This window comes from Domibacillus aminovorans (assembly GCF_001643235.1).
Classification (GTDB): domain Bacteria; phylum Bacillota; class Bacilli; order Bacillales; family Domibacillaceae; genus Domibacillus; species Domibacillus aminovorans.
Genome location: NZ_LQWY01000005.1, coordinates 115,344 through 173,014 on the forward strand (window position 1 = coordinate 115,344; position 57,671 = coordinate 173,014).

The 57,671-nt window shown below is 42.8% G+C and carries 56 protein-coding genes, 1 tRNA gene and 1 other annotated feature (2 of these 58 cut by a window edge); of the genes, 49 read left to right on the forward strand and 8 right to left on the reverse strand.

The genetic code is table 11. The features are described from left to right. Positions 1–1,283, reverse strand: partial view of an asparagine synthase (glutamine-hydrolyzing) gene (asnB, locus tag AWH49_RS02655; protein WP_063964675.1) — the 5' portion only. The gene continues 598 nt to the left of window position 1, outside the view; only the first 1,283 of its 1,881 coding nucleotides appear in the window; its start codon is at positions 1,281–1,283; its stop codon lies beyond the left edge, outside the window. Positions 1,284–1,388: 105 nt separating this feature from the next. Further along, positions 1,389–1,592: a small acid-soluble spore protein SspI gene (sspI, locus tag AWH49_RS02660; protein WP_018394121.1), complete on the reverse strand. Its 204-nt coding sequence runs from the start codon at positions 1,590–1,592 to the stop codon at positions 1,389–1,391. Positions 1,593–1,684: 92 nt separating this feature from the next. On the opposite strand from sspI, the gene AWH49_RS02665 reads away from it, so the two are divergent. From AWH49_RS02665 to pheT, 3 genes are all read left to right on the forward strand, one after another. Then, complete coding sequence (locus AWH49_RS02665; protein WP_063964548.1) at positions 1,685–2,440, forward strand: TrmH family RNA methyltransferase; 756 nt, start codon at positions 1,685–1,687, stop codon at positions 2,438–2,440. 45 nt (positions 2,441–2,485) lie between these two features. Then, positions 2,486–2,717: a binding site (T-box leader), on the forward strand. A 45-nt stretch (positions 2,718–2,762) separates the two neighbouring features. After that, on the forward strand, positions 2,763–3,797 hold the full coding sequence (gene pheS, locus AWH49_RS02670) for a phenylalanine--tRNA ligase subunit alpha (RefSeq protein WP_063964549.1): 1,035 nt from the start codon (positions 2,763–2,765) through the stop codon (positions 3,795–3,797). Positions 3,798–3,815: 18 nt separating this feature from the next. Continuing rightward, positions 3,816–6,230 (forward strand): phenylalanine--tRNA ligase subunit beta, encoded by a 2,415-nt coding sequence (pheT, locus tag AWH49_RS02675; protein ID WP_063964550.1) that lies wholly within the window; start codon positions 3,816–3,818, stop codon positions 6,228–6,230. A 53-nt stretch (positions 6,231–6,283) separates the two neighbouring features. On the opposite strand, the gene rnhC is transcribed toward pheT, so the two are convergent. After that, entirely contained in the window at positions 6,284–7,201 is a 918-nt protein-coding gene (gene rnhC, locus AWH49_RS02680) for a ribonuclease HIII (RefSeq protein ID WP_063964551.1), read from the reverse strand. Between the two features lie 91 nt (positions 7,202–7,292). Between rnhC and zapA the strand changes: the two genes are divergently transcribed. The 11 genes from zapA (at position 7,293) to uvrC (ending at position 19,564) form a co-directional block, all read left to right on the forward strand. Beyond that, positions 7,293–7,571: a cell division protein ZapA gene (gene zapA / locus AWH49_RS02685; RefSeq protein WP_018394116.1), complete on the forward strand. Its 279-nt coding sequence runs from the start codon at positions 7,293–7,295 to the stop codon at positions 7,569–7,571. A gap of 69 nt (positions 7,572–7,640) precedes the next feature. Beyond that, positions 7,641–9,347 carry a DNA polymerase/3'-5' exonuclease PolX gene (gene polX / locus AWH49_RS02690; protein ID WP_063964552.1) on the forward strand — a complete coding sequence of 569 codons (1,707 nt, stop codon included), beginning with the start codon at positions 7,641–7,643 and terminating at the stop codon, positions 9,345–9,347. A gap of 24 nt (positions 9,348–9,371) precedes the next feature. After that, positions 9,372–11,726, forward strand: a complete 2,355-nt coding sequence (locus tag AWH49_RS02695; RefSeq protein ID WP_063964553.1) for an endonuclease MutS2 — start codon at positions 9,372–9,374, stop codon at positions 11,724–11,726. An 18-nt stretch (positions 11,727–11,744) separates the two neighbouring features. Then, a complete protein-coding gene (locus AWH49_RS02700) occupies positions 11,745–12,152 on the forward strand; it encodes a DUF350 domain-containing protein (RefSeq protein WP_018394113.1) in 408 nt (135 codons plus the stop codon). A gap of 201 nt (positions 12,153–12,353) precedes the next feature. Continuing rightward, positions 12,354–14,051: a long-chain-fatty-acid--CoA ligase gene (locus AWH49_RS02705; protein ID WP_063964554.1), complete on the forward strand. Its 1,698-nt coding sequence runs from the start codon at positions 12,354–12,356 to the stop codon at positions 14,049–14,051. Positions 14,052–14,146: 95 nt separating this feature from the next. Next, entirely contained in the window at positions 14,147–14,740 is a 594-nt protein-coding gene (locus AWH49_RS02710; RefSeq protein ID WP_026221712.1) for a fatty acid metabolism transcriptional regulator FadR, read from the forward strand. Between the two features lies 1 nt (position 14,741). Further along, complete coding sequence (locus AWH49_RS02715; protein ID WP_063964555.1) at positions 14,742–15,515, forward strand: enoyl-CoA hydratase; 774 nt, start codon at positions 14,742–14,744, stop codon at positions 15,513–15,515. Between the two features lie 18 nt (positions 15,516–15,533). Further along, entirely contained in the window at positions 15,534–16,307 is a 774-nt protein-coding gene (locus AWH49_RS02720) for an electron transfer flavoprotein subunit beta/FixA family protein (RefSeq protein ID WP_063964556.1), read from the forward strand. Between the two features lie 28 nt (positions 16,308–16,335). Further along, on the forward strand, positions 16,336–17,316 hold the full coding sequence (locus AWH49_RS02725) for an electron transfer flavoprotein subunit alpha/FixB family protein (RefSeq protein ID WP_063964557.1): 981 nt from the start codon (positions 16,336–16,338) through the stop codon (positions 17,314–17,316). A 97-nt stretch (positions 17,317–17,413) separates the two neighbouring features. After that, complete coding sequence (trxA, locus tag AWH49_RS02730) at positions 17,414–17,728, forward strand: thioredoxin (RefSeq protein WP_018394107.1); 315 nt, start codon at positions 17,414–17,416, stop codon at positions 17,726–17,728. 60 nt (positions 17,729–17,788) lie between these two features. Further along, positions 17,789–19,564 (forward strand): excinuclease ABC subunit UvrC, encoded by a 1,776-nt coding sequence (uvrC, locus tag AWH49_RS02735; protein WP_063964558.1) that lies wholly within the window; start codon positions 17,789–17,791, stop codon positions 19,562–19,564. A 73-nt stretch (positions 19,565–19,637) separates the two neighbouring features. Here the strand turns inward: uvrC and AWH49_RS02740 are convergent, their stop codons facing one another. Continuing rightward, complete coding sequence (locus AWH49_RS02740) at positions 19,638–20,072, reverse strand: YslB family protein (protein ID WP_034286271.1); 435 nt, start codon at positions 20,070–20,072, stop codon at positions 19,638–19,640. A gap of 220 nt (positions 20,073–20,292) precedes the next feature. On the opposite strand from AWH49_RS02740, the gene AWH49_RS02745 reads away from it, so the two are divergent. The 19 genes from AWH49_RS02745 to yihA all read left to right on the forward strand — a co-directional run bounded on the left by AWH49_RS02745 (position 20,293) and on the right by yihA (position 37,994). Then, on the forward strand, positions 20,293–20,901 hold the full coding sequence (locus AWH49_RS02745) for a succinate dehydrogenase cytochrome b558 subunit (RefSeq protein WP_063964559.1): 609 nt from the start codon (positions 20,293–20,295) through the stop codon (positions 20,899–20,901). A 76-nt stretch (positions 20,902–20,977) separates the two neighbouring features. Beyond that, on the forward strand, positions 20,978–22,744 hold the full coding sequence (gene sdhA / locus AWH49_RS02750; protein ID WP_018394103.1) for a succinate dehydrogenase flavoprotein subunit: 1,767 nt from the start codon (positions 20,978–20,980) through the stop codon (positions 22,742–22,744). After that, positions 22,744–23,511, forward strand: coding sequence for a succinate dehydrogenase iron-sulfur subunit (gene sdhB, locus AWH49_RS02755; RefSeq protein ID WP_018394102.1), 768 nt, complete (start codon positions 22,744–22,746; stop codon positions 23,509–23,511). The genes sdhA and sdhB overlap by 1 nt, the downstream gene beginning before the upstream one ends. Before the next feature lie 212 nt (positions 23,512–23,723). Next, positions 23,724–23,930 carry a helix-turn-helix domain-containing protein gene (locus AWH49_RS02760; RefSeq protein ID WP_094777131.1) on the forward strand — a complete coding sequence of 69 codons (207 nt, stop codon included), beginning with the start codon at positions 23,724–23,726 and terminating at the stop codon, positions 23,928–23,930. A 173-nt stretch (positions 23,931–24,103) separates the two neighbouring features. After that, positions 24,104–24,898, forward strand: a complete 795-nt coding sequence (gene racE / locus AWH49_RS02765) for a glutamate racemase (RefSeq protein WP_018394099.1) — start codon at positions 24,104–24,106, stop codon at positions 24,896–24,898. A gap of 76 nt (positions 24,899–24,974) precedes the next feature. Then, positions 24,975–25,994: a GerMN domain-containing protein gene (locus AWH49_RS02770; protein ID WP_169815964.1), complete on the forward strand. Its 1,020-nt coding sequence runs from the start codon at positions 24,975–24,977 to the stop codon at positions 25,992–25,994. 69 nt (positions 25,995–26,063) lie between these two features. Continuing rightward, complete coding sequence (gene rph / locus AWH49_RS02775) at positions 26,064–26,819, forward strand: ribonuclease PH (protein WP_063964676.1); 756 nt, start codon at positions 26,064–26,066, stop codon at positions 26,817–26,819. Continuing rightward, positions 26,816–27,424, forward strand: a complete 609-nt coding sequence (locus AWH49_RS02780; protein WP_063964561.1) for an XTP/dITP diphosphatase — start codon at positions 26,816–26,818, stop codon at positions 27,422–27,424. Before rph ends, AWH49_RS02780 begins: the two co-directional genes overlap by 4 nt. Next, complete coding sequence (locus tag AWH49_RS02785) at positions 27,421–27,930, forward strand: metallophosphoesterase (protein ID WP_063964562.1); 510 nt, start codon at positions 27,421–27,423, stop codon at positions 27,928–27,930. The genes AWH49_RS02780 and AWH49_RS02785 overlap by 4 nt, the downstream gene beginning before the upstream one ends. Before the next feature lie 152 nt (positions 27,931–28,082). Next, a tRNA-Arg gene (locus AWH49_RS02790) sits at positions 28,083–28,159 on the forward strand. Positions 28,160–28,314: 155 nt separating this feature from the next. After that, on the forward strand, positions 28,315–28,437 hold the full coding sequence (locus tag AWH49_RS20930; protein ID WP_280512810.1) for a hypothetical protein: 123 nt from the start codon (positions 28,315–28,317) through the stop codon (positions 28,435–28,437). Positions 28,438–28,634: 197 nt separating this feature from the next. Continuing rightward, a complete protein-coding gene (locus AWH49_RS02795) occupies positions 28,635–28,859 on the forward strand; it encodes a hypothetical protein (protein WP_034286265.1) in 225 nt (74 codons plus the stop codon). 237 nt (positions 28,860–29,096) lie between these two features. After that, a complete protein-coding gene (locus AWH49_RS02800) occupies positions 29,097–29,459 on the forward strand; it encodes a P-II family nitrogen regulator (protein WP_063964677.1) in 363 nt (120 codons plus the stop codon). 1 nt (position 29,460) lies between these two features. Next, positions 29,461–30,765 (forward strand): ammonium transporter, encoded by a 1,305-nt coding sequence (locus AWH49_RS02805; RefSeq protein ID WP_063964563.1) that lies wholly within the window; start codon positions 29,461–29,463, stop codon positions 30,763–30,765. A 295-nt stretch (positions 30,766–31,060) separates the two neighbouring features. Beyond that, positions 31,061–32,020 (forward strand): hypothetical protein, encoded by a 960-nt coding sequence (locus AWH49_RS02810; RefSeq protein ID WP_152333402.1) that lies wholly within the window; start codon positions 31,061–31,063, stop codon positions 32,018–32,020. A gap of 120 nt (positions 32,021–32,140) precedes the next feature. Next, positions 32,141–33,427: a trigger factor gene (gene tig, locus AWH49_RS02815; RefSeq protein ID WP_063964564.1), complete on the forward strand. Its 1,287-nt coding sequence runs from the start codon at positions 32,141–32,143 to the stop codon at positions 33,425–33,427. A gap of 194 nt (positions 33,428–33,621) precedes the next feature. Further along, entirely contained in the window at positions 33,622–34,887 is a 1,266-nt protein-coding gene (gene clpX / locus AWH49_RS02820; protein WP_018394081.1) for an ATP-dependent protease ATP-binding subunit ClpX, read from the forward strand. 159 nt (positions 34,888–35,046) lie between these two features. Next, entirely contained in the window at positions 35,047–37,371 is a 2,325-nt protein-coding gene (gene lon / locus AWH49_RS02825; RefSeq protein ID WP_034286261.1) for an endopeptidase La, read from the forward strand. Further along, the gene (yihA, locus tag AWH49_RS02830) at positions 37,368–37,994 is read left to right on the forward strand and encodes a ribosome biogenesis GTP-binding protein YihA/YsxC (protein ID WP_063964565.1); all 627 of its coding nucleotides are present in this window, start codon (positions 37,368–37,370) and stop codon (positions 37,992–37,994) included. The genes lon and yihA overlap by 4 nt, the downstream gene beginning before the upstream one ends. Before the next feature lie 196 nt (positions 37,995–38,190). Here the strand turns inward: yihA and AWH49_RS02835 are convergent, their stop codons facing one another. Beyond that, a complete protein-coding gene (locus AWH49_RS02835; protein WP_018394078.1) occupies positions 38,191–38,697 on the reverse strand; it encodes a hypothetical protein in 507 nt (168 codons plus the stop codon). A gap of 190 nt (positions 38,698–38,887) precedes the next feature. Between AWH49_RS02835 and hemA the strand changes: the two genes are divergently transcribed. The 6 genes from hemA to hemL are packed head-to-tail and all read left to right on the forward strand — an operon-like array spanning position 38,888 to position 45,100. Then, a complete protein-coding gene (hemA, locus tag AWH49_RS02840) occupies positions 38,888–40,234 on the forward strand; it encodes a glutamyl-tRNA reductase (protein WP_063964566.1) in 1,347 nt (448 codons plus the stop codon). Positions 40,235–40,247: 13 nt separating this feature from the next. Continuing rightward, positions 40,248–41,081: a cytochrome C assembly family protein gene (locus AWH49_RS02845; RefSeq protein WP_018394076.1), complete on the forward strand. Its 834-nt coding sequence runs from the start codon at positions 40,248–40,250 to the stop codon at positions 41,079–41,081. 31 nt (positions 41,082–41,112) lie between these two features. Then, positions 41,113–42,039, forward strand: coding sequence for a hydroxymethylbilane synthase (gene hemC / locus AWH49_RS02850; protein ID WP_034286258.1), 927 nt, complete (start codon positions 41,113–41,115; stop codon positions 42,037–42,039). A 2-nt stretch (positions 42,040–42,041) separates the two neighbouring features. Then, positions 42,042–42,809, forward strand: a complete 768-nt coding sequence (locus AWH49_RS02855; protein ID WP_063964567.1) for a uroporphyrinogen-III synthase — start codon at positions 42,042–42,044, stop codon at positions 42,807–42,809. Positions 42,810–42,814: 5 nt separating this feature from the next. Continuing rightward, positions 42,815–43,789, forward strand: coding sequence for a porphobilinogen synthase (gene hemB / locus AWH49_RS02860; RefSeq protein ID WP_018394073.1), 975 nt, complete (start codon positions 42,815–42,817; stop codon positions 43,787–43,789). Positions 43,790–43,810: 21 nt separating this feature from the next. Beyond that, the gene (gene hemL, locus AWH49_RS02865) at positions 43,811–45,100 is read left to right on the forward strand and encodes a glutamate-1-semialdehyde 2,1-aminomutase (protein WP_063964568.1); all 1,290 of its coding nucleotides are present in this window, start codon (positions 43,811–43,813) and stop codon (positions 45,098–45,100) included. Positions 45,101–45,242: 142 nt separating this feature from the next. Here hemL and AWH49_RS02870 read toward each other — a convergent pair whose 3' ends face one another. Continuing rightward, positions 45,243–46,145, reverse strand: a complete 903-nt coding sequence (locus tag AWH49_RS02870) for a MerR family transcriptional regulator (RefSeq protein WP_063964678.1) — start codon at positions 46,143–46,145, stop codon at positions 45,243–45,245. Between the two features lie 190 nt (positions 46,146–46,335). Here AWH49_RS02870 and AWH49_RS02875 point away from each other — a divergent pair, with 190 nt between their 5' ends. Next, complete coding sequence (locus tag AWH49_RS02875) at positions 46,336–46,797, forward strand: hypothetical protein (RefSeq protein WP_082862646.1); 462 nt, start codon at positions 46,336–46,338, stop codon at positions 46,795–46,797. 28 nt (positions 46,798–46,825) lie between these two features. Here AWH49_RS02875 and AWH49_RS02880 read toward each other — a convergent pair whose 3' ends face one another. Further along, on the reverse strand, positions 46,826–47,809 hold the full coding sequence (locus AWH49_RS02880) for an EAL domain-containing protein (RefSeq protein ID WP_063964569.1): 984 nt from the start codon (positions 47,807–47,809) through the stop codon (positions 46,826–46,828). A 178-nt stretch (positions 47,810–47,987) separates the two neighbouring features. Here AWH49_RS02880 and AWH49_RS20610 point away from each other — a divergent pair, with 178 nt between their 5' ends. The 4 genes from AWH49_RS20610 to AWH49_RS02900 all read left to right on the forward strand — a co-directional run bounded on the left by AWH49_RS20610 (position 47,988) and on the right by AWH49_RS02900 (position 51,926). After that, positions 47,988–49,304 carry a globin-coupled sensor protein gene (locus tag AWH49_RS20610; protein WP_063964570.1) on the forward strand — a complete coding sequence of 439 codons (1,317 nt, stop codon included), beginning with the start codon at positions 47,988–47,990 and terminating at the stop codon, positions 49,302–49,304. Positions 49,305–49,366: 62 nt separating this feature from the next. Next, entirely contained in the window at positions 49,367–50,434 is a 1,068-nt protein-coding gene (locus AWH49_RS02890; protein WP_063964571.1) for an ABC transporter permease, read from the forward strand. 3 nt (positions 50,435–50,437) lie between these two features. Continuing rightward, entirely contained in the window at positions 50,438–51,127 is a 690-nt protein-coding gene (locus AWH49_RS02895) for an ABC transporter ATP-binding protein (RefSeq protein WP_063964572.1), read from the forward strand. 145 nt (positions 51,128–51,272) lie between these two features. After that, positions 51,273–51,926 (forward strand): hypothetical protein, encoded by a 654-nt coding sequence (locus AWH49_RS02900; protein ID WP_063964573.1) that lies wholly within the window; start codon positions 51,273–51,275, stop codon positions 51,924–51,926. On the opposite strand, the gene AWH49_RS20615 is transcribed toward AWH49_RS02900, so the two are convergent. Next, positions 51,886–52,071: a hypothetical protein gene (locus AWH49_RS20615; RefSeq protein ID WP_094777132.1), complete on the reverse strand. Its 186-nt coding sequence runs from the start codon at positions 52,069–52,071 to the stop codon at positions 51,886–51,888. The genes AWH49_RS02900 and AWH49_RS20615 overlap by 41 nt on opposite strands. A 199-nt stretch (positions 52,072–52,270) precedes the next feature. Here AWH49_RS20615 and AWH49_RS02905 point away from each other — a divergent pair, with 199 nt between their 5' ends. The 5 genes from AWH49_RS02905 to AWH49_RS02925 all read left to right on the forward strand — a co-directional run. Then, positions 52,271–54,916, forward strand: coding sequence for a valine--tRNA ligase (locus AWH49_RS02905; RefSeq protein WP_063964574.1), 2,646 nt, complete (start codon positions 52,271–52,273; stop codon positions 54,914–54,916). 70 nt (positions 54,917–54,986) lie between these two features. Then, a complete protein-coding gene (locus AWH49_RS02910) occupies positions 54,987–56,282 on the forward strand; it encodes a bifunctional folylpolyglutamate synthase/dihydrofolate synthase (protein WP_063964575.1) in 1,296 nt (431 codons plus the stop codon). A gap of 225 nt (positions 56,283–56,507) precedes the next feature. Then, a complete protein-coding gene (locus AWH49_RS02915; RefSeq protein ID WP_051927815.1) occupies positions 56,508–56,921 on the forward strand; it encodes a type IV pilus modification PilV family protein in 414 nt (137 codons plus the stop codon). Positions 56,922–56,935: 14 nt separating this feature from the next. Then, positions 56,936–57,385, forward strand: a complete 450-nt coding sequence (locus AWH49_RS02920) for a PilW family protein (RefSeq protein ID WP_063964576.1) — start codon at positions 56,936–56,938, stop codon at positions 57,383–57,385. A 9-nt stretch (positions 57,386–57,394) separates the two neighbouring features. Beyond that, positions 57,395–57,671, forward strand: partial view of a DUF7305 domain-containing protein gene (locus tag AWH49_RS02925; RefSeq protein WP_063964577.1) — the beginning only. 974 nt of this gene lie beyond the right edge of the window; 277 of the gene's 1,251 nt are visible here — the first part of the coding sequence; the start codon lies at positions 57,395–57,397; its stop codon lies beyond the right edge, outside the window.

Genomic DNA, 57,671 nt, shown 5'->3' on the forward strand with positions numbered 1-57,671 from the left:
AACATTTTCGCATTGCCGACATATCGTTCTTCAATCGATGTACAACCGCGCAATAAATAGTTGCGGCCTTTAAAACCGGCCGGCAGCTTTCGAAATGCTTCTTTCAAACCAGGTTTTAACCCATCCGGCAAGTAGCGGAAAACCGAGAGTGCCTGTGGTTCGCGGTAAATATTGTAGCCGCCAAACAGCTCGTCAGCTCCTTCTCCTGAGAGAACAACCGTTACGTGTTTTTTCGCTTCTCTTGCGACAAAATAAAGAGGAATGGCTGCAGCATCTGCAAGCGGATCATCCATATGCCAGACAATCTTTGGCAGTTCTTGTAAGAATTCTTCAGGTGTAATGTTGTACGTATGGTGGTGAACACCAATTTTATCCGCCGTCTCAGCTGCAACATCTATTTCACTGTAGCCATCAATCTTAAACCCAACAGAAAACGCATGAAGGTCTGGATTCATTTCTTTTGCAATGGCTGTCGTAATTGACGAATCAATCCCACCTGATAAAAAGCAACCGACCGGAACATCACTGCGCATATGATATTTTACGGAATCATATAAAACATCTTGAATCGCTTTGATCTTTTCCGACTCTGCTTGCATAACCGGCTGGAAAGATGGCTTCCAGTAGCGTTCAATATGCATCGGCTCATTTTTTCGCATTGTAAAACACGTGCCTGGCTCCAGTTTTTGAATCCCTGTGACCATTGTTGCAGGCTCTGGTACATATTGAAACGTTAAATAATGCTGAAATGAATGATCATCGACTTCTTTTTGAGGTAAAAATGCTTGGAAGCTTTTGCTTTCCGATCCGAACAGACAATAACCATCCTGCTCACTATAGTAAAATGGTTTTATGCCAAACCGATCACGTGCGCCAAATAATACCTCTTCGTGCTTGTCCCAAATTAAGAAAGAAAACATGCCACGGAGTTTTTCCACAGCGGCACTGCCCCAATGACAGTAAGCAACAAGAAGTACTTCTGTATCCGAGTGTGTATGAAACGTATAACCGAAATCTATCAACTCGTTGCGAAGTTCAATATAGTTATAAATTTCACCGTTAAAAATAATCCAGTAGCGCTCATTTTCATGTGAAAGCGGCTGATGGCCGTTTTCCGTATCAATAATGCTAAGGCGTCTGAACGCAAATTTTACTGTAGCATCACTAAAATATCCTTCATCATCCGGACCTCGATGGAAAATGGAATGATTTGCTTTTTGAATTGTTTCATCATTGAAGATTGTATTTTGATTATGGTGAAATACACCAACAAAACCACACATTATTTTCACCCCGTAATATATTCGTTTGTAAAGAACGAGTATACGCTTTTTTGGATGATTTTGCAAAAAAGTCCTCTTTTCTTAAATAGAAAAGAGGACAAAGTACTACGATTGAAGGGCAGAGGCCATTTTTTGAAGAACCGCTTGTTTTTCATCATTCTGGCTATTTTTCCAGAACAATTCAAACATCACACCGAGACCAGGCAGCGTCTTTTCTTCACCCTGCGCCACTGCATCTTGAATCGTGGCGGACAGCTGATTTTCATTTTGACCGTGTAAATTTTGAATAATCGCATTTCGTAAATTCATTTTATCCCCTCCTTGTTACTCTTATTTTGACCGGAGTGGCTTATGTTATACAGAAAAAATGCTATAATAAATCGACGAAAGGGGATTTGAACGTGAATTATATCCAATCGGCGAACAATCCACACATAAAACAGCTCAAAAAGTTACTGACAAAAAAAGAGCGCGACAAAACGGGGCAATACCTTTTAGAAGGTTTTCATCTTGTCGAAGAAGCGCTTTGTCATAAAGAAATGATCGATGAATTGATTTTTTCAGAAGCAGCAGTCATTCCATCCGCATGGAATACAGATGATCTCGAACTGACGATTGTGTCGCCGGAAGTGGCAGCAAAATTGTCTGACACAGAAAACGGACAGGGTGTCTTTGCAGTGTGCCGGAAATCGGATCAAACCGTACTGCCTGATGGAAGCATGTTTTTATTAATCGACGCTGTACAAGATCCAGGTAATATTGGCACAATGATCCGTACTGCCGATGCGGCAGGCGTTGATGCGGTTGTTCTCGGCGCTGGTACTGTCGATGTGTACAATCCAAAAGTACTCCGTTCTGCGCAGGGAAGCCATTTTCATGTGCCGGTCGTCAGCATAGATTTAGGTCAAGCAGTGCAGCAGCTGAGAGAGCGAGACATCCCCGTTTACGGAACAGCGCTTGATGGTGCATCTGATTACCGTAGTGAATCACCCGGCCCATTTGCACTGTTAGTCGGCAATGAAGGAAGCGGTGTTCGATCTGAATTGCTGCAAGAAACGACGAAAAACGTGTACATTCCGATTTTTGGCCGAAGTGAATCGCTCAATGTAGCTGTTGCTGCCGGTATTCTTCTATATCATTTTCGGGAAAACAATTGAATTTCAAAAACGGGTTGTCTATAATAATGAGTGTGAATTTGATAATGAAAGGCGATGACGGAGAAAAGTACGCCGCGCCTCTTTTTTTTAGGAAGAAAATGCCTTGACTGAAAGCATTTTTAAAAAGAGACGGCAGAAGTTCACCTCCTGAGCCGGTGCCAGGACCGTTAGACGTAAAGGCACACCGGTTTTAAAAAGCCGTTATCCGAATGAAGTGAATGCGTATATTTATGCGTATTAAAAAGGGTGGTACCGCGATCAAAGCCTCGTCCCTTTCCGGGAACGGGGCTTTTTTTATTTGTCAAAAAAAGGAGGAGTAAACGTGGAACAAAAGCTAAAAGAATTGCAAAGTCAGGCGCTTGAAAAAATTGCGGCTGCAGCAAACTTAAAAGAATTAAACGATGTACGTGTCGCCTATCTCGGCAAAAAAGGGCCGGTGACAGAAGTATTAAAAGGAATGGGTAAGCTTTCGGCAGAAGAACGCCCGAAAATGGGGGCGCTTGTAAATGTAGTACGTGAAACCATTTCGAAAAGTATTGAAGAAAAACAAGAACTGCTTGAAGCAGCAGCGATTGAGCAGCAACTTGCGCAGGAATCAATCGACGTGACACTGCCAGGTCGTCCGGTGAAACAAGGCAGTCATCATCCATTGACACGTGTTGCAGAAGAGATTGAAGACTTATTTATCGGCATGGGGTACACGGTAGCAGAAGGACCAGAAGTCGAACAGGATTTTTACAATTTTGAAGCGCTCAATTTGCCAAAAGACCATCCGGCACGCGATATGCAAGATACGTTTTACATTACACCGGAACTGTTAATGCGTACGCATACGTCACCGGTGCAAGTAAGAACGATGCAGAAGCACGAAGGCCGCGGCCCAGTCAAGATCATTTGCCCTGGTAAGGTGTATCGCCGTGACAGCGATGACGCGACACATTCACATCAATTCGCACAAATTGAAGGGCTTGTCGTTGGCGAAAACATCCGCATGAGCGACTTGAAGGGTACACTTGATGTGTTTGCGAAAAAAATGTTCGGCGAAGACCGTGAAATTCGTCTCCGTCCAAGCTTCTTCCCGTTCACGGAGCCATCTGTTGAAGTCGATGTGAGCTGCATGTGTGGCGGCAAAGGCTGCTCGATTTGTAAAGGAACAGGCTGGATTGAAGTACTTGGCGCAGGTATGGTGCACCCGAACGTGCTGGAAATGGCCGGTTTTGATTCAAATAAATATACAGGATTTGCATTCGGTATGGGACAGGAGCGCATTGCGATGCTGAAATACGGCATTGATGATATCCGCCATTTTTACACGAATGATCTTCGGTTCTTAAAGCAATTTTCAGTACATGAATAAATAAGGAGGAGTATACACATGTTTGTTTCATATAAATGGCTCGCGCAATATGTCGATCTGTCAGGCCAAACTCCACAGGAACTGGCGGAAAAAATTACCCATGCCGGTATTGAAGTCGAAGGAGTCGAAATCCCTGCTACTGAAATGAAAAATATTGTAGTTGGCTACGTAAAGACACGCGAACAGCATCCGAATGCTGACAAATTAAGCAAATGTCTTGTTGATGTTGGAGAGGAAGAACCTGTACAAATTATCTGCGGCGCGAAAAATGTCGGTGCAGGGCAATATGTTGCTGTGGCAAAAACAGGAGCAGTCCTTCCTGGAAACTTTAAAATTAAACGAGCGAAACTGCGCGGTGAAGAATCAAATGGCATGATCTGCTCGCTATCTGAACTTGGCATTGAAAGCCGTCTCACGCCGAAAGAATACGCAGAAGGTATTTTCAACTTCCCGAATGATGTTACACCAGGAGAAGATGCACTCGCAGCATTAAACCGTGACGATGCCATTCTCGAATTGTCATTGACACCAAACCGCTCTGACGCATTAAGTATGATTGGTGTTGCCTATGAAGTGGCGGCAATTTTAGACCGTGATGTGAATCTTCCTGCACCAAATCCGACTGAATCCGAGGAAAAAGCCTCTGACGCGATTCAAATTCGCATCGATACACCGAAGGATAATCCGATTTACATCGCACGCGTTGTGAAAAATATTAAAATTGGCCCATCGCCGATCTGGATGCAAACGTATTTAATGAATGCAGGCGTCCGCCCGCATAATAATGTCGTTGATATTACGAACTATGTCTTGATGGAATACGGTCAGCCGCTTCACGCATTTGACCTGGACCGTCTCGGCTCAAATGAAATCGTTGTTCGTCGCGCGTCTGAAGGCGAAAAATTTGTCACACTCGATGATACAGAACGCACATTGTCTGCCGATCAGCTTGTAATCACAAATGGCAAGGAGCCAGTTGCACTCGCAGGTGTGATGGGCGGAGCCAACTCGGAAGTACATGACGGCACTGTCAATGTGTTAATCGAATCGGCTTATTTTGAAGGCCAGATTGTTCGCGCAGCATCGAAAGCACATAGCCTTCGCTCCGAAGCAAGCGCCCGCTTTGAAAAAGGTGTTGATCCGGCACGTATTCAAGCCGCATGTGACCGCGCTGCTGAGTTAATGGTGGAACTAGCAAGCGGTACCGTCCTTTCGGGAAGCGTTATAGCTGGTGAATTAGCTATTGAATCAAAACGAGTGTCTATTACGCTTGAAAAATTAAATATGAGACTCGGCACGGATCTTCAAATGGGAGATGTGGAAGATATTTTCCGCCGTCTGCAATTTGAAACAGAAACGAATGGCAATGAGATTACGGTAACAGTGCCAACACGCCGTGGGGATATTACGATTGCCGAAGATTTGACGGAAGAAGTAGCGCGCCTCTACGGGTATGATCACATTCCGCTTACATTGCCGGAAGGCACTGTGAAGCCAGGTTCGCTTACATCGTATCAATTAGGCCGCCGCGTCGTGCGCCGTTATTTAGAAGGAACGGGATTCAACCAGGCAATTACGTATTCTCTTACATCGGCAAAACGCGCATCTGAATTTGCGCTTGAACACCGCGCTCCAGTGGCGCTATCCATGCCGATGAGTGAAGAACGTGCGTATTTGCGTCAAAGCTTGATTCCACATTTAATTGAAGCTGCGGCATACAATAACGCCCGCCAAATACCATCTGTTGCTTTGTATGAAACAGGCTCTATTTATTTAAATGAAGGCGAAAACGTTCAGCCGAAAGAAGAAGAGAGACTTGCGGGTATCGTAACGGGCGTGTGGCATGAACATTTGTGGCAAGGTGAAAAGAAAGCCGTTGATTTCTTTACGGTAAAAGGGATTGTTGAAGGACTTACGGCGCGGATTGGTCTTGCGGAGCGAATCACGTTCCAAAAAGCGGCACCTGCTGGATTCCATCCGGGTCGTACAGCGGAAGTATTGCTCGACTCTGAATCAATTGGATTTGTCGGGCAGCTTCACCCAACAATCTCTAAAGAAATGGATGTGAAAGAAGCGTATTTGTTTGAATTGAAGCTTGATGTTTTATTGAATGCATCGCGTGAAGATCTGGCATACACGGCCATTCCACGTCATCCATTTATTAGCCGCGACATCGCGCTTGTTGTCGACAGCACGGTTGAAGCTGCTGCTCTTGATGCAGTCATTAAACAGGCAGGCGGTACACTTTTAACAAGTGTTCGGGTGTTTGATGTATACGAAGGCGAACGGATGGAAGAAGGCAAAAAATCGGTCGCATTTGCACTAACGTATGCTGACCCAGAGAAAACATTAACAGATGAAGAAGTGACCGCTGTACATGAAAAAGTACTTGCTGCACTAAAAGAACAAGCAGGCGCTGACCTGCGCGCATAATGAGAAAAAGGACTCGATCATGACGATAGGGTCCTTTTTTTGACGCGTTTTTATTACAATCCACGCAGTATATTTTTTGCTTTACCTGTATTGGCAAAATGAAGCTTTGTGAAATGACGCAGCACGCTTTCATCATACGTTTTCATCAATTGGGCAGCTGCTTTATCAACAATGGGCCCGGCGCCTTTCGGAATAGTAAAGCCAGCTTCTTCAGACAGCTTATCCATTTCTTTTAAAAAGGCATAGCGGGCTAGAATCGATGCCGCTGCAACGGCCAGGTGGACGCTTTCGCCTCTCGTACTGAAAAAAACATTTTCACGCACAATATTTTTTTGTTCGTTTAAATAACGATAATACACTGTTTTTTCAGCGAATTGATCGATAAGTACTGCATCTGGTTGCACCGGCGCTATTTTTTCATGCAGTTTGCCGAGTGCCTGATTGTGTAAAATGGCTTTTATTTTTCCTTGTGACATCCCGCTTTCCTGCAAATCGTTGTATTTTTCATTGCGTAAAATAAGCAAGCTGTACGGAATATCTTTCAGTAATTTTTTCGCCACTGACACAATTTCAGGATCTTTCATATCTTTTGAATCACGTACGCCAAGTTCTTTTAATTCCGCAATTCGGCTTTTTTCAACATAAGCAGCAACGACTGTGATCGGACCGAAATAATCACCTGTTCCGACTTCATCGCTGCCTATGATGGACATCGATGCAAATCCATCCGGCAGCACAGTGCTTGACACTGATTTTTTCTTTGGCTCAGCGGTTTTACCGTCCCATTTTGATGATTCTTGAGCGGCATTTTTCCCTTGAAATAGTACTTTTCCGGAACGGTAACCGGTCACAGAACAGCCGTCAACTTTTGCTGAAAAGATGGCACCAGCCGGTAAATTTGCCAAGACTCCATAATGATTTTTCATTTTTTTCAATATTTCATTTGTAACAATTAATACAGTATGACTCAATTCAATAACCTCCAGACTTTCTTCCTTTTCACACTAAAACAGTCGTGGTATGATTAGTAACAGGATTTCATGAGAAATGGGGGCCGTACAATTGTCGGACGGACAAAAAACTCGCCTAACAGTTGACATCTACGGATATCAGTACACCATTGTGGGAACTGAATCAGAATACCATATTCGTCGTGTAACGGAAATGGTTGATGATAAAATGCGTGAAATCGGCAACCGTAACGCTACACTGGATACGCAAAAAATTGCGGTCCTGACCGCTGTCAATATGGTGAATGACTACTTGAAGATGGAAGAAGAACTGCACGAAATGAAAATGGAATTAAGCCGTTTGAAAAACAGAACAGCCGTCAATGGCTGAAAAACTTCTCTCGATTTGGTAGAGAAGTTTTTTTCTGCTACTATTAATAAGGAAAAGCAGGTGACATAGATGGTCAATAAAAAAGATATTATTCGGTTACTTGAAAAAATTGCAGTCTATATGGAATTAAAGGGAGATAATCCGTTTAAAATATCCGCGTTTCGCAAAGCGGCAGCAGCATTAGAAACGGATGACCGCAGTTTGTCTGAAATTGATGATGTGACAAAATTATCAGGCATCGGTAAAGGCACAGCCGCGGTGATTACAGAATACATCGAAACCGGGGAATCAACAGTATTGACAGAACTTGCAGGCGAAGTACCAGAAGGACTTGTTGCGCTGCTAGGGCTGCCGGGACTCGGCGGAAAAAAGATTGCCAAACTATATAAAGAGCTCGGCATTACCAATATGGAAGAATTAAAAGAAGCATGCGAGCAGCATCGTGTACAGGAGCTTGCCGGATTCGGCGCGAAAACGGAAGAGAAAATTCTGGCAGCTGTTGAAAAAGCAGGTACACAGCCGGATCGTCTGCCAATTATGTATATGCTGCCGATTGCCGAAAAAGTGGAAGCTTATTTAGCTGATCTGCCGCAAGTGACTAAATTCTCGCGTGCAGGCAGCTTGCGCCGCTTGCGTGAAACAGTGAAAGATCTTGATTTTATTATTGCGACAAAAGAACCGGAAAAAGTAAAAGAGAAGCTACTCTCGATTCCGAATAGGAAAGAAATCATTGCGGCCGGACCGACGAAAGTGTCGATCATCATTGACGGCGAGTTTGACGTGTCAATCGATTTTCGCATTGTTGCACCGCCACAGTATGCGAGTGCATTACATCATTTTACCGGTTCAAAAGATCATAACGTGAAAATTCGTCAGATCGCCAAAGAGCGCAATGAAAAGGTGAGCGAATATGGCGTTGAGCAGCGGGACGGTTCGGTAAAAACGTTTGATTCAGAAGAAGCGCTTTACAATCACTTCGACTTGCCATGGTTTCCGCCTGAAATTCGTGAAGACGGAACGGAAACGGATAAGTATAAAAAAGGTACACTGATCGAGTTGTCTGATATTAAAGGTGATTTGCATATGCATACGGCTTGGTCAGATGGTGCATTTTCGATTGAAGAAATGATTGAAGCATGCCGTGCACGAGGATATGAGTACATGGCCATAACAGACCACTCGCAGTATTTAAAAGTAGCGAATGGGTTGACTGTTGATCGCCTCCTACGTCAAAATGCAGAAATAAAAGAGTGGAATGAAAAATACAGTGATATCGAAGTGTTATCAGGCATTGAAATGGACATTTTACCAGACGGAATGCTTGATTATGAGGACGATGTGCTGAAAGAGCTCGACTTTGTGATCGCATCGATTCATTCAAGTTTTTCACAGCCGCAAAAAAAGATTATGGACCGGTTAAAAACGGCCTTGAATAATCCATATGTAAAATTGATTGCTCACCCGACTGGCCGGATTATTGGCCGCCGTGATGGCTATTCAGTTGATATGGAAGAACTTGTGAAGATTGCTGCAGAAACGAATACAGCACTTGAATTGAATGCAAATCCACACCGTCTCGATTTATCCGCGGATCATTTGAGATGGGCACAGGATGCAGGTGTAAAGATATTCATTAATACAGATGCTCATGCGATTGAGCACCTTAATTTTATGGAAACTGGCGCAAGTGCAGGGCGAAAAGGATGGCTTCGGTCGGAAACGGTTGTGAATACGTGGCCGAAAGAGCGGTTTCTTTCTTTTATACGCGGCCAATGATGTCAATAGAGGAGTGAAACAGATTTGAATAAAAAAGTGCTTGCAACACTTGAATTTGATAAAATTATCCAACAGTTAGCACGTCATGCATCGTCGGATGTCGGGCGAAGCTTTGCGGAAGATTTAAAGCCCTCTCTTCATGCAGAAGAAGTACAAGTTTGGCTTGATGAAACGGAAGAAGCGGCAGCGGTCCTCCGCATAAAAGGCAATGTACCGCTTGACGGTATTTATGACATCCGTCCGCATGCAAAGCGGGCTCAAATTGGCGGTGTATTAAGCGGCATCGAGCTTGTTCGAATTGCAAGTACAATTTTTGCGAGCCGGGTGATTCGTCAATTTATAGAGGATGTTCGTTTGGGAGGACAGGTGACGTTGCGCATCTTACCTGAGAAAACAGCGGTCATTCCAGTTTTGACAGATCTTGAACATAAAATTAAACGGACGGTTGATGAAAACGGACGAGTTCTTGATTCAGCGAGCGATGAACTACGGCATATTCGTCATGGCATCCGGTCAGCAGAATCGCGAATACGATCTAAACTCGAAAGCTTGACACGCGGGCAAAGCGCACAGAAAATGCTGTCGGACGCGATTGTGACGATCCGGAACGACCGTTACGTCATTCCGGTCAAGCAAGAATACCGCTCTCACTATGGCGGCATCGTTCATGATCAGTCTTCATCCGGACAGACGTTATTCGTCGAACCGGCTTCAGTTGTGAATTTAAACAATGAGCTGCGTGAATTGATGGTTAAAGAACAATATGAAGTGGAGAAAATTTTGGGTGAATTAACGATGGAAACAGCAGAACACGCGCCATCATTATTCACAATGACAAAAATGCTGTCGGAAATCGATTTTATTTTTACAAAAGGGAAATTTGCTCATTCGATGAAAGCGACAAAGCCACTCATTAATGAGAATGGTTACATACGTTACATCCAGGCGCGTCATCCACTTTTGCCGATTGATGAAGCGGTACCAAGCGATATTGAAATTGGTCAAGATTATACAGCGATCGTCATTACCGGACCGAATACAGGTGGTAAAACGGTGACGCTAAAAACGACGGGCTTATCCGTTTTAATGGCGCAGTCCGGCTTATTTATTCCGGCTGAATACGGCTCAGAGACGGCTATTTTCCAATCCGTTTTTGCTGATATTGGCGATGAGCAGTCGATTGAGCAAAATTTAAGTACGTTCTCGTCTCATATGGTGAACATTTCGGGTATTTTAAAAGAAGTCGACGATAAAAGCCTTGTGCTATTCGATGAACTCGGTTCTGGAACGGACCCGCAGGAAGGTTCAGCACTGGCCATCTCCATTTTGGATGAGGTGATTGCCAGAGGAGCACGGATTATTGCGACAACGCATTATCCGGAATTGAAAGCATACGGATACAACCGTGAACAGGTTATTAATGCAAGTGTAGAGTTCGATGTTGAAACGCTTAGTCCGACATACCGGTTATTAATCGGGATTCCAGGACGAAGCAACGCATTTGAAATTTCAAAACGAATCGGTCTTGACCCCGAAATTATTAAACGGGCACGTAGTTTAATCGGAGCGGATTCACATGAAGTCGACAATATGATTGCTGCACTTGATACAAGCCGCCGTCAGGCAGAAAAAGATGCACAAGATGCACGCGATTATTTACGCGAAACGGAGAAGCTGCATCGTGATCTGCAAAAAGAAGTGATTGCTTATCATGAACAGAAAGAGAAAATGGAAGAAAAAGCGCGTGCTGAAGCGGCTACTATTATTGAAAAGGCAAAAGCAGAAGCGGAAGAAGTGATGCGTGACCTGCGCGCTATACGCTTAGCAGGCGGAGCGAACGTAAAAGAGCATGAACTGATTGAAGCGAGGAAGCGGCTCGAAGGAGCGATACCAGAACAAAAGCAGAAAAAACCGGTAATTGAACCGGCAAAGCGTTCATGGAAACCGGGCGATGAAGTGAAAGTAATCAGTTTCGGCCAAAAAGGCAATATTATTGAAAAAGCAACGGGTGACGAATGGGTTGTTCAAATGGGGATCATTAAAATGAAAGTCGCGGAAAGCGATATGCAATTTATTAAATCAGAAAAAAAGAAAGAGCCAAAACCAATTGCGACCATTCGTGGCAAAGGCCATCACGTATCATCGGAACTTGATTTACGAGGTGAACGATATGAAGAGGCACTCAACCGTGTGGAGAAATATTTGGATGACGCACTGCTGGCGGGCTACCACCAAGTATCGATCATTCACGGAAAAGGAACGGGTGCGCTTATGAAAGGGGTGCGCGGTTATTTAACGAAGCACCGGATGGTCTCAAGCATTCGATTTGGAGGGTCTGGAGAAGGTGGACTTGGCGTCACGATCGCTGAATTGAAATAATGAGGAGGCCCCTACTACATGACTGGTTTTTGGGAAAATCAATTTGTACAGCTCGCCGGCTATTACAGCATCGCAACCATTTGTATCATTTTATGTCTGGCTGTTTTTGAACTTGTCACATCCTATCGCAACTGGGAAGAAATAAAGAGTGGCAATATGGCCGTCGCACTGGCAACCGGTGGGAAAATCTTTGGAATCGCGAACGTGTTTAGGCATTCGATCTTAAACAATGATTCGGTGCTGACGATGGCGGGGTGGGGTATTTTTGGATTTATTTTACTTCTCATCGGCTACTTTATGTTTGAATTTTTAACGCCAGGGTTTAATGTTGATAAAGAAATTGAGCGTGATAACCGGGCAGTCGGTTTTCTTTCGTTTATTATTTCAGCAGGGTTGTCGTATATGATTGGCGCGGCGCTTCTGTAAAGAGAAAAGAGGAATTTTCAAATGGAAACATTGGCAAAAGTACTGCTCGGTTTTTGCGCTGCTTTTTTGCTGGTTGGGATTCTATATATGTATTTAAATTAAAGCTGTCGCCACGACAGCTTTAATTTTCTTGTATAATGAATCATTATTCATTATACTGTAATGAGAGCACTAATTCTTCTGACAAAGGGGTGGATGAAGATGACTGAAAAACCGTGGCTTGCGCATTATCCGCCGGAAATCCCAGCAACGATTCATTATCCAGAACAGCCACTTCCGCTTTTTTTAACGAAAGCTGCCGCTGAATATAGGGACAAAATAGCGATTGAATTCCTCGGGAAAAAACTGACCTATAAAGAATTGTATGATTCCGCATTAAAAATGGCTGCCTATTTAAAAAAAATTGGTGTCAAAAAAGGAGATCGTGTAGCGATTATGCTGCCGAATAGTCCACAGGCTGTCATTAGTTTTTACGGTGTTATGTATGCCGGTGCTGTTGTCGTACAATTTAATCCACTATACAAAGAACGGGAAATCGAATACCAGTTGAAAGACTGTGGCGCGAAAGTTATGATTGCGCTCGACCTGTTATATCCACGCATCCAACACATCATCAGCAATACTCAACTTGAACACACTATTGTAACCGCTATCAAAGATTACTTACCATTTCCGAAAAACATTCTGTATCCATTTATTCAAAAGAAACAAACCGGTATGGTTGTCCACATTGAAAACCGGAACAACAATCATCATTTCACCAAAATTATGGCGGGGCCAACCGTAAAAGAAGAGCTACTAAATATAAATATTGAAAATGATCCTGCCGTTTTGCAGTATACAGGAGGGACGACGGGCTTTCCAAAAGGGGTTATACTGACGCATAAAAACCTTGTGGCGAATGCATCGATGTGTGTCGCGTGGATGTACAAATATCGTCCGGGTGCCGAAATTCTTCTTGGGATCATTCCATTTTTCCACGTGTACGGAATGACGACGGTGATGATTTTATCTGTTATGCAAGGCTATAAAATGGTTTTGCTTCCGAAGTTTGATTCAAAAACGACACTGAAAACGATTCAAAAACAAAAGCCGACGATTTTTCCGGGCGCGCCGACGATTTATGTTGCACTTTTGAATGATCCAAACATGACAAAATACGATTTGTCTTCTATTGATGCCTGTATTAGCGGCTCTGCACCGCTTCCGGTAGATATACAGAAAAAGTTTGAGAACGTGACAGGCGGTAAGCTCGTTGAAGGATATGGATTAACGGAAACATCGCCGGTCACTCATGCAAATTTCATCTGGGGCGACCGGATAAAAGGAAGCGTCGGCGTTCCATGGCCGGATACAGATGCTGCTATTTATTCTATGCAAACGAATGAACTGGTGGAAAAACCCGGTGAATTAGGTGAAATTGTCGTGAAGGGTCCGCAAGTAATGAAAGGTTACTGGAACCGTCCTGAAGAAACAGAGCAGTCATTTAAAGACGGCTGGTTGTTAACCGGGGATATTGGCTATATGGATGAAAATGGATTTTTCTATGTCGTCGACCGGAAGAAAGACATAATTATAGCCGGCGGATTCAATATTTATCCGCGTGATGTAGAAGAAGTGCTGTATGAGCATGAATCGATTCAAGAAGCAGTTGTTGCGGGTATACCAGATCCATATCGCGGAGAAACGGTGAAAGCGTACATTGTATTAAAAGAGGACCGCCATGTTACAGAAAAAGAACTCGATGATTATTGCCGCAAAAATCTTGCTGTATACAAAGTGCCACATGTTTATGATTTCCGAGATGAACTGCCTAAAACGGCTGTCGGGAAAATTTTACGGCGCGTGCTTGTAGACGAAGAAAAGAAAAAACAGGAAGAGAAGGATAACCCTAACTGATGGTCTGCTTGACGAAGTGAAATATTGGTTGTAAGATAAGAACGTGAATGAATAGTCATTCATTTCATTTCGGTCAGGAAGGCGACTTGTTTATTATGAAAAAAAACAAACCAAAATATCATCAAATCATCGATGCCGCTGTTATTGCTATTGCTGAAAATGGATACCATCAGACGCAAGTATCCAAAATTGCTAGGCAAGCTGGTGTAGCGGATGGAACGATTTATTTATATTTTAAAAATAAAGAAGACATCCTTATCTCTCTTTTTCAAGAAAAAGTGGGGACGTTCGCTGTAAAAATGAAAGAAAGTATTCAAATAAAAGCGAAAGCAGCTGAGCAATTAAGGATGCTTGTTGAAAATCATTTTACAATGCTGACAGAAGATCCGTATTTAGCCGTTGTGACACAGCTTGAACTGCGTCAGTCTAATAAAGAGCTTCGATTGAAAATTAATGAAGTGCTGAAAGAATATTTGCTGTTAATCGATCAGATTTTACAGGGGGGGATCGACGACGGTGAATTCCGAAGCAATTTAAATATTCGTCTTGCCCGGCAAATGATTTTTGGAACACTTGATGAAATGATTACAACATGGGTTATGAATGATCAAAAGTATGATTTGACTGCATCCGCATCGGACGTTGTAGAAATGCTTTTGAATGGATTTTCAGCTGAAAAGAGGAGATGACATGCCGTATATATCTGTAAGGAAGGAAAAGCGGGTAGCAGAAGTCGTCATGAACCATGCGCCGGCTAATGCACTTGCAAGTGTAGTCATCGCTGAAATGGAACAGGCACTGGATATAATTGAACATGATAATGACGTGCGGGCCGTTATTTTATACGGAGAAGGCCGTTTTTTCTCAGCCGGGGCCGATATAAAAGAATTTACCGCCATTTCTTCCAAGGAAGAATTTGTAAAAACATCCACAAGAGGACAGCGTTTGATGGAGCGGATCGAAACCTTCCCGAAGCCGATAATTGCCGCGATTCACGGTGCTGCACTCGGCGGAGGATTGGAACTTGCAATGAGCTGTCATATTCGTTATGTCACAGAAAACACGAAACTCGGTTTGCCCGAACTACAGCTCGGTCTTGTGCCGGGCTTCGGCGGATCACAGCGGCTTACCCGGTATGTTGGGATGGCGAAAGCGGCGGAAATGATGTTGACAAGTGAACCAATATTAGGTCGTGATGCTGTTCAGTGGGGCCTTGCGAATGCCGCATTTCTAGAAGAGGAATTACTTCAGGAAGCGAGAAGATTAGCACAGAAAATCGCAGCGAAAAGCCCAGTTAGTGTAAAAGCGGCCATGAGCTTACTTCATTATGCAAAACACGCCGAATATTATAAGGGGATTGAAAAAGAAGCAGATGTTTTTGGAACCGTTTTTTTATCGGATGATGCGAAAGAAGGCATTAACGCATTTATTGAAAAACGTTCACCTGACTTTAAAGGCCATTAATAAATAGGAGGGCTGACGATGAACATTTACGTTTTGATGAAAAGAACATTTGACACAGAAGAAAAAATTTCGATTAATGGCGGTCAAATTGAAGAGGATGGCGCTGAATTTATTATTAACCCGTATGATGAATATGCCGTGGAAGAAGCAATTCAAATTCGTGATGCGCATGAAGGTGAAGTAACGGTCGTCTCAGTCGGCAGTGAGGAAGCGGGAAAACAGCTGCGTATGGCTCTTGCGATGGGGGCTGATAAAGCCGTTTTAATCAATACAGAAGATGATCTTAAAGAAGGCGATCAATTTACGACGGCTAAAATTTTAGTGGAATACTTTAAGGATAAAGAAGTGGACCTCATTTTAGCCGGAAACGTCGCGATTGACGGCGGAAGCGGGCAAGTCGGGCCGCGTATAGCAGATATGCTAGGCATTCCGTATGTGACGACAATTACGAACATCGATATCGATGGATCAAACGTCTTCGTCACGCGTGATGTTGAAGGTGATTCGGAAATGATTAAGACGTCACTGCCCTTGCTTGTCACATGTCAGCAAGGTTTAAATGATCCACGTTATCCATCTCTCCCGGGCATTATGAAAGCGAAGAAAAAGCCACTCGAAGAATTGGAACTAGATGACTTGGATCTTGAAGAAGAAGACGTTGAATCGAAAACGAAGATATTGGATATTTTCCTACCTCCAGATAAAACAGCCGGGCACGTTCTCAAAGGCGACTTGACCCATCAAGTACAGGAACTCGTCAGCTTACTTCGGTCAGAAGCAAAAGTCATTTAATGTTCACTTACAAGAGGGAGGGTTTTTCATGGGAAAGAAAGTACTCGTATTAGGTGAAACCCGTGATGGACAGTTGCGCAACGTGTCGTTTGAAGCTGTTGCTGCCGGCAAAAAAGTGGCGCAAGGTGGTGAAGTGATCGGTGTGTTAATTGGTGAATCTGTCAGTATGCTTGCAAACGAACTCATTCAATACGGTGCAGATCGTGTGCTAGCAGTCGAAGATGCAAAACTGTCTCAATATACACCTGATGGCTATTCGCAGGCGTTTATGGCAGTGGTGGAGCAGGAACAGCCTGAAGGGATTGTGTTCGGCCATACGGCACTCGGAAAAGATCTATCACCCAAAATAGCAGCAAAACTTAATGCCGGTTTAATTTCCGATGCCACGTCTGTGGAGGAAGAAGACGGTGCAATTGTGTTTACGCGCCCAATTTATTCCGGAAAAGCATTTGAGAAAATCATTGTAAAAGACAGACTCATATTTGCGACTGTGCGTCCGAATAATATTCAATCGCTTGAAAAAGATGAATCACGTTCAGGTGACGCTACGAGCGTTTCTGTATCCATTACCGATTTGCGTACTGTCATTCAAGATGTCGTCCGTAAAGCAGCAGGCGGTGTGGATTTGTCGGAAGCAAAAGTAATTGTTGCCGGCGGACGTGGTGTGAAAAGCGATGAAGGATTTAAACCTCTCAAAGAACTGGCAGGCGTTCTAGGAGGAGCTGTCGGCGCCTCGCGGGGTGCGTGCGATGCGGGATACTGCGATTATTCCATGCAAATTGGTCAGACAGGTAAGGTTGTGACACCCGATTTATACATTGCATGCGGCATCTCTGGTGCGATTCAGCACCTTGCAGGTATGTCCAACTCCAAAGTGATCGTAGCAATCAACAAAGATCCGGATGCAAATATTTTTAATGTGGCGGATTACGGCATCGTCGGTGATTTGTTTGAAGTTGTGCCGATGTTGTCAGAAGAAATTAAAAAATTGAAAGCGGCTCAACTTTAAATAAAGGTTATTTTCTTCTGTAAGCAAATTAATAGCATCCACTAAAAAACGATGATATACTTTCCTTATTATTTAGAAATATAGGAGGTATGTATACATGACAATCGTAAAAGCAACTGATCAAAACTTTGCAACTGAAACAGGCAGCGGCCTCGTGCTCGCTGATTTTTGGGCACCTTGGTGCGGGCCTTGTAAAATGATCGCTCCGGTTCTTGAAGAATTGCATTCGGAACTTAGTGAAAAAGTGAAAATCGTTAAGCTTGATGTTGACGAAAATCAACAAACAGCAGGCGAATATGGCGTCATGAGTATCCCAACATTGATTCTTTTTAAAGATGGACAGCCAGTTGACAAAGTCATCGGTTACCAGCCAAAAGAAGCACTTGAAGAGCTTATAAATCGCAACGCATAATTAACATGAGGCGTCCCGCTTTAACGGGGGCGCTTTTTTTGTATGAAGGAGGTGATCGTAGTGAATGAACGAATCCGGCATAAACTATCTCTTTTGCCAGATGAACCAGGCTGTTATTTAATGAAAGATCGGCATGGTACGATTATTTATGTGGGCAAGGCAAAAGTATTGAAAAATCGTGTACGATCCTATTTTACTGGCTCAAATGACGTGAAAACGACTCGTCTCGTCAGTGAAATTGTTGATTTTGAATATATTATAACGTCATCGGATTTAGAAGCGCTTATTTTAGAGCTAAATTTAATTAAAAAACATGATCCGAAATACAACATTATGTTGAAAGATGACAAAAGCTATCCGTTTATTAAGCTGACAGCTGAACGTCATCCGCGCTTAATGATTACACGAAAAGTTAAAAAAGATAAAGCGAAGTATTTTGGTCCTTATCCGAATGCGTATGCCGCAAATGAAACGAAAAAGCTGCTCGATCGCCTTTATCCGCTTAGAAAATGTTCGACGCTGCCAGATCGCGTCTGTCTTTATTACCATATGGGACAGTGTCTCGCACCATGTATAAAAGATGTACCAATCACGACGTACAAAGAAATGGCGGCAGAAATTACTCGGTTTTTAAATGGTGGCCATCATGATGTGAAAAAAACACTTACCGATAAGATGAATGAAGCAGCTGAAAAGCTGGAATTTGAGCGGGCAAAAGAATATCGTGACCAAATATCACACATCGATACGCTTATGGAAAAGCAGAAAATTAACATGGCTGATTTTACGGACCGTGACGTCTTTGGCTACACCGTTGATAAAGGTTGGATGTGTGTACAAGTGTTTTTTGTCAGGCAGGGAAGATTGATCGAGCGCGACGTGTCCACATTCCCTATTTACAGTGAACCGGAAGAAGAATTTTTAACATATCTTGGGCGTTTTTATGAAGCCCCGGAACATTTTAAACCGAAAGAAATTTTACTGCCAAATGCAGTAGACGAACACTTAGCGGAACAACTTATTGGAGTGCCGATGATCAAACCGCAAAGAGGGAAGAAAAAAGAGCTTGTGAAGCTTGCTGAAAATAATGCGAAAGCATCGCTGAGTGAAAAATTCGCATTGATCGACCGGGACGAAGAACGCACCATTAAAGCAGCTGAACAGCTCGGCGAAGTGATGAATATTCATGTACCTTTGCGCATCGAAGCATTTGATAATTCAAACATTCAAGGAACGGCCCCTGTTTCCGCAATGGTTGTATTCATCGACGGGAAGGCGGAGAAAAAAGAGTACCGAAAATATAAAGTTAAAACGGTGATAGGACCGGATGATTACGGGTCAATGCGTGAAGTCATCCGCCGCCGTTACGCACGTGTTCTGCAGGAACATTTGCCGCTGCCTGATTTAATTATTATCGATGGTGGAAAAGGGCAGATTGAAGCAGCACGTGATATTTTGATGAATGAATTTGGACTCGATATTCCGATTGCCGGCCTTGCGAAAGATGACCGTCACCGTACATCGCAGCTTTTATACGGAAACCCACTACAAATTGTACCGCTTAAACATAATAGCCAGGCGTTTTATTTGCTTCAGCGTATTCAAGACGAAGTGCATCGATTCGCGATTACCTTTCACAGACAAATCCGTGGGAAAAGTGCATTTCAGTCTATACTCGATGATATTGAAGGTGTTGGCCCACAGCGGAAAAAGCAGCTATTAAAAACATTCGGGTCATTAAAAAAGTTAAAAGAAGCAACGAAAGAAGAAATTGTTGCAGCGGGCATTCCGGACAAAACAGCGGATGCTGTGTTGAATGCATTGAGAGAAGAATAATGGCTTTCGTTTGGACAATCACGCTGTCGTATCATAGCAAAGCAGGCTGTCTATTGTGGACAGCCCGCTGTATTTATTCCCATTTCACAGTAATATCAACATGCTTACCGCGTTTATTTAAGTGGCAGATCGCTTCCGCTGGAGCATCAAATCGTGCCGCAATCTGCTCAGCTAAGAATCCACTTTCAAGCGTAAAAGCAGGATCAGTTTGAACATCAAATCGTCGTTTCGTCAACCCACCGGATAAGCGATAAATCATTTCTTTTTTATTTTCTTTCACAAGTGCAATCTGTCCCCAACCGGCTTCTATAAAAAAAGCGGATAACTCGTCCACGTCCGCACAAGGAAAACGACGGGCTAGTGATTTGCCGCCCCAGTATAAAATATCAGCGGCATCGCTTCCTAAAATATCGCCGAGAAGCACATCGCGAATTAGTTCATAACCAAAAACGGAGACGGACGAATCCGGCTGTACAATCTGTTCCTGCTCTTCATTTTCTTTCGTCAAAATAAACTCCCCACTTTCTCTCTGATATTATATACAATTGCAAGACTTGAAAAAAGCAAATTCTGTTCCGGGGTCTGGACAAAAATGTGCCCACCTTTCCTTGACGCTTATACTTTATGAGAGTAAAATGAAGCTTGTCACATCGTAATTTAAACATGTGAAGCAGTATACGAATAATGAAAATATTTGTGTTGTGCTTCAAGAATAAGGAGGGAAAATGATGGCTGACAATCGAGAGTTTTTTTACCGCAGGCTGCACTCATTGCTCGGTGTCATTCCGATTGGGTTGTTTATGACGCAGCACTTAGTCGTCAATCATTTTGCGACGAAAGGAGAAGATGAGTTTAATCAAGCAGCTGACTTTATGGCAAATTTGCCATTTGTTCTAATACTTGAGTCACTCGTCATCTTCTTGCCGCTGTTGTTCCACGCTATTTACGGTTTATACATTGCGTTTACAGCGAAAAATAATATTGGAACACATGGCTATTTCCGAAACTGGATGTTCATGCTTCAACGTGTGTCAGGCGTTGTTACACTCGTATTCATTGCATGGCACGTTTGGGAAACAAGAGTCCAGGCAGCACTCGGGGCAGATGTAGATTTTCAAATGATGGAGAATATTTTAAATAATCCATTCATGCTCGTATTTTACATAGTCGGTGTACTATCAGCTATTTTTCATTTTTCCAATGGTCTATGGTCGTTTTGTGTTGGCTGGGGAATTGCTGTATCACCACGTTCGCAACAAGTCGTTACATATGCAACACTAATTGTTTTTGTCGTTTTATCTATCATCGGTTTGCGTGCAATCTTCGCATTCGTTTAATTATATCGGCAATCAATCGGTTTCTGTAAATAGAAAAATATAATGCAGAACTGGAAAAAAGGGAGTGAATCTCACAATGAATAAAGGTAAAGTTATCATAGTCGGTGGAGGTCTCGCTGGGTTAATGGCTACGATTAAGGTGGCGGAAACGGGTACACCCGTTGAGCTGTTTTCAATTGTTCCGGTAAAACGATCTCACTCCGTTTGTGCACAGGGCGGTATTAACGGTGCTGTTAATACAAAAGGGGAAGGGGATTCTCCGGCGGTCCACTTTGATGATACAGTTTATGGCGGCGATTTTCTTGCCAATCAGCCACCTGTAAAAGCAATGGCAGAAGCAGCACCGGGAATTATTCACTTGCTTGATCGCATGGGTGTTATGTTTAATCGGACACCGGAAGGGCTTCTTGATTTCCGTCGTTTCGGCGGTACACAGCATCACCGGACAGCATTTGCTGGTGCGACAACGGGACAGCAGTTATTGTATGCGCTTGACGAGCAAGTGCGCCGTTACGAAGTAGAAGGTCTTGTGACGAAATATGAAGGCTGGGAATTTCTCGGTTCGATTATCGATGATGAAGGCATTTGCCGCGGGATCGTTGGACAAGACCTTTCAACGATGGATATTCAGTCATTCCCGGGCGACGCAGTTATTATGGCAACCGGCGGACCTGGCATCATATTCGGTAAATCAACGAACTCGATGATCAATACAGGTTCTGCGGCATCCATCGTTTATCAGCAAGGTGCTAGCTACGCAAATGGCGAGTTTATCCAAATTCATCCGACAGCGATTCCAGGTGATGACAAGCTTCGTTTAATGAGTGAATCCGCGCGTGGTGAAGGCGGCCGTATTTGGACATATAAAGACGGAAAGCCGTGGTATTTCCTTGAAGAAAAATATCCGGCATACGGAAACCTTGTGCCGCGTGATATCGCAACACGTGAAATTTTTGATGTGTGTATAAATCAAAAACTCGGTATTAATGGTGAAAACATGGTTTATCTTGATCTTTCTCATAAAGATCCGCATGAACTTGATATTAAACTGGGTGGTATTATTGAAATCTATGAAAAATTCATGGGAGACGATCCGCGTAAAGTGCCGATGAAAATTTTCCCTGCGGTCCATTATTCAATGGGCGGGCTATGGGTTGATTATGAACAGCAGACAAGCATTCCTGGTCTATTTGCAGCTGGTGAGTGTGACTATTCACAGCATGGAGCAAACCGTCTCGGTGCGAACTCGCTTCTTTCCGCTATTTATGGTGGTATGGTCGCAGGACCGAATGCAGTGCGTTATATTAGCGGTTTAGAGAAAAGTGCAGATTCCATCTCTTCTTCTATATTCGACAACCATGCGAAACAGCAAGAAGAAAAGTGGAACGACATTATGTCACTAAACAAAGGGTCAGAAAATGCATACGTTCTTCACAAGGAATTAGGTGAGTGGATGACGGCGAACGTAACGGTTGTCCGCTATAATGATAAACTGCAGAAAACAGACGATAAAATCGTCGAATTGCTTGAGCGTTACAAAAACATCGATATTAATGACACGGCAAAATGGAGTAATCAAGGTGCGATGTTTACGCGTCAGCTGAAGAATATGCTTCACCTTGCCCGCGTTATTACGATCGGTGCATTGAACCGGAATGAAAGCCGTGGCGCGCATTACAAGCCAGACTTCCCGGACCGTAACGATGATCAGTTCATGAAAACAACAATGGCAGCATTTACAGGTGAAAATACTGCGCCCGCTTTTCATTATGAAGACATTGATGTGTCGCTAATTCCGCCTCGTAAACGTGATTATACGAAGACTAAGGAGGAGAAAAAATAATGAACGAGCAAAAAACAGTCCGCTTCATTGTTACACGCCAGGATACGGCTGATTCTGCTCCGTACAATGAAGAGTTTGAAATACCTTACCGCCCGAATATGAATGTTATTTCCGCACTGATGGAAATTCGCCGTAATCCGGTCAATAAAAAAGGTGAAAAAACGACTCCAATTACATGGGATATGAACTGTCTTGAAGAAGTATGCGGCGCATGTTCAATGAATATTAATGGCAAACCGCGCCAGTCCTGTACGGCACTTGTCGATCAGCTCGAGCAGCCGATCCGTCTTGCACCGATGAATACATTCCCGGTTACGCGTGACTTGCAGGTCGACCGTAGCCGTATGTTTGACACATTGAAACGAGTCAAAGCATGGGTGCCAATTGACGGGACATATGACCTTGGTCCCGGACCGCGTATGCCAGAGCGTAAACGCCAGTGGGCTTATGAATTGTCTAAGTGCATGACGTGTGGGGTATGTCTCGAAGCGTGCCCGAACGTAAACAGCAAATCTAACTTTATCGGAGCTCAACCGCTTTCACAAGTAAGATTATTCAATGCTCATCCAACAGGTGCAATGAATCGCGATGAACGTCTGGAAACAATTATGAGTGAAGGCGGCCTTGAGGGCTGTGGTAACTCGCAAAATTGTGTGCAATCTTGTCCAAAAGGTATTCCATTAACAACATCGATTGCTGCACTAAACCGTGAAGCAACAGTTCATTCATTCCGCAGATTCTTTGGAAGTGACCATGCAGTTGATTAATGATCAAAAACCTTCAGCAAACGCTGAAGGTTTTTTGTATGTACAGCAGATTTATCTCATTTTAACGGGCAGTAAGACTCCTGTTTCAAAATTTTAAGAGACGCTCATAAGGATAAGTGGAAATGGCCGCGACCAATTTGAGACCGTAAGCATATGATATGGTAGCGACGGCTAACCGATAAAGGCCGGCTTGTGAAAGGGTGACATTGTGTGTGGCTGCATCCATCTTAACGAAACGGGAAAAAGAGGTCTTTGACTGGCTTATTGTCGGAAAATCGACATATGATATTGCACAGGTTCTCGGAATTAGCGAAAAAACGGTGCGAAACCATATTTCGAATGGGATTCAAAAACTTGGTGTAAAAGGACGTGCACAGGCGATTGTAGAACTGTTGCGGCTTGGTGAAATTAATTTATGAGCAGTGCTGGTAACCAGCACTGCTTTTCCCTTTTTCCGTTCTCTTGCATTTTAGACGAAAAACAGGGAAAATATACGAGGAAAGATGAATTTTTTTTATGAAGAAGGGAACAGGCTAAATTGTCTTCTTCGTAAAAGTATAAGTTGAAATGAAAGTGGAACGAGGCGGAATTGTTGAACAAACCAATTGGCGTAATTGATTCGGGTGTCGGAGGGCTGACAGTAGCGAAAGAAATGATGCGTCAGCTCCCGAAAGAAATGATTTATTATGTAGGAGATACGGCTCGTTGTCCGTATGGGCCGCGGCTGCCAGGTGAAGTACGGAAGTTCACGTGGGAAATGACGCGTTTTTTGGAACGTTACGATATAAAAATGCTTGTCATTGCCTGTAATACAGCGACAGCCGTTGTATTAGAAGAGATCAGAAGAGAAATGCCGATTCCGGTTGTCGGTGTCATTCAGCCGGGGGCACGTGCGGCGATTAAAGAGACGAAAAATCGCCATATAGCAGTCCTTGGAACGATAGGAACGATTAAAAGCGGTGCGTATGAAAAAGCAATTAACGCGACAGATTCAGATGCGAAAATTTATCCGCTTGCCTGTCCAGATTTTGTGCCGCTTGTTGAAAGCGGTGAGTATAGAAGTGAACGGGCAAAAGAAATTGTAGCCGCAACGTTGCAGCCACTGAAAAAAACTCCTGCTGATACGGTTATTTTAGGATGCACTCACTATCCACTATTAGAACCGATTATTGCTGAATTCATGGGACCAGATGTATCGGTCATTAGTTCTGGCGATGAAACAGCGTATGGTGTCAGTTCGATACTTGAATTTAATGATATGATGGCTGAAGGTGAAATGCCGGCACATCGTTTTTTTACAACAGGTCGTACAAAATCGTTTTATACAATTGCCTCTGACTGGCTCGGGGACACATCCATTCAAATTAAGAACATTCAGCTGGCGTAATGCCGGCTTTTTTTTGTTCTGCGAAAAAAAGCGGTTCATATACATGTACCATTGCATATTCAGGAGGGCGATCTGTGTGCGTTTATTTCGGAAAGCAGCATTTGTTGCCACGATTATGGTCATGTCAGGCTGCAGTTATCCATTTGGACAGGACAGCGAAACAGATGAGTTGCCGAAGCGCGTTGTCTATTCAGAATCAGAAGTGGACAGTCCGGCATCGGCAGACGAGACGATCATGGCCGAACTGTATGTAATTGACGAGAATAATCTTGTTGTCCCACAGGCAGTGCCTATTGAACAGGCCGATAACGAAGAAAAAGCAGCCTTACAGTACATGGCTACAGGAGAAATTGGGAATGGATTCCGCACACCGCTGCCTGAAGGGACGGTTATTGAAAATGTAGAAATAAAAGGGAAAGAAGCTGTCGTGAGCGTGTCGGGAGCGTTTGAGGATTATGCACCAGAAGATGAAGCGAATATTGCAGCAGCGATCACATGGACAGTGACAGGTTTCGGGAAAGCAGACCGCGTTCAAATTGAATTGGATGGAAAAAGATTGCAAACGATGCCGATCGGTGGAATGCCGATTGCAGCGTCGGGTATGCAGCGGGAAGATGGTATTAATATGGGGGCAAGCTATGCCAAAACAGGTGCAACGAAACCATTAACCGTCTATTTTTCTGCACAAAATGAACAGGGGCCGTATTATGTGCCGGTGACGCGTCGAATTTCAGCTGATACAAAGGATCTTGTTTCAGCAGCAGTAGCTGAACTATCAAAAGGACCAGATGCGGGAAGCGGCCTTGCTTCCGAGCTCATGCCAGGAACGAAACTCGTCGAGGCGCCTACTGTACAAAAAGGACTGGCTGTGTTGCATTTTAATGATGCCATTCTAGAAAACAACGGAGAAGCGCTTCTTTCCAGCCGTGTACTAAAGCCGCTTGCGTTAACACTTGCCGAATCAGCTGGCATTGAGAGCATGGCCATTCATGTAGATGGGAAATCAAATGTAAAGCTTGAAACAGGTGAACAAGTACCAGCTTCTATCACGGCTCCATTGTTTATCAATCAACAAAGTATTGTTTCAGCAGAATGAAGATTTGACAGATGCGCGCAAATTCCGGAAAATGGACAACGGACGAAGTAAAAACGGAGGTTATGAATGATGCGCATAGATGGACGAACGGAATATGAACTGAGACCAGTAAAGATTGAACCCCATTTTCTAACACATCCGGAAGGATCGGTTTTAATTTCAGTCGGTCAAACGAAAGTGATCTGTACAGCGAGCATTGAAGATCGCGTACCTCCTTTTATGCGGGGGAGCGGCAAAGGATGGGTAACGGCCGAATATGCCATGATTCCTCGTGCGACAGGACAGCGCAACATGCGTGAATCGACGAAAGGAAAAGTAACCGGACGAACGATGGAAATTCAGCGTCTAATCGGCAGAGCGCTCCGGGCTGTCGTCGATCTTGACGTCATTGGCGAACGTACTGTGTGGATCGACTGTGATGTCATTCAAGCAGACGGCGGAACGAGAACAGCGGCCATTACCGGCGCATTTATAGCGATGACTTTGGCACTTCATAAACTTGCCATTGAAAAGGATTTTCAGGCGTATCCAATTACTGATTTTTTGGCAGCGACAAGTGTGGGAATCATCAAAGAGCACGGTGTCGTAGTAGATTTAAATTATGAAGAAGACAGCAAGGCTGCAGTCGATATGAATGTCGTCATGACGGGATCAGGACAATTTGTTGAAGTGCAGGGAACCGGAGAAGAGGCGACATTTTCGATGAATGAACTACAGCAGCTACTCGAAGCCGCGCAATCTGGAATGAAAGAACTTTTCGAGACTCAGTCAGACGTTCTTGGCGTTGCGGCAGACCTTATTAATGAAAGGAAGGCCGAGCAGTGAACGAAGTTATAATTGCCACGAAAAATAGTGGAAAAGCAAAAGAATTTGTACAATTGTTCGAATCATATGGAATCACTGTCAAAACATTAATCGACTACCCAGAACTGCCGGACGTAGAAGAAACAGGCGAAACGTTTGAAGAAAACGCGCTCTTAAAAGCAGAATCAGCCGCCTACTTAACTGGCCAGCCAGCCATTGCGGATGACTCCGGACTCGTCATCGATGCCTTAGACGGCAGACCAGGCGTCTATTCCGCTCGATATGCAGGGATTGATAAAGATGACAAAGCGAACAATAGGAAAGTTCTTAAGGAAATGGCTGGAGCAGTAGATGATCGCCGAAGCGCCCGTTTTAAATGTGTTCTCGCGGTTTCATTTCCAGACGATCGGGAACCTATAATAGTAGAAGGTAACTGTGAGGGCCGCATTGCTTATGAAGAAAGCGGCACAAATGGATTCGGATATGATCCGTTATTTATTCCAGATGGATTTGATCAAACAATGGCGCAACTTGAGCCAGATGTAAAAAATAAGATCAGCCATCGGGCAAATGCCCTTCGAAAATTACAGGTATCCTTAACCGAATTGGAAGGTGAACTGAAATGAAACTGCTTGTTGTCAGTGATAGCCACGGATGGAATACAGTTTTAACAGATTTAAAACGCCGCTATGCAAACAAAGTCGATGCGATGATTCATTGCGGCGACTCGGAGCTTAACGCAGACGATCCTGCTCTAGAAGGCTATACGATTGTGCGAGGGAATTGCGATATGGAAGATCAGTTTCCAAATGATGTGTTAGAGAGCATTGAAGATGCCCGCGTATTCGTCACGCATGGTCATCGATATGATGTGAAAATGACACTCTTGAATCTATCGTATAAAGCGAAAGAAAACAGTGCTGAATTCGTTTTCTTCGGTCACACACATACAGCGGGCGTCGAACAGCAGGATGGTGTCATATACTTAAACCCAGGCAGTATCTCGCTCCCTAAAGGCCGCCGTGAAAAAACGTATGCCATTGTAGAAGTGGACAAGAAAAAAACGGTCGTCCGCTTTTATGATGAAAAACATCATGAAATTGAAGGAATGCAAACAAAATTTAACCGCTGATTGATAGGAAGCGGGTGCCCCGCACGTTTCACGCGGGGCTTTTTAAAAACGAGTGGTCAGAATCAAGATAAAGTGCCCTTACCGCATTTATATTTAAATTCCTATTGACATCTCTTCCACTCATTGCTATTATAAATATTGTCTTTAAGGATGTCTCAGTAGCTCAGCTGGATAGAGCAACGGCCTTCTAAGCCGTCGGTCGGGGGTTCGAATCCCTCCTGGGACGCCATACATAAGAAATCAAGAAGGCGGTCTGACACGTAATGGTGCGGATCGTCTTTTTTCTTAAACACTTTCATTCATTTAGGTGAAACGGTCAGTATAACGGTCTTATACGAAATTTGCCCGTTATTGACTTCCCTGATGATGGAGGTGTTTTTTGTTATGACAAAAAGAAAAGGGATACTTGATGTAAAGGTCGATGTGAGAAAAATGTTAACTGAATCCGTCCAAACCACGCCTGAAATTGATTCTAAACAAGTCTGGGGTAATATAGCAATTCAATGACAGTTAAAGTGGCTCTTGAGGTTATTACGCGTCATGCGAAAGAATACATTTCTTATTTAGCTGCCTTTGAGTTTTGAATGAAGTAATGAACAAAGCTGGAGTTGGCAAAACTACACTTGAACAGGAGTCGGCATTATTTACAGATAAGAACGAGATTATACGCAATTATTTCGAAATATGGAAGGGGTTATCCGAAAATGGCACGCGAAGATAAATCGTTAGCGGGGTTATTTCCAAGCGCGGAGGAACAACCGCGTAATCCACAAGCAGACCCACAGGAAAACGTCTTACACCCGCCCGAGGGCGGTCAGAATGACGAGAGAATGTCGGAGGAAGTAAGAGAGTTAGACCCGGTTAAAGGGTACAATAGAGTTCATGTAGATCACAAAAATAATAATTTGAATAATAAAAATCCACAATAACTATTATGTATACCAAAAAAGGGTGTCTTTTGATGTCCTTTTTCTTTATGTCCTCAACTCTGTGTAAAAGGATATTTTTATCCTCAACTTGTCGCCAAGTTAATCTTCATTCTCATTCAATTTGCTTACTGTTTCCCAAATAAGATGATTTAGATATCAAAAAGACATTGTTTACATGCGGATTGATGATTAATATAGATGTATCGGAAGAAATTCAAAAAAGTGGATGTGATTATTTTGAAAAAAGTAGAAGCGATTATTCGTCCGCAAATGTTAACAAACACGATTAACGGACTCAACGACATTGGCGTAACGGCTTTTACAGTCACCCAAGTCGTGGGACGAGGTCAACAGGTGGATGGCAGCGGGGTGTACAGGGGACGAAATTACAAAGTTAATTTGCATCCAAAAGTAAAGATGGAAATTATCGTATCCAATTTTATGGTGGAACGCGTCATCGAAACGGTGATGAACACAGCGTACACTGGTGAAGCCGGCGATGGAAAAATTTTTGTGTATCCTGTCATGGAAGCATACAATATTCGGACGAAACAAATTGATACAACGATTACGGAACTAGCAGAAGATGGGGTGGAGTAAGATGGAACTTATTTATTTGAATACCGTCTGGGTTATTATTGCCGCAGCGATGGTGTTATTAATGGAAGGCGGATTTAGTTTACTTGAAGCAGGTCTTGTGCGGACGAAGAATGCAGTAAATGTAACGATGAAGATTTTCGTCGACTTGACAGTTGCAGTGCTTGCATTCTGGGTAGTTGGATTTGGCATTATGTTTGGAGAAGATGCAGGCGGATTCATTGGCACAAGTTTATTCGGTGCACCAGAACAAATTGAATTAGGGATAGAACTTCCAGGTGCAGCATTCGTATTATTCCAAATTGGCTTTGCGATTGCTTGTGTCTCCATTGTTTCTGGGGCGCTCGCAGAACGAATGAATTTTAAAGCCTATATACTAACAGCCATCCTCCTTACGTCGATTGTCTATCCTCTTTCCGGTCATTGGGTATGGAATGCAGACGGCTGGCTCGCCAAGCTCGGTATGAAAGATTTTGCAGGCTCAGCGGTTATTCATGGCATGGGTGGCTTTTTAGCACTCGCCATGGCGATTGTACTTGGGCCACGTCAAGGCCGATTTAACGGTGACGGCAGTGTCAATGTCTTTGTACCAAGTAATATTCCACTCGCATCGGCGGGCGCATTCCTTTTATGGTTCGGCTGGTTCGGTTTCAATGCCGGTAGCACACTTGATGCCTCCAACGCATCACTTGCCATTATCGCACTCAACACCATGCTCGCTGGCGCCTCTGGTGGTACGATGGCCCTTTTATTGACATTGTTCCGTTATGGAAAAACGGATCCAAGTATGACGATTAATGGGATTTTATCCGGATTGGTTGCGGTAACAGCAGGCTGCGCGTTCGTTGCGCCAATGAGTGCCATCTTAATCGGCGCAATCGGTGGTGTAATCGTTGTCTTCGGTACATTATTAATTGATCGAATGAAAGTAGATGACCCGGTTGGTGCAGTTGCGGTACATGGCTTTAACGGATTATTCGGTACAATCGCAGTTGGTTTGTTCGATATAACAGATGGTCTTTTCACAACAGGTCAATCTGAGCTTTTGCAAGTTCAGCTAATAGGCGCACTTACTGTATGTGCGTGGGGCTTTGCCAGTGGACTATTCATTGCGTATCTTGCTAAAGCAACAGTTGGTCTTCGTGCGACGAAAAAAGAAGAAATCGAAGGACTCGATATGTCGTACCACGGTATCCCGGCTTACAACGAACTCGAACGCTTCATAGACGTTCCAGTCAACTTGTATAATTTTGAAGAAACGACAGGTGTTACTGTCGTCGCACCAAAAGCAAAAACAATTAATCAATAATGAAAGAATGCTCTCAGGTTATGCTGAGAGTCGATTTTTGTTGCTTGTTTATTCGATCATGCCGCGTCTCCCTTGTAAGCTTTCCTCCCTTCAAGATCTGTTTGTAACTTTAACACAATTATCCACTCCCTTTTTTACGCCGATGGGGGATTCAAATCCTTCCGAGGGACGCCATACATAAGAAATCAAGAAGGCGGTCTGTCACGTAATGGTGCGGATCGTCTTTTTTCTGTTCTTTCGATTTATCACGTGCTACACTTTAATTATTAAAAATCCGGAACGGGTGACGAATAAAATGAAGAAGAAAAAGCGGATCAAAGACGGCAATGTGATTCAATTTCCGGGCACGCTAGGTCATCTGGAGAGAGAGGGACAGGCGGCACTTGAAGAAAAGCGGTTTGGTGATGCGATCCGTCTATACACAGAAGCACTCCGTTTTGAAACTGACCGTGTCGAAGAGCTCAAAATGGCACTGCTTATTGCGTATCATGAAAGCGAAAGCTATGATGAGGGGATTCAATTGTCACGAGGTATGCTTCATGCTGGTGAAGGGCACTATTTTGATGTTCTCGATTTACATGTATTGATGCTTATTCAAAAAAAATGCTATCAAGAAGTGGGGGATACGTTAGGAGTGCTTCTTGAAGAAGGGCTGCCCCCAGATCGGTATGAACATTTCGCTCATTTAAAAGCGCTCGCTGATCGGATGAGTACGAAACAGAATTCCCCGGCAGCCGTATTGTTTAAACAAGAAGACACGATGCAGGATAAAATGATGAAACTTGCGGAACTTGCGTCGCCGGGCGCATCGCCTTATGAAAAAGAATTGATCATGATGCTTGCAAATACGAAAGAGCATCCATTTGTTCAATCGATGTCGCTTGGACTGCTTCGTGAAATAGGCACTGCTCAAAATGTAACCGTTCGGAAATTTCATTTTGAAAAAGAGGTTATTCCAGTGCTGACAGACGAAGTGTTCAGTCGGCCTTTTTATAAGGAAACATCCGCACATCTTGATCAAACGATTGGCCAGGAAAATCCGGTTTTATTTGAGCAAGCAATAGAACTAATTAAGCAGCAATTGTTTTTAATGCATCCATTTGATCCAGAAGTAGAACCATCTGTCTGGGCGAATGCTGCTGTTCTCCACATTGAATCGCTCTATCGTTCCGTGAGCGATCTCTCTAATATTGACCCAGAGATAGGCAAGGCACTGTCGTTTATGAAAGAACTCGATGAAATTTTATCCTTTTAGTTGAAAGAAAGTGGCTATATGGTATAATGTAAAAGTCGTATTGTGTCCTTTTTGTATCAGAAAGAATATACATAAGGCGAACGTTCATCTTTATTAATAGATTGTTGGAGGGAATTTTTTATGTCTGCAAAGTGGGAAAAATTAGAAGGGAACCAGGGAGTACTTACTGTTGAAGTTGATACTGAAACAGTGAAAAAAGGACTTGACGCTGCGTTCCAAAAAGTCGTAAAAACAATTAATGTACCGGGCTTTCGTAAAGGGAAGATGCCTCGTCCGTTGTTCGAACAACGTTTCGGCGTTGAATCACTTTATCAGGATGCGATCGATGCGATTCTTCCAGAAGCGTATGGAAATGCGATCGACGAAGCGGGTATTGATCCTGTTGACCGCCCTGAAATCGATGTAGAGCAATTCGAAAAAGGCAAACCATTCATCTTCAAAGCGACTGTTACAGTGAAGCCTGAAGTGAAACTTGGTGAATACAAAGGCCTTGAAGTAGAAAAAGCGAGCACAGATGTAACAGATGAAGACGTTCAAAACGAACTTCAAGATCTTCAAAAACGTCACGCTGAGCTAGTTGTAAAAGAAGAAGGCACTGTTGAAAATGAAGATACTGTTGTGATCGATTTTGAAGGATTCGTTAACGGTGAAGCGTTTGAAGGCGGGCAGGCTGAAAACTATTCAATCGTTATCGGTTCTGGTACATTCATTCCGGGATTTGAAGAACAGATTATCGGCATGAAAACAGGTGAAGAAAAAGAAGTGGAAGTGACATTCCCTGAAGAATACCATGCGGAAGAGCTTGCGGGTCAACCTGCTGTATTCAAAGTGAAACTTCATGAAGTAAAAGCACAGGAATTACCTGAGTTAAATGATGATTTCGCGAAAGAAACAGACGAAGAAGTGGAAACACTCGATGCGTTGACAGCAAAAATTAAAGAACGACTAGCTGAGCAAAAGCAAAGCGCTTCTGAACAAAAGTTGCGTGATGACCTTGTTGAACAAGCGGTAGCGAATGCAGAATCTGATATTCCTGATGTCATGATCGACAGTGAAATCGACCGCATGCTTCAAGAGTTTACACAAAACCTTTCAATGCAAGGTATGAACCTTGATCTGTACTACCAGTTTTCAGGTCAATCAGAAGCAGACCTTCGTGCACAAATGAAAGAAAATGCTGCAACGCGCGTGCGCACAAGCTTAACGCTTGAAGCAATCGCTGTTGCTGAAAATCTTGAGCCAACTGATGAAGATGTAGAAGCTGAAGTAAATAAAATGGCTGAGCAATTTGGTCTTTCAAAAGAAGATATTCAAAAAGCGCTTGGCAGCCTTGATGGCATGAAAGCAGACTTGAAAATTCGTAAAGCAGTTGAATTTCTTGTCGAAAACAGCAAAACTAGTGCATAATAAAAGGACAAGCTGACAAGGCACGACTTGATCGTGCCTTGTTTTCTACCATAAAACAAGGGGAAAATGCTTTTTCGTTTTTGTTTTATGGCAAATGTGCTACAATGCGATACATAACTTAATTAAGGGGTAGTCAAAAAGTCGGTCTACTGAATTTTTCCGGCTGCACCAACATAGCATAAGGGGTGAACTAGGTGTTTAAATTTAATGAAGAAAAAGGACAGTTAAAATGTTCGTTTTGCGGAAAATCACAGGATCAGGTGCGTAAACTCGTAGCTGGGCCGGGGGTATATATTTGCGACGAGTGTATTGAGCTCTGCACAGAAATCGTGGAAGAAGAACTTGGTACAGAAGAAGAAGTTGAGTTTAATGATGTGCCGAAACCGACGCAAATTCGTGAAATTTTAGGTGAATATGTCATCGGTCAGGAACGAGCGAAAAAATCACTCGCTGTTGCAGTTTATAATCACTATAAGCGTATCAACTCCAATAGCAAAGTGGATGATGTAGAATTATCTAAATCAAACATTTGCCTAATCGGGCCGACAGGAAGCGGTAAAACACTTCTTGCGCAGACGCTTGCCCGTATTTTGAATGTGCCATTTGCGATTGCAGATGCAACATCTTTAACAGAAGCAGGATACGTTGGTGAAGACGTTGAAAATATTTTGTTGAAGTTAATTCAAGCGGCTGATTATGATGTAGAAAAAGCAGAAAAAGGCATTATTTATATCGATGAAATTGATAAAGTAGCCCGTAAATCGGAAAACCCGTCCATTACACGAGATGTTTCCGGTGAAGGGGTACAGCAAGCGCTTCTCAAAATTTTGGAAGGTACGGTCGCAAGCGTGCCGCCTCAAGGTGGACGTAAACACCCGCACCAAGAATTTATCCAGATTGATACGACAAACATCCTTTTCATTTGTGGAGGAGCATTTGATGGTGTTGAGCAAATTATTAAACGCCGTCTCGGTCAAAAAGTGATTGGTTTTGGATCTGATACGAAAAAAGAAGAAGTAGCAGATAAATCACTTCTTTCTCAACTTCTTCCAGAAGATTTGCTTCGTTTCGGTTTAATTCCAGAGTTTATTGGTCGTCTTCCGGTTATTTCAAGTCTTGAGCAGCTTGATGAAAGTGCGCTTATTGAGATTTTGACGAAACCGAAAAATGCGCTTGTGAAGCAATATGAGAAAATGCTTGAGCTTGATGATGTTGAGCTTGAATTTGAAGATGAGGCACTTCGCGAAATTGCAAAAAAAGCCATTGAGCGTAAAACAGGCGCGCGTGGACTTCGTTCCATTATTGAAAGCATTATGCTTGAAGTGATGTACGAATTGCCTTCGCGTGATGATATTAAAACATGTGTCATTACAAGCGAAGCAGTGACCGATCATACATCGCCGCGTCTTTTGGACGAAAATGGTAATGAAGTCGATTCAGCTGATAAAACATCTGCATAATGAGGTGTTTTAAAAAGGGACAGTGCCTATTTAGGCGCTGTCCCTTCTTTTCCATCGACATCATTAGTCATTTTACGATAAGATAAGATAAGATAAAAGAAAGAGAAGCACCCCGCTTACATACGGTGGGATGGTTTTTTTTGCAGGGAGGGATATGTCATGAAGGCAGAAACAATCTACACAGTACCGCTTTTGCCGCTGCGCGGGATGCACGTGTACCCGACAATGGTACTTCATCTCGATGTTGGCCGCGATCGTTCCATTGAAGCTTTAGAGGCCGCAATGATGAACGATCAGCTTGTTTTCTTATCAGCACAAAAAGATCCGGAACTCGATGATCCATCTGGAGACGATGTATATGAGGTCGGCACCCTTACAAAAGTGAAACAAATGTTAAAGCTTCCGAACGGGACGATTCGGGTTCTCGTAGAAGGACTTAATCGTGCGAAATTAATTTCCATCGTTGACCAGACATCTTTTTACGAAGCGGTCGTTGAAGTTCACGAAGAAGAAAACGAAAAAGATGCCGAAACAGAAGCGCTCATGAGAATGCTGTTGAAGCAGTTTGAACAATACGTAAAACTGTCGAAAAAAGGTTCTTCTGATACGTTAAGCTCCGTTTCAGATATTGAAGAACCAGGCAGACTTGCTGATATTGCTACATCGCATATATCACTTAAAGTGAAAGAAAAACAGGAAATTTTAGCGACATTTTCAGTAAAGGCACGTCTTGAGCATCTCATCTCACTTTTACAAAATGAACGTGAGGTACTGAATTTAGAGAAAAAAATCGGCCAGCGCGTGAAAACATCGATGGAAAAAACGCAAAAAGAATATTATTTACGTGAGCAGATGAAAGCAATCCAGCAGGAACTGGGCGATAAAGAAGGCAAAATGTCTGAAGTGGAAGAGCTGACAGTGCGTATTTTAGCAGCGACTATGCCGGAACATGTTGAAAAAGCAGCAATGAAAGAACTGGAACGCTATGAAAAAATCCCACAAAGTGCAGCGGAAAGTGCTGTCATTCGCAACTATTTAGAGTGGCTTATCGTGCTGCCATGGTCAAACGCGACCGAAGATGATTTGGATGTAATCAAAGCAGAAGGTATTTTAAACCGCGATCATTATGGTCTTGAAAAAGTGAAAGAGCGTGTGCTTGAGTTTTTAGCAGTTCGCCAATTAACGCAGTCGCTGCGCGGTCCAATCCTTTGTCTTGGAGGGCCTCCAGGTGTGGGGAAAACAAGTTTGGTCCGTTCCATTGCTGAATCACTTGGACGTAACTTTGTTCGCATTTCACTTGGCGGTGTTCGCGATGAATCGGAAATTCGCGGCCACAGACGTACATACGTCGGTGCAATGCCAGGCAGGATTATTCAAGGAATGAAAAAAGCAGGTACTGTCAATCCGGTTTTTTTACTGGATGAAATTGACAAAATGTCGAATGATTTCCGCGGTGACCCGTCATCCGCACTTCTTGAAGTACTCGATCCGGAACAAAATGCGAACTTCAGCGACCATTACATTGAAGAAACATATGATTTATCGAATGTAATGTTCATTGCGACAGCGAATGATTTAAGCGCGATTCCGGGACCTTTGCGCGACCGGATGGAGATTATTTCAATTGCTGGTTATACAGAAGTCGAGAAAGTTCATATCGCAAAAGATCACTTATTTCCGAAGCAAGTAAAAGAAAATGGATTGACAGGTAATCAAATTCGATTAAAAGAAGAAGCTATCTTTGATGTCGTTCGCTACTACACGCGTGAAGCGGGTGTTCGTAGTCTTGAGCGTCAGCTGGCGGCTATTTGCCGGAAAGCAGCAAAGAAAATTGTGTCCAATGAGAAAAAGCGGATCACCGTTACTGATAAAAATTTGCAGGATTATCTTGGCAAACGCATTTTCCGTTACGGTCAGGCGGATACAGAAGATCAAGTTGGTGTGGCGAATGGTCTGGCGTATACGACGGTTGGCGGCGACACCTTGCAAATTGAAGTATCACTTTCACCTGGAAAAGGCAAACTGATTTTGACCGGTAAGCTTGGTGATGTGATGAAAGAATCGGCGCAGACTGCATTCAGTTATGTGCGTTCTAAAGCAACTGAACTTGGGATTGAAGCAAATTTCCATGAGCATCATGATATTCACATTCACGTTCCGGAAGGCGCAGTCCCAAAAGACGGTCCATCTGCCGGTATTACGATGGCTATTGCACTCATTTCCGCTTTAACAGGCCGACCTGTGCGCCGTGACGTTGGGATGACGGGTGAAATTACATTGCGTGGACGTGTCTTGCCAATTGGCGGTGTAAAAGAAAAATCACTCGGTGCGCACCGTGCGGGACTAAAAACAATTATTTTGCCAAAAGATAATGAAAAAGATATCGATGATGTGCCGAAAAGTATCCGCGAGGGGCTGACATTTTTAACAGTTTCGACGATGGATGAAGTGCTGGACATCGCGATCGGAGGAAGCAATAAATGAAAGTAAATAACGTAGAACTGGTCATCAGTGCCGCAAAACCACATCAATATCCGGATATCGGATTGCCTGAGTTTGCACTGGCCGGCCGTTCAAATGTTGGGAAGTCGTCATTTATTAACCGAATGATCGGCCGAAAAAGTATGGCGCGTATTTCATCGAAACCAGGAAAAACGCAGACACTCAATTTTTATAAAATTGAAGACACTCTGTTTTTCGTCGACGTTCCGGGTTATGGTTATGCGAAAGTGGCAAAGACGGAACGAGCATTATGGGGTCCGATGATTGAAACATATATGGCGGATCGCCCACAGCTTGCGGCTTGTATCCACATTGTTGATTTGCGGCATGCGCCGTCAGCAGATGATGTCGTTATGTATGACTTTTTGAAGCACAACGAAATTCCAGCGATTGTTATTGCGACGAAAGCGGACAAAATTCCAAAAGGCAAGTGGCAGAAGCATTTAAAAGTCGTCAAAGAAACACTCGACTTTGATCCACTTGATGAAATCATCGTCTTTTCATCGGAAACAGGACTTGGAAAAGAAGAAGTATGGAAAGCTGTCAAGAGAAGAATGTACAATGATAAAGAATATGAAAAAGCAAATCGTGAAGAAAGTGAATAAAAAAAGCTGTTCCCGTTCATGAATGGGAGCAGCTTTTTCTTACTAGCCAGAAAGCGACTTGAGCAGTTAAATAGTTGCTTTAGTGAGCAGAAATAGTAATAAATCGGTCATAAAAGGAACTAAATAATCCGAAAGGACAGTAAGTGGTCACAAATCTATGCACCTGATCAGAAATAAGCATAAACGACATGCGTGATCAATATTTCGATGATTTTCCGACACTCTTCTTTACAAACAGTAAATATCCGCCGGCTGCAATTAAAATGAACGGCCAAAACTGCCAGATAGAGAACGCTTTTTCTTCAAGAAGTCCGAACCAGCTCGTGATGGTACCGTAAAACAGCGCTATAGCAGCCAACGTTAAAAAAAGAATGCCATGAAACAAGCCGCTGCCTGTTTTTTGATACTGCAATAAAAAACCAAGTGCGATAATTAAAATAAACACGCCGGTGTCATTAGCCCACCAGCCGAGGTAGTCGATCACATAAAAATGAATACCAAATCCAGTTAACACGGTACCTGCTAAAATGCCGTTCCCGTCACTTTTATAGCCTTCTGCCAAAAAAGCGATACCAGTAATGAGCAAAAGTGCCGGCCAGCCAAGGTAAGGTTTCACCCATAAAATGGCGGACTGCTGGAAAAAAAAGTACAAGCCGAATCCGATTAAAATAAAGCCTGGAAAAATACGCTGTCCATTCATCATCAAAGTCCCCGCTTTCCAAATGATTCTATTGCAAAAATCGTTTCTTTTTGATAATGTTTATAATGTAGATATATACATGAAAAAGTGCTACCTTTAATGTTAGCATATGTTCACAATTCGTGAATGAGAAAAATGATTTAAGTGTGGTATAATACGAACAACAATGATTCGTTTTCGGGGGTGCAGTAACATGCATATCATTACGGTGGGATTAAACTATAAAACAGCCCCGGTAGAAATTCGCGAGCGTCTTTCTTTTCAAGAAGATGTAATTGAAACAGCGATGACAGAGCTCCAAAAACAAAAAAGTGTGCTCGAAAATGTCATTATCTCGACGTGCAACCGTACTGAAATTTACGCGGTCGTTGATCAGCTGCATACCGGTCGTTATTACATTAAAGAATTTTTATCCAAGTGGTTTAACATAGAACAGGAAGAATTTACGCCTTACTTGTTCATTTACGAGCAGGAAGCAGCGGTCGAGCATCTTTTCCGCGTCACAGCAGGTTTAAATTCAATGGTGCTTGGTGAAACACAAATTCTCGGGCAAGTTCGTCAAAGCTTTTTGCAATCGCAAGAAATAGACGCAACTGGCACCGTGTTTAATCAATTATTTAAACAGGCTATTACGCTTGCTAAGCGTGCACATGCAGAAACAGAAATCGGTGCGAATGCCGTATCGGTAAGTTATGCAGCAGTTGAACTCGCAAAGAAAATTTTCGGGAAACTTGACGGGCGTCATGTACTCGTTATCGGTGCCGGAAAGATGGGCGAACTTGCGATTAAAAACTTGCACGGAAGCGGTGCAACAAAAGTGACGGTTATGAATCGGACATTTGAAAAAGCAGAAGTGCTTGCTGGTCGTTTTGACGGACAGGCCAAAACGATGAATGAACTGCAATGTGCGCTCGTTGAAGCGGATATTTTAATCAGTTCAACTGGTTCAAAGGAATATGTCATTACGAAAGAATTAATGACAAGCGTGCAAAAAATGCGGAAAGGGCGCCCGCTTTTTATGGTGGATATTGCGGTTCCACGTGATATTTCGCCAGAACTTTCCGATCTCGATAGTGTCTTTTTATATGATATTGATGATCTAGAAGGCATTGTGCAGGCGAACCTGGCTGAACGCGAAAAAGCGGCGGCAAACATCGGTCTTATGATTGAAGAAGAAATCGTCGAGTTTAACGAATGGGTTAATCTGCTTGGTGTTGTGCCTGTTATTTCTGCACTCCGTCAAAAGGCATTAGCGATTCAGGCAGAAACGATGGAAAGCCTTGACCGCAAACTGCCGCATATGAGCGATCGTGACCGGAAAGTGTTAAGCAAGCATACGAAAAGCATCGTTAATCAAATGTTGAAAGATCCTATTTTGCAGGCGAAGGAACTTGCAGGCGATAAGCGTGCAGCAGAGAAGCTTGATCTATTCATGCAAATCTTCAATCTTGAAGAAGACGTGAAAGGACTAAAGCAGTCGCAGGTAAAAGAAAAGGAATGCGTCCAGGTAGTTCATGCAAAGCCTTTACTCCAGTTTTAAGTGAGGTTACGCAATGTTTGAACAAGGAATGACCCGGCTTCATGAACTAATGATTATTTTATATGCAGTAAGTGTACTTCTCTATTTCCTTGATTTTGTACAACGAAACCAGAGGGCGAATAAAATCGCCTTCTGGATTTTATCGATTGTTTGGAGTCTTCAAACAATTTTTTTATGTCTTTACATGTATAATACAGGCAGATTTCCAGTCCTCACATTATTTGAGGGACTTTATTTTTATGCATGGGTACTGCTGACAATGTCGCTCATTTTGAATAAGTTACTTCGAATGGACTTTACCGTTCTTTTTACGAATGTAATCGGCTTTTTAATTATGACGATCCACACATTTGCGCCCGTACAAGTCGAATCGCAGGCGGCGGCGGAAAAGCTTGTTTCGGAACTTTTACTTATACACATTACGATGGCGATTTTGTCATACGGCGCTTTTTCTCTTTCATTCATTTTCTCAGCACTATATTTACTTCAATATCGTCTGCTAAAAACGAAAAAATGGAATGAGCGTCTCTGGCGTCTTGGCGATCTCGGTCAGCTCGAAAAGTTGTCGGTCATCTTAAATGCAATGGGCGTACCGCTTCTCTTGCTCAGTCTCATTCTTGGACTCGTTTGGAAAACACTTAAATTACCGGATGTCAGTTGGTTTGATTTGAAAATTATTGCGTCATTTGTTTTACTATTGATATACAGCATTTTTTTATATGTAAAAGTAAGAAAAGAATGCTCAGGAAGAACGCTTGCATTTATTAATGCGGCAGCGTTTCTCATTATTTTAATTAACTTTTTCCTCGGAAGCCGGCTGTCCACATTCCATTTCTGGTATTCGTGACATCCGGCTTTCGGTCTAGATGGAGGGTATTATGCGAAAAATTATTGTCGGATCAAGAAGAAGCCGTCTCGCGTTAACGCAGACGAATCAAGTCATCGATCAGTTGAAAAAATTGTCACCTGAGACCGAATTTGAAGTAAAAGAAATTGTGACAAAAGGCGATCGGATTTTAGATGTCACATTATCTAAAGTCGGCGGTAAAGGCCTTTTTGTGAAAGAAATCGAGCAAGCGATGTTTGACCATGAAATCGATTTGGCCGTTCACAGCATGAAAGATATGCCGGCTGAACTTCCCGAAGGACTTGTGATCGGTGCGGTACCAGAACGCGAGGACCATCGAGATGCCTTTATTTCAAAAGGGCATGTAAAATTTCGAGACTTACCAGCGGGTTCAATTATTGGCACAAGCAGCCTTCGCCGCAGTGCTCAGCTCCTTGCCATGCGTTCTGACATTGAAATTAAATGGATTCGCGGCAACATTGATACGCGTCTTCAAAAGCTAGAAAATGAAGAATACGATGCGATTATTTTAGCAGCAGCCGGTCTCGCACGCATGGGCTGGTCATCTGATATCGTCACAGAATTTTTGGATGAAGACTTATCAGTTCCCGCGGTCGGACAAGGGGCGCTGGCGATTGAATGTCGTGAAAATGATGTCGAACTTCTTGATTTGCTAGCAAAATTCACATGTGAAAACACGAAGAAAACGACGACAGCAGAGCGTGCTTTTTTAACAGCCGTCAATGGCGGATGCCAAGTACCGGTTGCAGGCTTTGCGACAGCAGATGGTGAAACACTCTCTTTAACAGCACTTGTTGCGTCACCAGATGGCAAGACGATTCTAAAAGAAACCGTTGAAGGCCATGACGCAAAGCAAGTTGGTTTAGAGGCCGCTCGCCTATTAAAAAAACGTGGTGCTGTTGACTTAATTGAAGCAGCGAGAGCAGAATCAGAGTGAATATGGATCAACCGTTATCAGGAAAACGAATTGTTGTAACGCGTCCTGCAGGACAGGCAGCACCGTTTATTGGTAAAATAGAAAAAGCGGGCGGCACAGCATACGCGGTGCCGCTTATCGCGTTCAGAATGTATGAAGACATTCAGGACGAAGCTGTATTGAATCAGCTATTTACATATGACTGGATCATCATCACGAGTAAAAATGGTGTTGATTTTTTTATGAAGAAAGTGGAAGAGATGGGCGTGGATATAAAAGACATTCCGGCTAAATTTGCGGCGATCGGGACGAAGACGGCTGAATCACTTGAGCGGTACGGTCTAATGGTTTCCTATATTCCGAAGCGATTTTCAGCAGATGATCTGGCGAAAGACATAGAAACAGGACGGTTTGTGCCCAAAAATGCGCTTATTCCAAAAGGAAATCTTGCCCGTGACTTAATTGGTGAGACGATTCGCAAAACAGGAGCGGCAGCAGATGACTGGATTGTGTACGAAACGTATTTTCCAGAAAAAGAAAAAGAAGCACTGCTTCATCTCATCCGTCATGAACAAATCGATATGTATACATTTACAAGCCCATCGGCTGTCCGACATTTTATTTCTACGTTAAACGAAGCAGAAGAGCCGATTCCAGAGGCTGACTTTGCCTGCATTGGACCGGTAACGAAAAAAGAAGCAGAGAAATATGGAATGACGATTTCGATCTGTCCGGATGAGTATACGACTGATTCGCTCGTTTCTGACATGATCTATTATTACAAGGAGTGAAGAACATGACAAACGAATTTGCGAGACATCGTCGTTTGCGTCAAAGCGCCAATATGCGTGCATTAGTACGAGAAACGGTGTTAAGTGTGAATGATTTTATTTATCCTTTATTTATTGCAGAAGGAGAAGGTGTTCGAAATGAAGTATCTTCAATGCCAGGTGTATTCCAGCTTTCCATCGATAACTTGAAAGAAGAATTCGATGAAATCGTCAGCCTTGGCATTAAAGCGGTCATTTTATTCGGTTTACCGGTTGAGAAAGATGACGTTGGAACAGGTGCCTATCACAATCATGGGATCGTTCAAGAGGCGACACGTTATATTAAAGAACAGTATCCTGATTTACTCGTCATCGCGGATACGTGCCTTTGTGAATACACAGACCATGGCCATTGCGGCGTTGTGGAAGACGGTAACGTGTTAAATGATCCGTCGCTTGAGTTGCTTGCGAAAACGGCGGTAAGCCAGGCAGAAGCAGGTGCAGATATTATCGCGCCTTCGAACATGATGGATGGCTTCGTGACGGCGATCCGCCAAGGGCTTGATGCAGCGGGCTATACGGAAATTCCGATTATGTCCTATGCCGTCAAATACTCATCTGCGTTTTACGGACCGTTCCGTGAAGCAGCGGATTCTACACCGCAGTTTGGCGACCGGAAAACGTATCAAATGGACCCGGCAAACCGTCGTGAAGCGATGCGTGAAGCAGAAGCTGATATGGAACAGGGCGCAGACTTCTTAATTGTCAAGCCCGCTCTCTCTTATCTTGATATTATTCGTGACGTACGCAATGAATTTGATGCACCGGTTGTGGCGTACAACGTAAGCGGCGAATATTCAATGGTGAAAGCAGCGGCATTGAATGGATGGGTGGATGAAAAAGCGATCGTTCTGGAAAAATTAACGAGTATGAAGCGAGCAGGCGCAGACTTGATCATGACGTATCACGCAAAAGATGCGGCGCGCTGGTTAAGCGAATAATAATTGGAAGGGGATATACGGATGCGTTCATTTGAAAAATCGAAAGCAGCGTTTGAAGAAGCAGTCAAAATGATGCCAGGCGGTGTAAACAGTCCGGTTCGTGCATTTAAATCAGTTAATATTGATCCGATCTTTATGGAGCGAGGCAAAGGGTCACATATTTATGACATTGATGGCAATGAGTACATTGATTACGTTTTATCATGGGGTCCCCTTATTCTCGGCCACACGAATGAACGTGTAGTGGAGGCATTGAAAAAAACAGCAGAAACAGGTACAAGTTTCGGTGCTTCGACATTACTTGAAAATGAAATGGCTGAACTTGTCATTGAACGCGTTCCATCGATTGAAGTTGTCCGTATGGTCTCAAGCGGTACAGAAGCAACGATGAGTGCACTTCGCCTTGCACGCGGCTATACAGGACGAAATAAAATTTTGAAATTTGAAGGATGCTATCACGGACATGGCGATTCGCTGTTAATTAAAGCGGGTTCAGGCGTGGCAACGCTCGGTTTGCCAGACAGCCCAGGCGTTCCAGAAAGTGTTGCGAAAAATACGATTACAGTGCCATATAACGATTTAGAAAGCGTTCGTTACGCGTTTGAACAATTTGGGGATGATATTGCCTGTATCATTGTTGAACCGGTTGCCGGCAACATGGGTGTCGTTCCGCCTCAGCCAGGTTTCCTTGAAGGGCTGCGTGACGTCACGGAACAATATGACGCACTTCTCATTTTTGATGAAGTGATGACAGGTTTTCGTGTCGGTTACAATTGCGCACAAGGTCATTTTGGCGTGACGCCGGATATTACGTGTCTCGGCAAAGTAATCGGCGGCGGTCTGCCTGTTGGAGCATACGGCGGGAAAGCAGAAATCATGAATCAAATTGCTCCGGCCGGTCCGATTTATCAAGCCGGTACATTATCCGGTAATCCGATGGCGATGACGGCAGGGCTTGAAACACTTCGCCAGCTCACACCGGAAATGTACGACGAATTTGCGCGTAAAGCAGACTCGCTTGAAAAAGGATTGACGGAAGCAGCACGAAAACACGGCATTCCAATTACATTCAACCGTGCTGGCTCGATGATCGGCTTTTTCTTCCATGAGGGACCTGTTCGCAACTACGACGATGCGAAAAACTCTGACCTCGCTTTATTTGCGGATTATTACCGTGAAATGGCATTGGAAGGTGTTTTCCTGCCGCCGTCTCAATTTGAAGGACTATTTTTATCAACAGCTCATTCGGATGAAGACATTGAAAAAACAATTGCAGCCGCTGAAAAAGCATTCAGCCGGTTGAAAAAATAATTTATTTATTAGAAGAGTTGTTTTTATAACGTAATGTAATGAAATGACCTCGGCGTCTTGTGGCCGAGGTCATTTCGTTTTTTATTTAGCATAGGAAAAAAGAGAACAATCCACAAGCTGCCAATAAACTAGAAGCAAAGTCTTAATTGACAATATCTTCGATTGAATCGGTCACATGGATTGCACGTAAAGTCATGCCAGCAGTGTATTGTATGGAGCCGCTGCCGCCAAGATAGAAATCGATTTCCCTATTTTTAGCGGCGAATTCATCAAGGCTTTTTAAAAGATTAGGATCCTTTTCAAAGGGGATCGTCGTTGTGGCAGAGAGCAGGACTTTAGTAGGTTTTAGTTTTCGCACTAGCGATTCGATAGAGCCAGGAGCAGGAGAAGCTCCGATCAATATCGTTTTCCATCCTTTTATCATAAATTGCAGCAAGATGATATGCAAAGGTATTTCATGACGCTCATATGGAAGACATGCACCTAAAATTAAAGAAGCATCATCCCTGCATTGATAGTTTCGACGGATTTGCACTAAAAAGTCCCGTACGACAAGACTTGAGATGGACTCTTGATATTCATCCCACTCGCCTTTTCCCCATCTGTTTCCGACTTCTTTTAAAAAAGGAACGACGACAGATGTTAAAAACGTAGCCAATCCTAAATGATGATAGGCTTGTTGTAATACGAGGTGTAATTCTAATTCGTCACAGTGAGTACCTTTTTCGAGAAGTTGAAAGACATAGTCATTCAGCTCTTCATAATGTAGGATTGATTCTTGATCAATCGAGAGATCTATCGTTTCGTTATCCTCTTTAACGATCACAACGGCTTGTTTAATCGAGTATCCTTTCTCGGAAAGTGTTTTGACTTTCAAAAGGGTGTTTACATCTTTTTCACTATAAACTCTATAGCCATTTGCTAATCTCTCCGGTTGTACAAGTTCATACCTCTCTTCCCATTTGCGGATGACTTGTTTTGAAAGCCCTGTTACATCTGCAACTTGTTGTATATAATAAGGCCCGCTTGCACGAGATTGATTCATGATATTCATCCTTTCCATCATTGACTCCAATAGTACAGACCTTGTTTCGTATAAGCTTAAGCAGCGCAAATAGACAAATGTTGTACATTGTTAACGAAATAACATTATACAATACTATAACGTTTAAGCGAAACTATGATATAAATAAAAGAAATAATCCAATACGGAATAGGAAAGAAGGGAAGAGTTAATGATGTTGAACGAGCGACTGATACGAAAAGCTAGTCTATCTGGATTGATCGCAGGTATGATTTTAGCTGTATTCTTAAAAATGGTGGAGCAAACAACTCATTATAAAGTATATACACTTTTATTGAATGTCGATTATATCCCTATTCTCAACCGATATACTTTTTCTGAATTTGTTGAAGTCGTGTTCCATCTCATCATTTCTATCGGATTAAGTCTGTGTCTGTACCTCGCGATAAGTTACATGAACATAACCTCCCGTAAAAGAATGATTTCATTGTGCACGGCTGTGTGTATAATAATCGGTCTCATTCTTTTTCCGACGACGGCTTTATCTCACAGGACACCTTCCATCACAAGTATGCCTGCTTTTTCTTATTGGTTAGCAGGTCACGTTGTGTACGGATATACGTTAGGTTTTTTATTAGCAAGATGGAAAACACGAAATCTGAATAGAAAATGAGTGGGAGACGTGCAAACCGGTTCCTTTGCTATGCACGGATGGGAGCCGGTTTGCCGAATAAATAACCTTGAAAGAGCTTATACCCACACTTTTTTAACCATACAAAATCGTCCCTGTCTTCAATTCCTTCTGCGAGAGGAATGGCGCCAACCTGTACGGCTGATTTCCATATATTCCTAGAAACTATCTGCTTAACTGGATCTGAAGAGATGCCTTGCACGAACTTCATGTCCAGCTTCATGTAATGCGGAGCCAATTGTTCCAGCACTTCAACTGTGCTGAACTCTTCACCGACATCATCCAATGCATAATGAAATCCTTTCTCTCTGTAATATATCAATATTCTTTTTAAATGCTCCAGATCGGTCACTCTTTCTGTCTCCACTACTTCAAATACAAATCGTGAAGGTTCGATTCCGAGTTGATCAGCGAGCTGAACGGTCGATTTCAAACAATGTTCCGGTGAGTAAATAGAAGTTGGAATAAAGTTAATAAATACCTTCTTATCGACCATTGCAGCACTTCGAACAGCCGTCATCCGACAAACACGGTCTAGAGCATACATCCGGTTGCGTTTTTTGGCTGCCGAGAAAACATGATAGGGAGCCCAGGCTCGACCTGAATTATCTTCAAAACGAGATAACATTTCATACGCGTAAACTTGCTCTTCTGTATCTACGATCGCTTGGATATGACACGTGACTAACTGTTCAAGGATGACTGTATCAATCCATTGGAATTCAAGTAAATCTAAGACCTCTTGGATTGGTTTCCAATCACGCTCATCAATTCGAAATGAAATGTCCTTTAAATTCATATTGTCAGAGAAATAATCAAACAATCCAGCAACAGCAGCTTCTTTTACAACTAATCCATCATTACTGCCGTTAATCAGTAGTTTGTTCTTTTCGAGATAGGTGCGTATTTGCGGGATGTGATGCAAATTTTCTTTCCCGGAAAAGTGGATTTGATAGTAAAGTGCTGACGGATCACATGCTTTACATTGGTACATGTACGTTCCTCCAAACTATTTTTGTTTTCTTTATCATATAGCAAAATTATCAATTTGTATAATCTTTTAATTTATACATTATACAAACATTTGACGTAAATATATTTTTCTGTTATTAATTAAGATAAGAAAGAGTCATTTCTAGGATCATAATTATGATTAGCAGGAGGGATGGAAGTTGGATAGATTTTTTAAATGGAAGAATAATAGGAAAGAGAAGCAGTCCGTTTTGGGACAAGGACAACTTCTGATACCAATGCCGACGATTGATTTGCATACATATCCGGAATTAAAAAAGCAGATGGATTTGATCGAATTAACGGCACAAGATTTAGCACTTATAAAATCATTTCAGCCGCTTGTAAGAGAACAGATCGATGAAATTGTATCTGTCTTTTATGACAAAGTGTTAGCAGTTCCGTCGCTGCGCCAAATAATCGAGGAGCGCAGCACGATAGAGCGATTAAAGCAAACGTTGCGCACATATATTATAGAGATGTTCGATGGAGAGATTGACGAGGCATCTATCCAAAAGCGGATGAAAGTGGCACAGATGCATTTTAAGATCGGTTTAGAACCTAAGTGGTACATGGGCACGTTCCAACAAGTGCAGGAAGTCATTATCCGATTGATCAATAGAGAACTGCCCGTAAACGACATGCAGGAAAAGGTGATGTTAACCGTTTCAAAGCTAATCAACTTTGAAATGCAAATTGTTTTGGAAGAATATGAAAGAGAAAATGTCAAATTGCGTGAATCCCAATACGAGATTGTGAAAACCGAGCTGAAAAGTAAAATCTCTTCAATCAGTGAAGATCTCGCCAACCTGACAGTAGAAACGACTACATCCGTCAAACAAGTGGACGTACATGCCGGCAGGATGCGTGAGAGCATCCATTTAAATGTAGAAAGTGTAAGACGAATCCAATCGGATGCTACTGAAGGAAATGAAATGGTTCAACAATTGAAATCGCAAATGAAGTTTATTACGGGCGGCACGGAACAGATGGGGGAAATTATAGGTCAGCTTAAATCATCCTCCGATCAGATTATAAACATTATCACCATGGTGAAACAGATCGCCGAACAAACAAACTTATTGGCGCTGAATGCATCGATTGAGGCGGCGCGGGCGGGTGAGCATGGAAATGGATTCGCGGTAGTTGCCCAAGAAGTCCGAAAATTGGCTGAGCAGTCTAAACAGTCGGTCGAGCAAATTACGAGTCTTGTTCATATGTCCACTGCACTGACGAATCAGGCTGTCGACACGATCTTTGATGTCAAACAAAGCGTTGTACTCGGATTAGAAGGCTCTACAGAAACACAAACAAAGTTTAGGGAAATACTTCATTCAATCGAGGAAAATGATCGGCATATTAATCGTGTGGAGGAGGATGTAATGGAACTTGTTCAGGTAATTAAAGCGATTGGCAACGATACGAAGAACGTAGCAGCAACTGCTGAAAGTCTTCATCACACGGCCACTCAACTGTAGACAGCCATTCCAGTTATTGATGGACCGATCATTAATTTAATAAATTAATAGGATGTGAAACGATGTTTTTAGCTTGGAATGAAATAAAAAAGAATAAATTACGCTTTACGTTAATTACAGGTGTTTTAATGCTTGTCTCGTACTTAGTTTTCTTTTTATCGGGTCTTGCTACGGGTCTTGAAAGTTTGAATAGAGAATCAGTAGATAAATGGGAAGCGACAGCGATCATTTTAACTGAAGAATCGGATAAAAGTTTGCCTCAATCTTCAATGATCCTCGATGAGGTGAACGGTGTCGATGCAAAAGAAAGTGCCGTAATTGGTCAAATAAATGCCATCGCCGCAAGTGGTGATCAAAAGAATAATGTGTCAATTTTCGGCATTGAGAAAGACGAATTTATTATGCCGAATGTAACGGAAGGCAAAGAATTTTCGAATACCAATGAAGTCATTGCCAGCGATTCATTAAAAGAAGATGGATTTAAACTAGGTGATAACTTACAACTATCATCTACAGAAGAACGCCTAACCATTGTTGGTTTTACAGATGAGGCACGTTTTAATGGAGCTCCTGTTCTTTATGGGGATTTATCTACTTTTCATCGAGTTAAATATGGAGAAGCCGCTGAACTAAATGCAGATCAAATAAACGGTATTGTTGTCCGGACAGATGATCTCTCTTCTGTTACTCAAAATGATGCACTGGAAGTAAGTGAAATCGAAACATTTATCCGAAATTTACCTGGCTATACGGAACAAAATTTAACGTTAAACTTTATGATTTATTTCTTATTTGCTATTTCATCTGTCATTGTGGCCATTTTCTTATACGTCTTGACTGTTCAAAAAATAAGTATGTTTGGCGTCATGAAAGCACAAGGTATTTCAAATAGATATTTATCTCAATCGGTCATTGCCCAAACATTTATTTTAGCCGCCATTGGTGTAACGGTTGGCTTTGTATTAACACTTATTTCAGGCGCTTTTTTACCAAGTGCGGTACCTGTATCTTTTGATCTTGCAATAATGATTCTGTATGGACTGATACTGATCATCGTTGCAATACTAGGCGCTGTATTTTCGGTACTAACTATTGTGAAAATCGACCCATTAAAAGCGATAGGAGGCTAAATGATGGCTATTTTAGAATTAAATCAAGTAAAGAAGTCATTTGGCACAGACCATAAAAAAGTAGATGCACTTAAAGAAACAAATTTCCAAGCGAATAAGGGGGAATTAATCGCTGTCATTGGTCCGTCAGGTTCGGGGAAAAGCACTTTTCTAACGATTGCAGGAGGTTTGCAAACCCCATCTAGCGGTGACATTATCATTAATAATCAAAACCTCACGGCGTTAAATGAAAAGAAGCGTTCTAAGATTAGGTTAAAAGAGATAGGCTTTATCTTACAGTCTTCTAATTTAATACCATTTCTGACGGTGGATATGCAAATGAAGCTATTAGATAAAGTGAAAAAAGGGAACATGACGAAAGAAGAACTAGAGCAGCTTTATGAAGATTTAGGTATTAGCGACCTTCGCAGCAAATACCCCGTCGATCTATCAGGAGGAGAACGTCAGCGGGCAGCTATAGCAAAAGCATTATACAGCAATCCATCGATTATTCTAGCGGATGAACCGACAGCATCACTTGACTCTGATCGTGCTTATGAAGTGATGGAACTTTTAAAAAATGAAACAAAGAATAAAAATACAACGACCATTGTCGTCACTCATGACATCCGCTTAATTGGTTATTGTGACAAAGTGTATAATATGACAGACGGTGTCCTGACGTTAGAAAAAGAGAAACAGGCAGTTGAATGAACAAACAAAAAAAAGTTTCTAATGTAATGAAAGAATCGTTCTGAACAATCGTGTGAGGCCATCTTGGACAAACCCCATTTAATCGGAATGATACCACAGCTCCACTCATAAAATAAGCAGCAGGATAAAAAAGGAGCTGATTTTGGTGGATGAATTATTTTTCGTATCCATTGAAGAAGGTGTCGTGTTCCCTGATGGAGAAAGTGTGGAAGAACTGCTGTCGATTTCGCTTGACCCGCAACTGACAATGGACTCAAAAGACGAAGGCACGGTACTTACTGGTACAATTGAGGTGACAGGTGAATACTGCATTGTGACGGAAGAAGAAGAGAACATCCGGCAATTTTTCCGGCACATACCAGTTCATGCGTTTATCCCGCCAGACCGCCGGATAGCGGATGACACGGATATTCAAATTCACTCATTTGATTATGATGTACAAAAGCCCGACCGTTTAGTGCTTGCAGCTGAGCTCGCCGTTGTGGTTTCTCTTAAGGAAGAAGAGACGGTGTTTGAATTTGACTCAAATTCAAATGAAGAGCACGAAGATAGTGTAGAAGAAGCATCTGTCGAAGAGCACGTTGAAATTGTAGAAGAAGCATCTGTCGAAGAGCACGAAGATAGTGTAGAAGAAGCAGCGTCTGTACAAGTTCAAAAAGGACATACAGAAGAGCCATCTATATTTAGCTGGCTCGAAGAACGCTCTGAACATCAGGCCGAATGGCGATTTTCAATTGAGCCGTCGGGTGATGTTGCTCTTATATCCACTCAAGATGAAGCGCCGCCGCAAGAAGAATGAGAAGGGCTAGCAAAATGACGTCCATCGTGGTCGGGAAAATTAACGTACGAATTCCTTGAAAGCAGCAAAACGGAATAATGATCCCGCATGCGATGCGACGACATCGTCGGAGCCAGGGGGGCCATCGATCATAATGGCGCATCATATTATACACCTGCCTTTTTTCATATTGTATGTAAAAAAGGGGGAAAACGTGTGTGCAAGCATTGACGGGCTTCGTCTATTTCGGATAAGATAATGGTATCAAAAAGAAAAGTGTGGACCTGGAAAAGGTGGTACCGCGAACAATCCTCTTCGTCCTTTTCAAGACGAGAGGTTTTTTTTCGTTAAGGAGGAAAAAATGAATGTTACAACAAAATGAAACAACGATGCCGACAAAATACGATCCAAAGACAATCGAAAAAGGACGTTATGACTGGTGGACGGCTGGCCAATTTTTCGAAGCGAAAAGTGATGAAACAAAAGAGCCGTATACAATCGTTATTCCGCCGCCAAACGTAACAGGGAAACTGCACCTTGGCCATGCGTGGGATACGACGCTGCAAGATATTTTAACGCGCATGAAGCGAATGCAAGGCTACGATGTACTCTGGCTGCCGGGCATGGACCACGCAGGTATTGCAACCCAGGCGAAAGTCGAACAAAAGTTGAAAGAAGAAGGAACGACACGTTATGATCTCGGCCGCGAGAAATTTTTAGAAGAATCGTGGAAGTGGAAAGAAGAATATGCGGCTCACATTCGCGAGCAGTGGGCGAAACTAGGCCTTGGTCTTGATTACAGCCGCGAGCGCTTTACACTCGATGAAGGCTTGTCAAAAGCGGTTCGTGAAGTATTTGTAAAGCTATATGAAAAAGGATTGATTTACCGGGGCGAATATATTATTAACTGGGACCCGTCAACAAAAACGGCGCTGTCTGATATTGAAGTCATTTATAAAGACGTACAAGGTGCCTTTTATCATATGAAATATCCGCTTGAAGATGGTTCAGGTCACATTGAAGTCGCGACGACGCGTCCGGAAACGATGCTCGGTGACACAGCGGTTGCCGTTCATCCAGAAGATGACCGTTACAAGCATTTAATCGGCAAACATGTCGTGCTGCCAATTACAGGGCGTATTATTCCAATTGTTGGGGATGATTACGTTGATATGGAATTTGGAAGTGGCGCCGTAAAAATTACGCCAGCGCATGATCCGAATGACTTTGAAATCGGTAACCGTCACAATTTGCCGCGCATTCTTGTCATGAATGAAGATGGCACAATGAATGCGGAAGCGGGCAAATATAATGGCCTTGATCGTTTTGATTGCCGGAAACAAATTGTGAAAGACTTGCAGGAGGAAGGCATTCTATTCAAAATTGAAGATCATCTTCATTCAGTCGGTCATTCCGAGCGAAGTGGAGCGGTCGTTGAGCCGTATTTATCGACACAATGGTTTGTGAAAATGGCGCCGCTCGCTGGTGCTGCTGTTGATTTGCAAAAAACAGAAGAAAAAGTGAATTTCGTGCCGGATCGTTTTGAGAAAACGTATTTGCACTGGATGGATAACATTCGTGATTGGTGTATTTCTCGTCAATTATGGTGGGGCCACCGTATTCCGGCCTGGTATCATAAAGAAACAGGCGAAGTGTATGTCGGGCATGAGGAACCAGCTGACGCGGAAAATTGGGAACAAGATAACGACGTACTGGATACGTGGTTCTCATCTGCACTATGGCCATTTTCAACGATGGGCTGGCCGGATACAGAAGCGGTTGATTTCAAACGCCATTACCCGACTGCCGCACTCGTAACAGGCTATGATATTATTTTCTTCTGGGTATCACGCATGATTTTCCAGGGACTTGAGTTTACAGGTAAACGTCCGTTTAATGATGTACTAATTCATGGTCTCGTCCGTGATGCAGAAGGCCGTAAAATGTCGAAATCGCTAGGCAATGGTGTTGATCCGATGGAAGTCATCGATCAATATGGCGCCGATTCACTTCGTTATTTCCTTGCGACAGGCAGCTCGCCAGGCCAGGATTTACGTTACACAACGGAAAAGGTAGAAGCGACTTGGAACTTTGCCAATAAAATTTGGAATGCCTCCCGATTTGCTTTGATGAATATGAACGGCATGACATATGACCAGATTGATTTATCTGGCAAAAAATCCGTGGCAGACGAGTGGATTTTAACCCGTTTAAACGAAACGATCGACAACGTGACACATTTGTCTGAGAAATATGAATTTGGTGAAGTCGGTCGTACACTTTATAACTTCATATGGGATGATTTCTGTGACTGGTACATTGAAATGGCGAAATTGCCATTGTACGGAGAAGATGAGCAAGCGAAGCAAATGACGCGTTCCGTTCTTGCATACGTGCTTGATCATACGATGCGTTTATTGCATCCATTTATGCCATTCATTACAGAAGAAATTTGGCAAAACTTGCCACATGAAGGCGAAACGATCGTTGAAGCGAAATGGCCTGTAGCCGATCATTCTTTAACAAATAAAGAAGCGGCTACGGACATGAAACTACTTGTTGATATCATTCGTGCCGTGCGTAACATCCGTGCGGAAGTAAACACACCGATGAGCAAAAAAGTGCCGCTCGTCATTAAAGCGAAAGACGAGTCTGTTTTGTCTACATTGACAGAAAATCGCTATTACATCGAGCGCTTCTGTAATCCGGAAGAGCTTGTCATTGAACTCAATCCAGAAACACCGGAGAAGTCGATGACCGCTGTTGTCACAGGAGCCGAATTATTTATGCCGCTTGCTGGACTTCTCAATTTAGACGAAGAAATTGCTCGTCTTGAAAAAGAAAAAGCAAAATGGCAGTCAGAAGTAGACCGCGTGTTGAAAAAACTGGCAAATGAGCGGTTTATGTCAAAAGCGCCTCAAAAAGTGGTAGAGGAAGAACGTGCAAAAGAATTAGATTACCGCACGAAACTTGCCGCTGTTGAAACACGCATTGAAGATTTAAAGAATTAAGAAGCAGAAAAAGACGGATCGGCTCATGCGGGCGGATTCGTCTTTTTCGTACATAGAGGGAGAAATTTGAATGGACACATATGAAGAAGCATTATCATGGATACATGGAAGGCTCCGCACAGGGATCAAACCAGGGCTGTCACGGATGGAATGGATAATGGAGCGCCTCGGTCATCCAGAACGGAGACTGAAAGCTGTTCATATTGGCGGCACGAATGGGAAAGGCTCGACAACAGCCATGCTTCGGTCTATTTTAAGTGAAGCCGGGTATGAAGTCGGGACGTTCACATCGCCTTACATTGAGCAGTTTAACGAGCGAATCAGTATAAATGGTACACCGATATCTGATCATGAGATTACATTATTAGCTCAAAAAATCCGTATATTAGCTGATGAAATGGAAGACATGTCGTTCGGCGGACCGAGTGAATTTGAAATCATTACCGCAATGACTTTTTACTATTTTGCCTACGTGCGGCCTGTTGATATTGTATTATTTGAAGTCGGTCTCGGCGGCCGTTTGGATTCCACCAATATCGTACACCCGATCCTTTCCATTATTACGACAATCGGTATGGATCACATTCAATTTCTAGGCGATACACTGGCCGAGATTGCCTTTGAAAAAGCGGGTATTATTAAAAATGGCGTGCCGATCATCACAGCGGTTGAGCAGCCGGAAGCACTTGACGTCATTGAACGAGTTGCAAAAGAGAAAAAAGCTGCTCTTTACTTGAACGGGCGTGAATTCAGCGGAACATGGCTCTCATCAACGGAACATGGTGAACAATTCGGGTTCCAATCCTCATTTAGCATACATGGACAGCTTGAAACGGGTTTAGCGGGGCTGCATCAAGTTAACAATGCTGCACTAGCCATAATGGCCGTCGACTATTTGCGCGCCTTTTATTCGTTTTTCATTGAAGAGGAACATGTCGAAAAAGGGCTGAAAAATATACATTGGCCGGGCCGATTTGAAACACTTTATGAAAAACCGCTTATTATTGCGGACGGCGCGCATAACGAAGAAGGGATAAACGCGCTCGTTCAAACGATTCATCAGCGATTTTCTGATCGAAATATCACTATTTTATTTGCGGCAATGAAAGACAAGCCGCTTGATAAAATGATCCAGCAATTAAAAGGTGTCGCAGATCAATTGTATTTCGCACCGTTTGATTTTCCGCGTGCGGCACAGAAAGAAGATTATGAACCGTATACAGATGAAAAATCGAGCATTGTACAAGACTATCACCAACAGATTCGACTATTTCAAAAACTTGCAAAAGAAACAGATGTTTTCATCATAACAGGCTCTCTTTATTTCATTTCTACTGTGAAAAATACAGCGTTTTTTTCTATATAATGAACAATATGTGTTGAAAGTGAAATTTTTTGTAAATTGGAGGAAAGTCCTACTTTAAAGTTTGTCTTTAAAATAGGACTTTCTTTTACGTTATCTGTATCCGCGTCACATATTCATCCTTTCTTTAATATGCTAAAATTAAAGAAATAATGACTATTAACCTAGTAAATTTTCGGGAATAGAGAAGGATAGATGAAAGCGTGAAAGACAGGCGAGGTGAGAAATGTGAATAAAAGAATGAAAAAAAATATGTCGAACGATGGAATGACATTAATTGAAATCCTGCTCTCGATCGTCATTTTAACCATTGTGGTCCTTTCTTTCTCAACGATGTTTATTCAATCCGCTCGAACAAATCAACAGACAGAATCAAGGATGGATGCGACGTATGTAGCGCAGACGTGTATAGAAGAAGTGATTCATAAATCAATTGAAAATAGCACGATATGTCCTGTAACGAAAGCAGTGACACCTGTTCAGGGATACGATCAAACGTACCAAGGAACGGTTGACGTCTTTTACGTTAATATTAATATAGCAAATCAGAGTGGAAAAGCGATTGTGAAAGTATTCAGAAGTGAAGAAGAAGCAGATCAAAACCAGAACCCGCAGGCGCAAATGGAAACCATTATAAGATAGAGGAGGACGGGGAAATGCAACAATGGCTGAAAAATGAGCGCGGCGTGACGTTGATCGAAGTCATTGTTGCTTTTGCACTCCTGACTATGATTCTTTTGTTAATAAGTAATGTTCACTTGTCTGGACAGCGGCAGTTTACAGATCAGACGAATCAAATCGATGGACAAGCTAACGTCCGGCTGGCGTTTAAATGGATGACGTCCGATGTTCGGAAGCAGGGGAATGTTCATGATGTAAATGAAGTTCAATCATCGCTGAAGATTGGCACAATTACTTACACATTTAGCAAAGCAGATAAGACGATTCGACGGGACGATGCAGTAATAGCTGAAAACATCGAATCGTTCACACCAGAATATGATGAAGCCCAAGAGAAATTGACATTGACGATTAAAAGTGCAGAAACGCCCCATCAAAAAGACTTGTCAAAAGAATTTAAAACGGTCATTTACATAAGAAAGTAGGTGTTGCCGATGAAGTCTTCTATTTCTATTCGAAAAGCGATTCAAAACGAGCGCGGCATGGCATTAATTATTGTACTACTTGTGCTGACTGTTTTATCTGTGCTCGGTATGGCGCTTTTAGGGCTATCGTTGAACAACATGAAGGCAAATCAAACTGAACAAAAATACGAAGCAGCATATTACATCGCAGAAGCGGGAGCGGTTGATGCCTATACGAAAATTCAAAAAATTGCTGAAGATCTTCACAGTGATCATTTTTACAGGGAAGAGCCGAATCAAGCATTAT

Excerpts from the sequence above, each read along its gene's own strand:
- yihA (WP_063964565.1), top strand. The coding sequence starts at position 37,368 with ATGAAAGTAAATAACGTAGAACTGGTCATCAGTGCCGCAAAACCACAT.
- AWH49_RS02855 (WP_063964567.1), top strand. The coding sequence starts at position 42,042 with ATGGATCAACCGTTATCAGGAAAACGAATTGTTGTAACGCGTCCTGCA.
- AWH49_RS02725 (WP_063964557.1), top strand. The coding sequence starts at position 16,336 with ATGGGAAAGAAAGTACTCGTATTAGGTGAAACCCGTGATGGACAGTTG.
- tig (WP_063964564.1), top strand. The coding sequence starts at position 32,141 with ATGTCTGCAAAGTGGGAAAAATTAGAAGGGAACCAGGGAGTACTTACT.
- AWH49_RS02810 (WP_152333402.1), top strand. The coding sequence starts at position 31,061 with ATGAAGAAGAAAAAGCGGATCAAAGACGGCAATGTGATTCAATTTCCG.
- AWH49_RS02870 (WP_063964678.1), bottom strand. The coding sequence starts at position 46,145 with ATGAATCAATCTCGTGCAAGCGGGCCTTATTATATACAACAAGTTGCA.
- AWH49_RS02785 (WP_063964562.1), top strand. The coding sequence starts at position 27,421 with ATGAAACTGCTTGTTGTCAGTGATAGCCACGGATGGAATACAGTTTTA.
- AWH49_RS02920 (WP_063964576.1), top strand. The coding sequence starts at position 56,936 with ATGCAACAATGGCTGAAAAATGAGCGCGGCGTGACGTTGATCGAAGTC.
- AWH49_RS02910 (WP_063964575.1), top strand. The coding sequence starts at position 54,987 with ATGGACACATATGAAGAAGCATTATCATGGATACATGGAAGGCTCCGC.
- sdhA (WP_018394103.1), top strand. The coding sequence starts at position 20,978 with ATGAATAAAGGTAAAGTTATCATAGTCGGTGGAGGTCTCGCTGGGTTA.
- AWH49_RS02710 (WP_026221712.1), top strand. The coding sequence starts at position 14,147 with ATGAAAAAAAACAAACCAAAATATCATCAAATCATCGATGCCGCTGTT.
- AWH49_RS02845 (WP_018394076.1), top strand. The coding sequence starts at position 40,248 with ATGTTTGAACAAGGAATGACCCGGCTTCATGAACTAATGATTATTTTA.
- AWH49_RS20930 (WP_280512810.1), top strand. The coding sequence starts at position 28,315 with ATGACAAAAAGAAAAGGGATACTTGATGTAAAGGTCGATGTGAGAAAA.
- lon (WP_034286261.1), top strand. The coding sequence starts at position 35,047 with ATGAAGGCAGAAACAATCTACACAGTACCGCTTTTGCCGCTGCGCGGG.
- pheT (WP_063964550.1), top strand. The coding sequence starts at position 3,816 with ATGTTTGTTTCATATAAATGGCTCGCGCAATATGTCGATCTGTCAGGC.
- rph (WP_063964676.1), top strand. The coding sequence starts at position 26,064 with ATGCGCATAGATGGACGAACGGAATATGAACTGAGACCAGTAAAGATT.
- trxA (WP_018394107.1), top strand. The coding sequence starts at position 17,414 with ATGACAATCGTAAAAGCAACTGATCAAAACTTTGCAACTGAAACAGGC.
- AWH49_RS02890 (WP_063964571.1), top strand. The coding sequence starts at position 49,367 with ATGTTTTTAGCTTGGAATGAAATAAAAAAGAATAAATTACGCTTTACG.
- polX (WP_063964552.1), top strand. The coding sequence starts at position 7,641 with ATGGTCAATAAAAAAGATATTATTCGGTTACTTGAAAAAATTGCAGTC.
- AWH49_RS02835 (WP_018394078.1), bottom strand. The coding sequence starts at position 38,697 with ATGATGAATGGACAGCGTATTTTTCCAGGCTTTATTTTAATCGGATTC.
- AWH49_RS20615 (WP_094777132.1), bottom strand. The coding sequence starts at position 52,071 with ATGATGCGCCATTATGATCGATGGCCCCCCTGGCTCCGACGATGTCGT.
- hemA (WP_063964566.1), top strand. The coding sequence starts at position 38,888 with ATGCATATCATTACGGTGGGATTAAACTATAAAACAGCCCCGGTAGAA.
- hemL (WP_063964568.1), top strand. The coding sequence starts at position 43,811 with ATGCGTTCATTTGAAAAATCGAAAGCAGCGTTTGAAGAAGCAGTCAAA.
- AWH49_RS02715 (WP_063964555.1), top strand. The coding sequence starts at position 14,742 with ATGCCGTATATATCTGTAAGGAAGGAAAAGCGGGTAGCAGAAGTCGTC.
- AWH49_RS02905 (WP_063964574.1), top strand. The coding sequence starts at position 52,271 with ATGTTACAACAAAATGAAACAACGATGCCGACAAAATACGATCCAAAG.
- AWH49_RS02805 (WP_063964563.1), top strand. The coding sequence starts at position 29,461 with ATGGAACTTATTTATTTGAATACCGTCTGGGTTATTATTGCCGCAGCG.
- AWH49_RS02700 (WP_018394113.1), top strand. The coding sequence starts at position 11,745 with ATGACTGGTTTTTGGGAAAATCAATTTGTACAGCTCGCCGGCTATTAC.
- sspI (WP_018394121.1), bottom strand. The coding sequence starts at position 1,592 with ATGAATTTACGAAATGCGATTATTCAAAATTTACACGGTCAAAATGAA.
- AWH49_RS02745 (WP_063964559.1), top strand. The coding sequence starts at position 20,293 with ATGGCTGACAATCGAGAGTTTTTTTACCGCAGGCTGCACTCATTGCTC.
- AWH49_RS02720 (WP_063964556.1), top strand. The coding sequence starts at position 15,534 with ATGAACATTTACGTTTTGATGAAAAGAACATTTGACACAGAAGAAAAA.
- hemB (WP_018394073.1), top strand. The coding sequence starts at position 42,815 with ATGACAAACGAATTTGCGAGACATCGTCGTTTGCGTCAAAGCGCCAAT.
- AWH49_RS02705 (WP_063964554.1), top strand. The coding sequence starts at position 12,354 with ATGACTGAAAAACCGTGGCTTGCGCATTATCCGCCGGAAATCCCAGCA.
- AWH49_RS02895 (WP_063964572.1), top strand. The coding sequence starts at position 50,438 with ATGGCTATTTTAGAATTAAATCAAGTAAAGAAGTCATTTGGCACAGAC.
- AWH49_RS02875 (WP_082862646.1), top strand. The coding sequence starts at position 46,336 with ATGATGTTGAACGAGCGACTGATACGAAAAGCTAGTCTATCTGGATTG.
- hemC (WP_034286258.1), top strand. The coding sequence starts at position 41,113 with ATGCGAAAAATTATTGTCGGATCAAGAAGAAGCCGTCTCGCGTTAACG.
- AWH49_RS02880 (WP_063964569.1), bottom strand. The coding sequence starts at position 47,809 with ATGTACCAATGTAAAGCATGTGATCCGTCAGCACTTTACTATCAAATC.
- AWH49_RS02795 (WP_034286265.1), top strand. The coding sequence starts at position 28,635 with ATGGCACGCGAAGATAAATCGTTAGCGGGGTTATTTCCAAGCGCGGAG.
- sdhB (WP_018394102.1), top strand. The coding sequence starts at position 22,744 with ATGAACGAGCAAAAAACAGTCCGCTTCATTGTTACACGCCAGGATACG.